Here is a 54141-nt window from a genome sequence, read left to right as displayed (position 1 = left end):
GCGGGCCGCGCCGCGGGCCGCGCCCGCCCCGGGCCCCGGCTCCTGCGGGGGTGGCCGGCCCCCGCCCGGCACTACAATGAGCGTATTGCAACCACAGGCTGGACCCCCCATGACGTCGCTCCGCATTGCCCTGGCGCAGTTCGATTTTCCGGTTGGCGCAGTGGCGCAGAACACCGACACCATCATCGCGATGATCGCCGAGGCGCGCGACGAGTACGGTGCCGAGCTGGTGGTGTTCCCGGAGCTGGCGATCAGCGGCTACCCGCCGGAGGATCTGCTGCTGCGGCCCGGCTTCCTGTACGACTGCCAGCAGGCGCTGGAGCGCATCGCGGCGGCCACCACCGGTATCGCTGCCGTGGTCGGTTGGCCACAGGCCGCCGGTGCGGTGGTCTACAACGCGGCCAGCGTGCTGCGCGATGGCAAGGTCGAACACACCTACCGCAAGCGCGAGCTGCCCAACTACGCGGTGTTCGATGAGCGCCGCTACTTCGATGTCGATCCGGACGGCGGCAGCTGCGTGTTCGAGCTGAAGGGCGTGCCGGTGGGCGTACTGGTCTGCGAGGACCTGTGGTTTGCCGAACCGCTGGCCGATACGGTCCGTGCCGGTGCGCAGCTGGTGATCGTGCCCAATGCCTCTCCGTACGAGCGTGGCAAGCATGCCCAGCGCGATGCGCTGCTGGCCGAGCGTACCCGTGAGAGCGGGGCGGCGATAGCCTACCTCAATGTGGTGGGTGGCCAGGACGCACTGGTGTTTGATGGTGCCTCGGTCGTCGCTGACGGCGATGGCACCGTGCACCCGGCCGCCGCGGCCTTCACCGACCAGTGGCTGGTGGTGGATTACGACGCCGATGCGCGCCGCTTCCTGCCGCGCGAGTGGATGGACGACGGCGACGAGAGCATGGATGCGCTGGCCTGGCGCGCCGTGACCCGCGGCATCCAGGATTACTGCCGCAAGAACGGCTTCAAAAAGGTCTGGCTCGGCCTGTCCGGCGGCATCGATTCGGCCCTGGTGCTGGCGATGGCGGTGGACGCGCTGGGCGCGGCCAACGTCACCGCGGTGCGGCTGCCGTCGCGCTACACGGCGGACATGTCCAACGATCTGGCGGCCGAGCAGTGCCGCGCGCTGGGCGTGAAACTGGAGGCGGTCTCGATCGAACCGGTGTTCGAGGGCCTGATGGCCGCGCTGGGCCCGATGTTCGAGGGGCAAGCGGCCGATGTGACCGAAGAGAACCTGCAGTCGCGCAGCCGTGGCGTGATCCTGATGGCGCTGTCCAACAAGTTCGGCGGGCTGCTGCTGACCACCGGCAACAAGAGCGAGTACGCGGTGGGCTACGCCACCATCTACGGCGACATGTGCGGCGGCTACGCCCCGCTCAAGGACCTGTACAAGACGGAGGTGTTCGGGCTCTCCAAGTGGCGCAATACCGTGGGCGGCGCCCCGGTGATCCCGCCGGCGGTGATCTCCCGCCCGCCCTCGGCCGAACTGCGCGCCAACCAGACCGACCAGGACTCGCTGCCGGCGTACGACGTGCTGGACGGCATCCTGTACCGCTATGTGGACCAGGAGCAGTCGCGCGAGGAGATCGTGGCCGCCGGGTACGCCGCCGAGGTGGTGGACCGTGTGCTGCGCCTGGTGCGCACCAGCGAGTGGAAGCGCCATCAGGCCGCCCCGGGGCCGAAGGTCTCGCGCCGGGCGTTCGGGCGGGAGCGCAGGTACCCGATCAGCAATGGGTACAAGGGGTAGGCGTCGAGCGCTACCGTAATAAGAAAGGCCCCTTTCGGGGCCTTTTTCATTACTTGCGGTTCATCGTGGCGTTGCGTTCACCGGTACTGGCGGACTTCTCGCCGGCAAACGGGTTCAGCTTGCGCACCATCCACGGGTACTTCGGCCACTTGCCCTGCAGCCACGGGTGGTCAGGCTGGTTCAGCTCGAGCACGCGGCGGGCATCGTCGGCCAGGGTCTTGTTGCCCAGGTGGGTGTAGGCCTCGCCCAGGGCGGCCACGGCATCGTACTGGAACGCGCTCTGCGGGTAGTTCTCCAGCAGGAAGTTGGCGCGGCCAGCGGCCGAGACGTACGCCTCGCGGCGCAGGTAGTACAGGGCGTTGTCCAGCTCGTACTGGGCGAACACGTCGCGCAGGGCGATCATCCGCTGGCGCGCATCGGCGGCGTAGCGGCTGTTGGGGTAGCGTTCGGTGACGATGGTGAAGTCGGCATAGGCCTGACGCGGGCTCGACAGGTCACGGCGGCTCGGGTCCAGCGACCAGACGCGGCGCAGGAAGACCGTGTCGCGATTGCCATTGGCCAGGCCGCGCAGGTAGTACATGTAGGCGATGTTGCGGTGGGTCGGGTAGGTACGGATGAAGCGGTCCACGCTGGACACCGCGTCATCGTGCTTGCCGGCCTTGTACTGCGCGTAGGCGCTTTCGATCATGGCCTGTTCGGTGTACGGGCCATACGGGTATTGGGCTACCAGACGGCGGAAGCTGGCTTCGGCACCGCTCCAGTTCCCCCCTTCCATGAGCTTGTGGCTCTTCTCATAGAGGCTTTCGACCGGCAGACCTTCATCCGGATTCTTGCCCTTGGTACCGCGGTGGCAACCGGTGGCAACGAAGAGCAGCACCAGCATCAGGGCGGCGAGGCGGACGGGCGCGGACAGCATAACGGAGCGTCGGATCATGGGGTCAGGGCGGGACGCGGCTGGAATACGAAGGGTCGATGATAGCCTAGTGGCCTGTCCCGCGACTGAAACTGGTCGCCCGGACCCCAAAATTGTCCCTATTGCGGTGTGCCCCCATGTCCGATACCCCTGCTGATTCCGATTCCCCCCGCCAGGCCATCGTGCCCGATACCGCCGCCGGCCGGCGTTTTGACGCGGTCCTGGCCGAGCTGTTCCCCGAGTTCTCCCGGTCCAAGCTGACCGAGTGGATCAAGTCCGGCGACGTCCTGCTGGACGGCGACACCGTGCGCGGCCGCGACCCGGTGCGCGGCGGCGAGGTGGCCAGCCTGCATGTCGTGCTCGACACCCAGACCCACGCCGAGCCGGAGGACATCCCGCTGGAGGTCCTGTACGAAGACGAGCATGTGTTCGTGATCAACAAGCCGGTCGGCCTGGTGGTCCACCCCGGCGCGGGCAACCCGACCGGCACCCTGGTAAACGCGCTGCTGTTCCGCGATCCCTCGCTGTCGGTGCTGCCGCGTGCGGGCATCGTGCACCGCCTGGACAAGGACACCAGCGGCGTGATGGTCATCGCCCGCACGATCCAAGCGCAGACCGCGCTGGTCGAGCAGCTCTCGGCACGTGAAGTGCATCGCCAGTACCTGGCCGTGGTGGTCGGTGCGCTGGTCTCCGGCGGCACCGCCACCGCCGGTATCGACCGCCACCCGCGCGACCGCATCCGCATGGCCGTGCGCGAAGACGGCAAGGAAGCGATCACCCATTACCGCCTGCGCGAGCGTTTCCGCGCGCACACCGCGCTGGAATGCCGCCTTGAAACCGGCCGTACCCACCAGATCCGCGTGCACATGGCGCACCTGCGTCATCCGATCATCGGCGATCAGCTGTATGGCGGTGCGCTGAAGCTGCCCAAGGGCGCCAGCGAGGAGCTGGTGGCCGAACTGCGCGGCTTCAAGCGCCAGGCGCTGCACGCTGAAACGCTGGAGTTCGTGCACCCGATCACCGGTGAGAAGATCACCAACAGCGCACCGCCGCCGGCCGACATGCAGGCCCTGCTGCACGCCCTGCGCGAAGACAGCAAGCGCTTCGCCGAGCAGGAACGCAACCGCCGCTGATGGACGCCACCGTGCCCGTGCTGCCAGCCGACTGGCAGGCCCCGAGCGGGGTCCATGCGCTGACCACCCTGCGCTTCGGCGCGGGCGGTTCGGTGGCCCCGTTCGATCAGTTCAACATGGGCAACCGCTACGCCGCCGACGGCGATGATCCGGCGCAGGTGCAGCGCAACCGCGATCTGCTCGTGCCCGGGCTGGGCCTGCCCTCGGCGCCGCATTGGCTGCGCCAGGTGCATGGCACCGGCGTGCGTCGCTTCACCGCGCCGCCGACGGCCGTTGGCGTCGAGGCCGAACCCACCGCCGATGCGGCGGTGACCTCGGTTCCGGGCGTGGTGCTGGCCATCCTCACCGCTGACTGCCTGCCGGTGGTCTTTGCCGCCCGCGATGGCGGTGAGATCGGGGCGGCCCATGCCGGCTGGCGTGGGCTGGCCGACGGCATGCTGGAGGCCACCGTGGCCGCCATGCAGACCCCGGCCGCGCAGCTGCAGGCGTGGCTGGGCCCGGCGGCCGGGCCCGCGCTGTATGAGATCGGCGAGGACGTGTTCGAGGCCTTCGTCGAGCGCGACGAGGGCGCCGCGGTGGCCTTCGTGGCGACCCGTCCGGGGCACTGGAAGGTGGACCTGTACGCGCTGGCCCGCCGGCGCCTGCAGTCCGCAGGCCTGGACGCGGCACACATCAGTGGCGGGCAGTACTGCACTCTGGCCGACCCGCAGCGGTTCTACTCGCACCGGCGCGACCGCCGCACCGGGCGCATGGCGACCTTGGCATGGATCGCGCCCTGACCGTTGGACAGACGGTGAGTGGAGCGGCCGATGCGGTCATCGTCTTCGACGGCGTCTGCGCACTGTGCAGCCGCTGGGTGCGGTTCCTGCTGCGCGTCGATACGCGCGGCCGCTATCGCTTCGCTGCAATGCAGGGCGTGCACGGGCGCGCTCTGCTGCAGGCGCACGGGCTGGATCCGGAGGATCCGTCGTCGTTCCTGCTGCTCGAGCAGGGGCGCGCATGGACCGACACCGACGCGATCCTCCGCGTACTGGCCGGGTTGGGTGGTGCATGGCGTGTGGTGCGTGTGCTGCGCTGGTTGCCCCGCGGGCTGCGCGACCGCGCGTATCGCGCGCTGGCGCGCAACCGCTATCGGTGGTTCGGTCGGTATGACACCTGTTTCCTGCCGACACCGGCGCAGGCAGCTCGGTTTCTGGACTAAGAAGGGACGGGTTGCCGGCCAGCGGCCGGCACTACCCTTCCAATGCCTGCAGGTACGTCCGCCGCCAATGATTGATGTCGTACGTGCGCAGGTGCTCCATCATCGCCTGCCAGCGCTCCACGCGCTTTTTCAGCGGCATCGTCGCCGCCGTGGCGATCGCATCGGCGACGCCATCCAGGTCATGCGGATTGACCAGCAGCGCCTGCTTCAATTCATCGGCGGCACCGGCCAGCAGTGACAGCACCAGCACGCCCGGGTTCTCCGGGTCCTGCGAGGCGACGTACTCCTTGGCGACCAGGTTCATGCCGTCGCGCAGCGGCGTGACCAGGCCCACCGCGGCTGCCCGGTAGAAGCCGGTCAGCGTGGCATGGGTGAAGTTCTGGTTGACGTAGCGCAGCGGGGTCCAGTCCGGTGCGGCATGCCCGCCGTTGATGTGCCCGGCGATCTGTTCGAGCTGGCTGCGCAGCTGGCGGTACTCGGTGACATCCCCGCGCGAGACCGGGGCGATCTGCAGGTAGGTCAACGAGCCGTGCTGGTCCGGATGACGCTCCAGATACCGCTCGAACCCCTGGAAGCGTTCGGGCAGGCCCTTGGAGTAGTCCAGCCGGTCCACGCCGATCGCCAGCTGACGATTGCGCAGGCTGCCGCGCAGGTCCTTGACGGCGGGTTTGTTCGCCCCCGCTTTGGCCTGGCGGGCGATGAATTCGGTATCGATACCGATCGGGAAGGCCGCAGCGCGGAAACGCCGGCCGCCGGGTGCTTCCAGCTCACCGTCAGGCAGCACGCGGCCACCACCGAACAGGCGCACGTAGGACTGGAAGCGGTCCGCATCGCGCTGGGTCTGGAAGCCGACCAGATCGTAGGCGTACAGGCTGGAGAACAACCGCAGGTGATCCGGCAGCGCCTGCAGCAGATCGGCCGAGGGCATCGGCACGTGCAGGAAGAAGCCGATCCGGCAGCCGATGCCGCGCTCGCGCAGCAGCGAGGCCAGCGGGATCAGGTGATAGTCATGGATCCAGACGATGTCGTCCTCGCGCAGCAGCGGCGCGAGTTTCTCGGCGAACAGCGCGTTGACCCGGCGATACGTTTCGCGCGTGGCGCGATCGTAGTCGACCAGGTCCAGCCGGAAGTGCAGCAGCGGCCACAGCGTGCGGTTGGCGAAGCCGTTGTAGTAGCCATCCACGTCGCGCTTGTTGAGGTCCATGGTGACGTAGCGGATGTCACCGTCCACCTGCTCGTGCAGCGTGCCGCTGTTGTCGCGGGTGGATTTCCCGCTCCAGCCGAACCACAGGCCGCCACGCTCCTTGAGCGCGGCCAGCAGGCCGACTGCCAGGCCGCCGGCGCGGGATTCACCGGGAACGGCGACCCGGTTGGACACGACGACCAGGCGGCTCATGATGCCTCCTGCCAGCTGCGCGACAGGCGCATGGCGGCAGTGATCAGGCCCACGTGCGAATAGGTCTGCGGGAAATTGCCCCAGGCCTCGCCGCTGTCGAACGCAAGATCCTCGGACAGCAGGCCCAGGTGATTGCGGCGTTCCAGCAGCATCTCGAACATCTCGCGTGCTTCGTCCAGACGACCGATCGCGGCGAGCGCATCGATGTACCAGAACGTGCAGATGGTGAAGCTGGTTTCCGGCTCGCCGAAATCATCCGGCGCGACGTAGCGATACAGCGCGTTGCCGTGCTTGAGATCGCGGCCGATCGCCTCGACCGTGGCGACGAAGCGCGCATCGGTGGCGTCGATGAAGCCGATATCGGCCAGCAGCAGCAACGAGGCATCCAGGCGATGGCCGCCGAAGGTATCGGTGAAGTGGCCGAGTGCTTCGCTCCACGACTCGCGCATGATGCGCGCATGGATGATGTCGGCGCGCTCGCGCCAATAGGTGGCGCGGTCATCCAGTTTCAAGCGCACGGCGATCTTGCACAGGCGGTCACACGCGGCCCAGCACATCGCACTGGTGTAGGTGTGCACTTCGGTGCGGCCGCGGAATTCCCACAGGCCGGCATCGGGAACATCGTGCAGGGTGAAGGCCTGCTCGCCGAGCGGCTCCAGCCGCGCGAAGGTGTGCGCATCGCCCGGGTCTTGCAGGCGGCGATCGAAGAACAGCTGGGTGGAGGCAAGCACCACGCTGCCGTAGACATCGTGCTGGCGCTGCACCCAGGCCAGGTTGCCGCGCCGCACCGGGCCCATGCCGCGATAGCCGGAGAGCGACGCGACTTCGGTTTCCTCCAGCTTGGCCTCGAAGCTGATGCCATACAGCGGTTGCAGGCTGCCATCGGCCGTGGCCAGGTTGAAGATGTAGCCCAGGAACTGCTCCATCGTGCGGGTCGCACCGAGACGGTTGAGCGTACGCACCACGAAGGCGGCATCGCGCAGCCAGCAGTAGCGGTAATCCCAGTTGCGGATGCTGCCGGGTGCTTCCGGAATGGAGGTGGTCATCGCGGCGATGATGGCGCCGCTGTCCTCGTACTGGCACAGCTTCAGCGTGATCGCGCTGCGGATCACCGCGTCCTGCCACTCCAGCGGGATCGACAGATAGCGCACCCATTCGCGCCAATAGTCACGCGTGCGCTGGAAGGATTCCTGCACGTAGCCACTGAGCGAACGGTTGAGCGATTCGTCCACCCCGAGCACCAGATGCACCGGGTGGTTCAGCACGAACGGCAGGCCATCGCGGACGAAACGCAGCGGCACATCGGTGGTCAGGCGCAGCACGTGGTCGGGAAGCACCCAGCGGATGTGGTTGCTGCCCCACGTGGCATCCGGGACGCGGGCGCCCCAGTCGGCCAGTGGACGCGCGCGCACGATGATGCGCGGGTTGCCGGACAGCGGCCGCACCTGGCGGATCAGGCTGACCGGTCGGTAGAAGCGGTCGTTCTGACGCCAGCGCGGCGCGAAATCGATGATTTCCAACGCACCACCGTGCTTGTCGCGCAGCACGGTGCGCAGGATGGCGGTGTTGGTCAGGTAGCTCTGTTCGCTGTCGACCATGTCCTCCAGCTCGATGCCGAAGTCACCGCCGTCCTGTTGATTGGGGCCGAGCAGGGCGCAGAAGGTCGGGTCGCCGTCGAAGGTCGGCAGGCAGCTCCAGACGACGCGCGCGTGCTTGTCGATCAGCGCGCCGAAGCTGCCATTGCCGACCACGCCCAGATTCAGATCGGGTTCGCTCATGATGCAGGAAGTCTCGTGTCATGCCGCGGCGGCACACCGGTGGGGGAGACCTGCGCGCGGCGTCAGGGGGCCTTGGGGTCAAGGCATCAGTAGGCATTCTCGCGAAGCCAGGCGTGCACGCTGCGTATCGTCGGCAGCGCGAACACCGCATCGCTGGGCTCGCGCGCACCGACCAGCACGCTCCAGCCATGCAGGTCGTTGGCCGCGCCGAAGCCGAATTCATCGGTGAGGTCATCGCCGACGAACACCGGCATGCGATCGCGGAACGGCGGCTGCAGCATCAGCTGCCGCATAGCACGGCCCTTGTCGCTGCCTTCGGGCAGGAACTCGATGACATGGTCACCGGGCTGCAGCCGGTAGCCGCCATGGCCACGGATATGCCGTTCGGCGAAGGCGCGCACGTTGTTGGCGGCGTGCGGGGCACCGCGCCAGTGCAGGGCCAGGCTGCGGCCTTTGTCCTCCACCAGTACGCCGGGATAGCCATGCGCGAAACGCATCGCCTGCTGGTGCAGGGCATGCAGCCACTCGCTGGTATCGGCAGAAGGATCGCTGCTCTGCGCGCGCTGCTCATGGTTGCGCAGCTCGTGGCCGTGCAGGCCGGCCGCGGGCAGGCTCAAGGGGGCGAAAAGTTTGTCCAGTTGCGCCAAGGGGCGCCCGCTGATCAGCGCGACCGCGCCATCCAGCCGGTCGCTGATGCGCCCGATCGCTTCACGCACATCGGGCAGCAGCGCGACCGACTCGGGGTCGTCCGCGAATTCGATAAGGGTGCCATCCACGTCCAGGAACAGCGCACAGGCATCGTCCAGCAGCGGCGGCGGCGGACGTTGGGGGAAGTCGTTGGCCATGTTGACCAACATGCCAGCGTGGATGTGATCGCCAGGTCATGGCATCACGCACGCGTCCTCCCCATTCACCACCGGTAGAGCCGACCGTCGGTCGGCTGCCCCCCTCCGGTAGAGCCGACCGTTGGTCGGCTGCCCCCCTCCGGTAGAGCCGACCGTTGGTCGGCTGCCCCCCTCCGGTAGAGCCGACCGTTGGTCGGCTGCACCCCTCCGGTAGAGCCGACCGTTGGTCGGCTGCCCCATCAGAACGTATACCGCACGCGCCCGTAGTAATACGCGCCATTGCTGCCGATCGGTGACAGCACGTCGTACGGCAGGTTACCGAAGTAGTAGATGTCGTCGTTGGACAGATCCGAGTAATTGTCGGTCAGGTTCTGCCCACCCACCGCCACGCTCCACTGCGGGGTGATCTTGTACTCCACTTCGGCATCCAGCTGCCACTCGGCGCCGTAGGTCTGGCGCGGGATGTAGCCATCGCCGAAGTTGAACACACGGGTCACGCTGCCATAGCGGCTCAGACGGCTGGTCAACGACCAATGATCGTCGGCCCAGCTGGCGGCCAGCGCGGCGCGGGTGCGCGGGGTGGCATCGGTCAGCGTATTGGTTTCTTCCACGCCGAACAGCACGTAATCCGGATCCAGCGCGAGCAGGCCCGGCGGCGTGGCGAGCACGTTCTTCAGCGTGGTCTTGGTATAGGCATAGGTGCCGGTCAGCACCAGTTCGCCGCCACCCAGCGACTGCCGCCAGTTGCTCACCAGTTCCGCACCGCGGGTGCGGGTATCGGCGGCGTTGACGAAGAAGCTGGCGCTCTGCAGGCCGGCCACGCCGAACTGCTGCTGCACGTAGTCGGTCAACGCATCACCGGTGATGCTCTCCGACAGCGCGATGCGGTCATCGATGTCGATCTGGAAGAAGTCCAGCGAGACATCGAAGTGGTCGCCGATGCGGCTGGTGAAGCCCAGGCTGGTGTTGAGCGACTTCTCCGGCTTCAGATCGGTGGCACCCAGGCCACGCGCGATCGGATTGTTGACCGACAGCACGCGGCCCTGCACCAGCTGGCCGGCGGCGTTGTAACCGGTGGAGGTGGATTCGTAGCCGATCTGCGCCAGCGACGGGGCACGGAAGTTGTTGGAGATCGCACCGCGCAGCGCGAAGGCCGGGGTGAATTCATAGCGCAGACCGAGCTTGCCGGTGAGCTCACCGCCGAAGTCATCGCTGTGCTCGTAGCGCGCCGCCAGATCGCTGGAGAAATGCTCGCCGAACTGGCTGGAGAGGCTGGCGTAGGCGCTGGCGACATCGCGCGACAGCGAGGTCGCATCCTGCGGGGTCAGGCCGCCACCGGCCTGCGAGCCGGTCGGGCGATCCGTGAACGGGCCGGCAGCATAGCTGCTCGGGTCACCGGGGCGGGTTTGGTAATGGTCGCGGCGCGCTTCCAGGCCCAGGCCCAGGCTGTGGGTGATGCTGTCGCCCTGCGAGAACACGCGGCCGAGGTCGAAGTTCGCCACCGTCAGCTCGTTGCGGTAATCACCGGTCTTGAAGCGGGTCGGGCTGGTCGGGCCCAGCGAGGCGTTGAGCGAGTTGCGCAGGCGGTAGGTGAACGTGTTGACGCCGTAATCCAGGCTCGCGTCGTAGTTCCACTCGCCCCACTGGCCCTTCGCGCCGGCCACGGCCTGCACGTCGCGGTTCTCGCCTTCGGAGATCGGGCGGTAGCCGTTGGGGTAGATCTGCGCCCAGTTGGCGTCGCTGTCCGGGTAGCGGAAGTAGTTCGCGCCTTCGCTGTCGCGCTGGTTGAAGGTGGCGAAGCTGTAGAAGGTGGAGGTCTCACCGAACGGCAGCTGCGCGTTGTACCAGGCGTTCAGATCCTTGGTCTTGCCATCGCCGAGCACGTAGTTGCGCTTGCCCTGCAGGGCCAGGTTGGTCGGGGTCTGGTCCCACGGCGGAATCTGGTCGAAGCCGGCGCGGTTGGTGCCTTCGTGGTTCTTCAGCTCCAGGCCGACCCGCAGGAAGCCGCCGTTGTCACCCAGCGCGGTGCCGACCTTGGCGCTGGCGTAGCTGGTCTGGCCATCGGTGAGGCTGCGGTCGATCGGCTTGAGGTCGGTGTGGTTGGCGCCGAAGCTGGCTTCGAACGCGCCACCTTCCGGAGCGTCATCCAGGATCACGTTGATCACGCCGGCCACCGCATCCGAGCCATACAGCGCGCCGGCGCCATCGCGCAGCACCTCGATGCGCTTGATCGCGCTGACCGGGATCGCGTTGAAGTCGACCGGGGTGGTGCCCTTGCCGATCTTGCTGTCGGTGTTGACCAGCGCGCTGCTGTGGCGGCGCTTGCCGTTGACCAGCACCAGCACCTGGTCGGGCGAGAGCCCGCGCAGCTGGGCGGCGCGGATGTGGTCGGCACCGCCCGAGTTGGACTGGCGCGGGAAGTTGAACGAGGGCAGCAGCGCCTGCAGCGCGCTGCCCAGTTCGCCATTGACCACACCGGCCTTGCGGATGTCCTCGGCGGTGAGCACGTCCACCGGCGAGGTGGATTCCAGCACGGTCCGGTCCACGGCGCGGGTGCCGGTGACGATCACGGTGTCCAGCGTTTTGGCGGTGTTCGGCGCGTCCTGCGCAAGTACGTCCTGGGCCAGCAGGGGGGAGGAGAGGACGAGCGCGATGGCAAGGCCAAGGCGCGACGCGGACGGACGGGACATGCGGACTCCAGCAGAACGACGAGGGGGAGGAACGGGGGAGGGGGGGGGCTGGCGTTGCGACCCATGGCCGGCACTACCAATCCATCCGGATGAAGCGATATATTATCTTCGCGTGATGTCCCTGTGTGATGCAAGTCCCATCGGGGTGGTTATCAGCAGATAGCCGTTGGCGATCTGCGCCGGACCCGGATGTCCGGCACGCTCCTTCCCCTGCCTGCCCTGTGTTTCCGGAGAGTTGTCCATGTCGTTCCGCGCCATTCTGTTTGCCCTGGTCCTGGCCACCAGCGGCTGTGCCACTGCCGCCCCGGCCGCCAAGCCGACCCCGCCCGCCACCGCCACGGCCACCCTGCAGGGCGACGCCGCGCGCCCGGATGCCGCCGCCGGCTGGGTCCGCAGCGAGCTGTACTTCGGCGTGGGCGAAGAAACCGGCGTGGCCGACCGCCCGCAGACCGAGGGCATCAGTGACGCGCAGTGGCGCGCCTTCCTCGACAAGGACGTCACGCCGCGCTTCCCGGACGGCCTGACCGTGTTCGACGCTTACGGCCAGTGGCTGTTCCGCGGTGCGCCCGAGCCGAATCGCCTGCGCACCAAGGTGCTGGTGGTCCTGCACGAGAACACCCCGCAGCGCCGCGCCGATATCGAAGCGATCCGGCTGGCGTGGAAGCAGGCCACCGGGCACCAGTCCGTGCTGTGGGCACAGCAGGCGGTTGAAGTATCGTTCTGAGCCAGGGCGCCGCGGTGGCGCTGCACGGAGCGATGATGAAACACAGGGATGCGATGCTGGCCGCGGTGGTGATGGGCCTGGCGGCAACGTGCGCGCACGCGCAGGATGCCGACCAAGCCCGGCTTCAGCTGGAGGTGGCCGCCGGCGTGCAGGCGCAGGCGACGCTGCAGGACGGCGGCGGCATCGCTGTCGTGCTGGCACCGTCGGGCAAGCGTCAGGTGCTGCCGGGCGTGGCCGATGCGGATGGCAACGTGCGCCTGTCGGCGGAGGACGTCGATTTCGATGGCCACCCGGAGCTGGTGGCGCGTGCCTCGGTCGGCATGGTCAACGAAGCGGTGGCGGTGTATCGCTTTGATCCGGCGCGACAGCAGCTGGTCGCATTGGAGCCGATCTCCACAGAAGGCGCGCAATGCGGTGGCCTGATGGGCCTGACCGTGGATGCAACGACGCGCACCCTGAGCAGCAGCTGCCGCGGTGGCCCGATGTGGTACGTGGACCAGTACCGCTACGACGGTGCGCGCCTGTATCTGTACCGCGCCGAGCGCCTGCTGATGCTCGACGATGTGCTCGAGCCTTACGTGTTCATCAAGCAGACCGCCGACAGCGGTCCGCTGGCGGTCTGGAGCACCTTTGATCCTGACGGCAACGTGCTGGAGACCGCCATCGGCGATGGTCTGGAGACGCCGCGTGCCGGGTCGCCGCTGCGGCGCATTTCCGGTCATGTGATGGTGGCGCGGCTGCCCCTGTACAGCCAGCCCGGTGATGCCACGACCCAGCGGTATCTGGTACGCGATGACCGCGTGGAACTGCTTGATGAGCGCGATGGCTGGGTGCAGGTGAGTTATGACAATCCCACGCGGGGCGCGGTGCTGGGCTGGGTGAACACGCAGCCGTGATCGGGCGCTGCCACGGGTAAACCTACATGAGTGTCACTTGCCCGGGACTAGGCTGACCCTTCCCCCTCGTCGTGGAAGCATGTCATGAGCAAGCGCGTTGCCGAGATCGTGGTTGAAACCCTGCAGGCCGCTGGTGTCCGTCACTGTTACGGCATCGTCGGCGATACCCTCAACTACGTCACCGATGCCATCCACCACAGCGAGATCGAGTGGGTGCACATGCGGCATGAGGAAGTGGCCGCATTTGCCGCCGGTGCCGAGTCGTTGATCAGCGGGCAGCTCACCGCCTGCGCCGGTTCGTGCGGCCCCGGTGGCCTGCATTTCATCAACGGCGTGTTCGAGACCAACCGCAACCGCGCACCGATGGTGTTGATCGCCAGCCAGATAGTCACCGCCGAACTGGGTATGGAGTTCCCGCAGGAAGTCGATTTCAAGGCGGTGTATGGCAGCTGCAGTGTGTTCTGCGAACAGGTACAGAGCGCCGAGCAGGCGCGCCGCGTAGTGACCCTTGCCTGCCAGGCGGCCATCAGCCGCCGCGGGGTGGCGGTGGTGATTCTGCCCGCCGACATCAGCGAAGCCGAGGTCAAGCACGATGTGCCGTTCTCGGTGCACTACACCCAGCCGGTGTTGCGCCCCTCGGACGACGAACTGCAGCGCATCGCCGCGCTGATCGGCGAGGGCAAGCGGATCGGCATCTACGCCGGCGCTGGCTGCGAGCATGCGCACGATGCGCTGGTCGCCCTCGGCGCCCGGCTCAAGGCGCCGATCGCGCATACCTCGCGCGCGAAGGATTTCGTGGAGTACGACAACCCGTACAACATGGGCATGACCGGCATCTTCGGCATCGAATCCGGGTATCACACGCTGATGGCCTGCGACACGCTGCTGCTGCTCGGTGCGGACTTCGCGTGGGGCCAGTACTACCCGGACAAGGCCACGCTGATCCAGGTGGATCGCGATGGCAGCCATCTTGGCCGCCGTCACCCGGTGAACCTGGGCGTGGTGGGCGATATCGGCCCGACCCTGGAGGCGCTGCTGCCGTTGCTGCCCGAGCGCGAGGACCGCAGCTTCCTGGACGAATGCCAGGAGCACCGCGAAAAGGCGCTGGCCACGCGGGCCAAGGAAGAGCAGCCGGGCGAGGGTGAGCTGATCCACCCGCAGCACCTGACGGCACTGATCGACCGGCATGCCGCCGACGATGCCTTGTTCACCGCTGACGGCGGCTCGCCGATGGTCTGGATCCTGCGCCATATCCGCGTCAATGGTCGCCGCCGCACGCTGACCAGCCTGCTGCACGGCACGATGGCCAACGCGATGCCGCAGGCGCTGGGCCTGCAGAAGGCCTACCCGGGCCGGCAGGTGATCTCGCTGTCCGGTGATGGTGGCCTGGCGATGCTGCTCGGCGACCTGCTCACCGCCGTGCAGGAGAACCTGCCGATCAAGGTGGTGGTCTACAACAACAGCTCGCTGAACTTCGTGGAGCTGGAGCAGAAGGTCGAAGGCCTGCTGGACAACTACACCGACCTGAAGAACCCCGATTTCGGCCGGCTGGCCGAGGTGATCGGCTTCTACGGGCGCACGGTCACCCGCTCGGAAGACCTGGAGCAGGCCGTGCAGGACATCCTGGCCCATCCCGGCCCGGCGCTGTTGGACGTGCACACCAGCCCGACCGAACTGGTGATGCCGCCGCAGGTGGAAGCCAAGCAGGTGGCCGGTACTGCCCTGTACGCCGCCAAGGCGCTGCTGAGCGGGCGGGTCGGGGATGTGCGGGACCTGCTGGCCAACAACTTCCTCAACAAGCCCTGATCCCACGCCATCGGGTAGTGCCGGCCGCTGGCCGGCTCCCGCCATTGCATGGAGCATCCCGAGGGAGCCGGCCAGCGGCCGGCACTACCGTGCGGTGACGCGTTCCATCGGCGGACGTTTCCCGGCGTTCCATTCATGCGCCTGTTACTGGGGGCGGGGAGGCCCTACCATCGGCTACCCCCTCCCCACGGCCGCCCTGCGCATGTCCGCCACTGCTCCCGTCCCCACCGGACGTCCCCGCTGGTTCGTTGCCGGCGATCTCAACGGTTTCTTCGGCCTGGTGGTCGACAATCTGTCGATCCTCGGCTTCATCGCGATGGCGCTGGTCGGCATCTTCCAGTTCCCGGCCGATGTGGTGTTCGGCCGCATGTTCCCGGGCACCGCCTTTGGCGTGCTGGTCGGCAACGTGCTCTACACGTGGATGGCCCGGCGCCTGGCGGCGCGCACCGGCCGTGACGATGTCACCGCGATGCCGCTCGGCCTGGATGCGCCGACCAGCATCGGCATGGCGCTGCTGGTGCTCGGCCCGGCCTTCCTCGCCTTCAAAGGGCAGGGCTTGGCACCGCACGATGCCGCCATCGCCACCTGGCAGCTGGGCATGGCCTCGCTGGTGATCATGGGCGTGCTGAAGGTGATCCTGTCGTTCTTCGGCGAAGCGGTCACCCGCGCACTGCCGCGTGCCTCGCTGCTCGGCTCCATCGCCGGTATCGCGATCGTGCTGATGGGCTTTCTGCCGCTGCTGGAAACGCTGCGCTCGCCGATCGTCGGCTTCGTCACGCTGGGCCTGCTGCTGTACGTGCTGATCGCCAAGCGCACGCTGCCGATCCGCGCCCCCGGCGTGCTGGTCGCGTTCGTGTTCGGCACGATCCTGTATTACGGCCTCGGGCTTGCCGGGCTGGGCGCACCGGGCTTCAAGGTGCCCGAGTGGGTGCCGCCGCAGGTGGTGCTGCCGTGGCCGACGCTGGGCTTCATCGACGGCCTGCCGACCGCGATCACCTACCTGCCGCTGCTGCTGCCGTTCGGCCTGCTGATGGTGGTGGGCGGCATCAACGTCTCGGAGAGTGCGCGCGCGGCCGGTGACGATTACCGCACCCGCGACATCCTGCTGGTGGAAGCCATCGCCACGCTGGTGGCCGGCTTCTGCGGCGGTGTGGCGCAGACCACGCCGTACATCGGCCAGCCGGCCTACAAGCACATGGGCGCCCGCAGCGGCTACACGCTGCTGACGGGCCTGTTCGTCGGCATCGGCGGCATGCTGGGCGTGATCTCCGGGCTGGTGCAGTGGCTGCCGCTGGCCGTGCTGGCCCCGATCATCGTGTACGTGGCGATCGACATCACCACCCAGGCCTTCCAGGCCACGCCGCGCGAGCACGCCGGCGCGATGGTGCTGGGCTTCCTGCCCTCGGTGGCGTACCTGCTGGCGATCAAGGCCCCGGGCTGGATCGCACCGGAACAGCTGGCGGCGATGACCTCCACCCTGGACGGGCATGGCCTGCCGGAGCTGGCGGTGATCTTCACCCTGGGCAATGGCTTCATCATCACCTCGATGCTGTGGATCGCGGCGGTGGTGGCGATGATCGACGGGAAGCTGCTGCGCGCCTCCGGATTCCTGCTGGTGGCTGCGGCGCTGACGCTGTTCGGCCTGATCCACTCGGTGGACCCGCGCGGTGGCATCTACCTGCCGTGGCAGTTGGAAGGACTGCCGAAGATCATCAGCTGGCAGTTCACCGGCGCCTATGTGGCGCTGGCCGGGTTGCTGGCGCTGTTGTCGCTGCAGAAGCAGCCCTCAGAACGCGCGTAGCGCTCCGGTAGTGCCGGCCGCTGGCCGGCTGCTTTTCCCTGCGCTCACGACCAACGGTCGTGAGCTACCGCCGCATGCGTCGCTCCCGACGGCGAGACATCATTGCTCGCCGTCCAGCTCCGGGTAGTGCCGGAAAATGCCATTGGTGTTGAACGCCAGGCGCCGCTCGGAGGCGAGGTAGGCCGCGATGTTGGGGCGGATTTCCACTCGGTCTTTCAGCGCGCGCAGCTGCGGCAGCGTGGGCCATAGCGCCTGCATGCGGCGCGGGAACATGTAGTCCAGCCCGCTCAGCAGCTGGAACAGCGACAGATCCACGTAGGAATGCTCACGCAGCGGATGCCGCCCGCCGTTGTGCTTGAGCACGCTCTCGAAATACGTCAGGAACTTGGGCATGCGCTCGCCGCGCATCGACGCGGCGCGCGCCTTGGCCTCGTGCTTCTGATCCTCGTAGTACTTCGACGCAGCGATGGGGTGATGGGTGTCGTGCACCTCAGCGACCAGATCGGCGATGGTCATCTGCAGCTGCAGCGCCTGTTGCCGCCGTGAGCTGGCATCGGGAACCAGGCCGAGCGTCGGTCCCAGATGATCCAGGATCGCGCCGACTTGGGCGATGACCTGCTTGCCCGTGCGTAGAAAGGGCGGAGCGAACGGCTGCAGACCCTCGACCTTGCCGTCCAGGTACGGCTGCATCACGGCATCGCCGTGCACGCGCGCCATGTCGGTGTAGCCGGCGCCGGCATCCTCAAGCGCGAGGCGGACAAACTCGCCGCGACCCTGGATGCCGGTCCAGTAATACAGTTCGTAATGCATGCCGCCACTCCGTGCCGAATCGGCCTTCAGCATGACCCGCGCTGTCGAAAGCAGGCGTGAGTGCAGCGTGGTTCCCGTGCTAGGGTCGAGCGGGGATGCAGACGGGAGTACGCGATGCGGAGATGGGTGCTGGGCATGTGCGTGGCGGTGATGCCGGCCACGGTAGCGGCCGATCCGGTGGCGCTGCACGATGGGTTCGGCTACAGCGACGCGGTGCTGCGCGCGGAGCTGACCACGCTGCGCAGCATGAGCGGCGTATCCGGTCCGCGGCGTCACTTGGGCGCGGCCGGGTACCACCGCGTCCGTGGTGAACTGGCCGCGTCCAACCGTGCAGCACGCCAGTGCCTGGAGGAAACCCGGGATGCGCCCCCCGCGCTGCAGGGTCTGGCGTTCCTGTGCGAATCCACCCTCGCCGGCAATGCGCTGATCGAGGGCGACATCGCGGGATGGGCGAGGCTCATGCTGAGCGTGCGCGAGGACTATCAACGCACCATCGTGCCGATGCTCAGGGCCGGCGATGAAGTCCCCGATGTCACCCGGCCGGCATTCGTGTCCTTCACCACCTGGCCGCGCAGCGCGCTGCCCGCAGCCGAGCGGGCGCAGGACGTGGCGGTGCCGATCCAGTTCAGCAATGAGCTGCCCTCGGTGACCCTCACGCTGCACGGCACGCGCGATGGCGCGCCGGTCGCCCACGAGGCGGCCTTCATCGTCGATACGGGTGCCCCGCGCTCGCACATCAGCCGCGCGCTGGCCGAGTCGCTCGGCCTGGCGGTCACTGAGGGTTTCGTGGTGTCGCGCATCGTCGAGGGCGATATCCAGCAGGCGGGCCTGGTGGCACCGATCGATATCGAGGTGGGTGGGCAGCGGGTGCGTGATGTGTCGTTCAACAGCGAACCCACGCGCGAGCTCAACCTGATCGGCCTGGACGTGCTGCGTGCGCTGGGGCGGATCACGCTCTCGCGTGAAACGCTGACCCTGCTGGGGGCACAGGCGCCGGCCGCGTGCACGCGCCGGATGGCAGTGACCTCGTCGCTGTGGGGACCATTCCAGCAACAGCGGTTTCCCATCCGCGGCCAGGACAACAACCTGATGCTGGTCGATACGGGCTTCAACGGAGCCTTCCAGATGCGCGGCGCGCCACGCTCGTCGGTGCCCGCGGCCGCGATCCAGCGCAAGAACGTCATCACCACCCGTGGGGCGGATGACATCGAGTACGCCCAGGCCAATACCCCTCTGCAGCTGACCGACACCGTGACCCACATTCCGGTGGATATCGCCTTCCAGCCCCCGGATCTGTTTCCCTCGTCCTGGCGGATCGGCTACGGCGTCACCGGCGGCTATGACGTGTTTCTAGACCTGCCTGGCGGCATCGGCTGCCTGGTGCCGCGTCCGGCCGAGCCGCCCCTGCTGGGCAGGCCTCCGACCGCCTGACCACGCCTGAATCGGCATCTCATCCACCCTTGAAACACGCGCGCGTAACCGCATCTCAGGGACAGTGCTGGCACGGCCAGCCCCGTTTACATCGAGGACAAGAACATGCGGATGGACAAGCTCACCTCGCGTTTCCAGCAGGCGCTGGCCGACGCGCAGTCGCTGGCCGTGGGCCGCGACCACAACATCATCGAACCGGTACATGTGTTCAGCGCACTGCTGGACCAGCAGGGCGGCAGCACGCGCCCGCTGCTGGCCCAGGCCGGCGTCAATGTGCCGGTACTGCGCGAACGCTTGAATGAAATCCTGGAGGCCCTGCCCAAGGTCTCCGGGCAGGAAGGCAACCTATCGATCGGCAACGATCTGAACCGGCTGCTCAACAACACCGACAAGCTCGCCCAGCAGCACGGCGATGCCTTCATCGCCAGTGAGTGGTTCGTGCTGGCTGCGGTGGACGATGGCGGTACCCTGGGCATGGCGCTGCGCGCCGCCGGCGCTGACAAGAAGAAGATCGACACCGCCATCGACAAGGTGCGCGGCGGCGAGACCGTGCAGTCTGAAAACGCCGAAGACCAGCGCCAGGCGCTGGAGAAGTACACCATCGACCTGACCGCGCGGGCCGAGAGCGGCAAGCTGGATCCGGTGATCGGCCGCGATGAGGAAATCCGTCGCACCATCCAGGTCCTGCAGCGCCGCACCAAGAACAACCCGGTGCTGATCGGCGAGCCCGGCGTGGGCAAGACCGCCATCGTGGAAGGCCTGGCCCAGCGCATCATCAACGACGAAGTGCCCGAAGGCCTGCGCGGCAAGCGCGTGCTCTCGCTGGACATGGGCGCGCTGATCGCCGGCGCCAAGTTCCGCGGTGAGTTCGAAGAGCGCCTGAAGGGCGTGCTCAACGACCTGGCCAAGAGCGAAGGGCAGGTGATTCTGTTCATCGACGAGCTGCACACCATGGTCGGTGCGGGCAAGGCCGATGGCGCGATGGATGCCGGCAACATGCTCAAGCCGGCGCTCGCCCGCGGTGAACTGCACTGCGTCGGCGCGACCACGCTGGACGAATACCGCAAGTACATCGAAAAGGATGCTGCGCTGGAACGCCGCTTCCAGAAGGTGCTGGTGGGCGAGCCGAGCGTGGAAGACACCATCGCCATCCTGCGCGGGCTCAAGGAAAAGTATGCCGTGCACCATGGCGTGGAAATCACCGACCCGGCGATCGTCGCGGCGGCCACGCTGTCGCACCGTTACATCGCCGACCGCCAGCTGCCCGACAAGGCCATCGACCTGATGGACGAGGCCGCCTCGCGCATCCGCATGGAGATCGACTCCAAGCCGGAGGAGCTGGACCGCCTGGAGCGGCGCCTGATCCAGCTCAAGATCCAGCGTGAAATGCTCAAGAAGGAAAAGGACGATGCCTCGCGTCAGCGCCTGGCTGATCTTGAGAATGACATCGATGCGCTGGAGCGCGAGTTCTCCGATCTCAACGAAATCTGGAAGTCGGAGAAGGCCACGCTGCAGGGCGCGACCCGGATCAAGGAACAGATCGAACAGGCCAAGCTGGAACTGGAATCGGCCCAGCGCCGCCAGGATTTCGGCCGCATGAGCGAGATCCAGTACGGTCAGCTGCCGCAGCTGGAGAAGCAACTGGCTGCCGCGCAGGAAATAGAGACCAGCGAGTTCAAGCTGGTCCAGGATCGGGTCACCGCCGAGGAAATCGCCGAAGTGGTTTCGCGCTGGACCGGCATTCCGGTCAACCGCATGCTGGAAGGCGAGCGCGACAAGCTGCTGCGCATGGAAGACATGCTGCACAACCGCGTGGTCGGCCAGGAAGAGGCGATCAAGGTGGTTTCCGATGCGGTGCGGCGCTCGCGTGCGGGCCTGTCCGATCCGGATCGCCCGAGCGGCTCGTTCCTGTTCCTGGGGCCGACCGGCGTGGGCAAGACCGAACTGTGCAAGGCGCTGGCCGAATTCCTGTTCGACAGCAGCGACGCGATGATCCGCATCGACATGAGCGAGTTCATGGAGAAGCACAGCGTCGCGCGCCTGATCGGTGCCCCTCCGGGCTATGTGGGCTACGAAGAAGGTGGCTACCTGACCGAGGCGGTGCGCCGTCGCCCGTACTCGCTGATCCTGCTGGACGAAGTGGAGAAGGCGCATCCGGATGTGTTCAACATCCTGTTGCAGGTGCTTGACGACGGCCGCTTGACCGATGGTCAGGGCCGCACGGTGGACTTCCGCAACACCGTCATCGTGATGACCTCCAACCTCGGCTCGCACCAGATCCAGGACATGAGCAGCGATGACAGCCCGGAGGCCTACACGCAGATGAAGGCGGCGGTGATGGGCGTGGTGCAGGCGCACTTCCGCCCGGAATTCATCAACCGCCTGGACGACATCGTCGTGTTCCATCCGCTGGACAAGGTGCAGATCAAGCAGATCGCCCGCATCCAGATGCAGGGCCTGGAGAAGCGCCTGGCCGAGCGTGGCCTGCGCATCGAGGTCAGCGACGACGCCTTCCAGCTGCTGGGTAACGTCGGTTTCGATCCGGTCTACGGCGCCCGCCCGCTCAAGCGTGCGATCCAGTCGCAGCTGGAGAACCCGCTGGCGCAGAAGATCCTCTCCGGCGAGTTCCTCAACGGCGATGTGATCCGGGTCGATGCGGCCGAGGGCAAGCTGGTGTTCGTGAAGGGCTGAGCCCCGCGCGCACCGGCGGCCTGATAACCGTTGGGCCTCACACCATGCATGTTTGGCATGAACCCCCGCTTCGGCGGGGGTTTTTTGTTCGGTATCGTCGGCATTCACCTGGAGACGATGCGATATGTCCGAACACGGCAGTCCCGAATCACAGTGGCGCGCGGAGACCATCGCGGTGCATGGCGGTTACCGGCCCGATCCCACCACCCGCGCGGTGGCGGTGCCGATCTACCAGACCGTGGCCTACGCCTTCGATGACACCCAGCATGGCGCGGACCTGTTCGACCTGAAGGTGCCGGGCAACATCTACACCCGCATCATGAACCCGACCACCGATGTGCTGGAGCAGCGCATCGCCGCGCTCGAGGGCGGCATCGGCGCGCTCGCACTGGCCTCGGGCCAGGCCGCGATCACCTACGCGATCCAGACCATCGCCGAGGCCGGCGACAACATCGTCTCGGCCAGTGCGCTGTACGGCGGCACCTACAACCTGTTCGCGCACACGCTGCCGCAGTTCGGGATCGAAACGCGCTTTGCCGACTATCGCGACCCGCAGGCGTTCGGCGCGCTGATCGATGACCGCACCAAAGCGGTGTTCGTCGAGTCCATCGGCAACCCGCGCGGCAACATCACCGATATCGAAGCGGTGGCGAAGATCGCGCATGCGCACGGCGTGCCGCTGATCGTGGACAACACGGTGGCGACACCGTACCTGCAGCGCTCGTTCGATTTCGGTGCGGACATCGTGGTGCATTCGCTGACCAAGTATCTCGGTGGGCATGGCACCAGCCTGGGCGGGGCGATCGTGGATTCCGGGCGGTTCCCCTGGGCGGAGCACAAGCAGCGCTTCCGCCGCTTGAATGAGCCGGACGTGAGCTACCACGGCGTGGTCTACACCGAGGCACTCGGGCCGGCCGCCTACATCGGCCGCGCGCGGGTGGTGCCGCTGCGCAATACCGGTGCGGCGATCTCACCGTTCAATTCCTTCCTGATCCTGCAGGGCATCGAGACGCTGGCGCTGCGCCTGGACCGGATCAACGCGAACACCCTGGCCGTGGCCAAGCATCTGCAGGGTCATGCGAAGGTCGCCTGGGTGAATTACGCCGCGCTGCCCGACCACCCCGAACACGCGCTGGTGCAGAAGTACCTGCGCGGGCACGGCTCCGGCGTGCTGACCTTCGGCCTGCCCGGTGGCCGCGCGGCGGGTGCGCGTTTCCTGGACGCGCTGCAGTTGTTCACCCGGCTGGTGAACCTGGGGGATGCCAAATCCCTGGCCACGCATCCGGCCTCGACCACGCACCGGCAGCTGGATGCGGCCGAGCTGGAGAAGGCCGGCGTCAGCGAAGACACCGTGCGGTTGTCGGTGGGCATTGAACACATCGATGACCTGCTCGCGGACCTGGAGCAGGCGTTGGCCAAGGCGTAGAGGTGTGACCCACGGTGGCCGGTGCGGGCCGGCCGCCGTGGGGGTTTTGCCATGGCACCATGGGATTCTCCGCCATGGGCGTAGAGCCACGCCATGCGTGGCTGCGCGGCCCCGGAACAAGAAGCAGCCACGCATGGCGTGGCTCTACGCGCAGGGTTAGGATCGGCTGACGATCCCCCAACTGCGCAAGATCGGCCACGCGCAGGGGCGCGGCAAGGCGCACGCTGAGCGTCACCTAGAGAGGGAGCCCGCCATGCGCCGCATTGCCCAAGTACGCCAGCGCCACGGTATCGACCGCGTCATCGCCCACCTGCAGGCGTGCCTGCGCGCTGGCGATCCCTTGCCCGACCTGGAGGCACTGGCCGCGATCGCGCACCAGTCGCCGTTCCACTTCCATCGCCTGTACCGCGCGCTGACCGGCGAAACGCCCGGGCGCACCGTGGCGCGCCTGCGCCTGCTGCAGGCGCTGACGCTGCTCGGCCAGGCCGAGAGCCGGGTGACCGAGGTCGCCTTGAACGTCGGCTATGAAAGCCCGCAGGCGCTGGCCCGTGCCTGTCGCCAAACGCTGGATGCCAAGCCGAGCACGTTGCGTGAGGATGCCGGGCTGCGCAGCCACTGGCAGCAGCGGCTGTCGCTGCCGGCGGGCGATCACGCGGACGGGACGGTGCCGTTGCAAGTTACGGTGACCACGCTGGAACCCTTCGATGTGGTCGCGCTGCGCACGCAAGGGGCCTTCGATGATCTGGATCAGGCCTTCGGCGAGATCTTCACCTGGGCGGCGGAGCAGGGCTGGGCCGAACAGCTTCAGCAGCTGGTCGGCATCGCACGGACGGACCACCGCGACGCGCCGGCGCAGGAATGCGTGTTCGATTGCGCAATGGGATTCGGGCGCACGCCGCAGGCGCTACCAGCCCCACTGCGTGCGCTGACGCTGGGCGGTGGCACGTTTGCCGTGCTGCGCCATGTGGGCAGTTACGCAGGGCTGGAGGCCGCCACCGATGCGCTGCTGCGCGACTGGCTGCCCGACAGTGGCCACGCGCTGCGCGATGCGGAGCTGTACTACCACTACCTGGATGACCCCGAAGAGGTGCCCGAGGCGATCCTGCGCGCGGATATCTGCGTGCCGGTGGTGTAGCGGCCCTCACACCACCGGAATGCTGTGCTGCTGCCCCATCGTGCGGTACGGCGGGGTGGACATCACCATCTCGGCCAGCGAGTAGGCCAGCTCGCGCTCGGCCATCACCGTGCCGTCGGCACCGTGGGCGAGCAGGTGCTTCACCTCGGCATCGCTGTGCGCCCGTGCCAACAGGGTCAGGCCGGGGTTGAGCGCGCGCAGCTTGGCCAGTGTCTCACCGGCCTCCAGCGGCTGCGGGATCGCCAGCACGGCGATCTTGGCGCGCTCGGGATGCGCTTCGGCCAGTACGCGGTCGGAGGCGGCACTGCCGCGGATACCGGGCAGGCCGGCCGCGTGCGCTTCGGCGACGTGTTCCTTGTTGTCGTCGATGATCATCACCGGCACGCCACGGTCGCGCAGCACCTGCGCCAGCGCGCTGCCGACGCGGCCGTAGCCGATCACGATGGCGTGGTCGTGCAGATCCAGCGACGGGCCCGGCGGCAATTCCGTCTCCACGGTGGTGGGGGCGGTTTCCTGGTTCTTGAGCAGCCAGCGGTCGAGCAGGCCGAATACCAGCGGGTTGAGCATGATCGAGATCAGCGCACCGGCCAGTACCAGCGCCTGGCCCGTCGGCGGCAGGATCTTCAGGGTCACGCCGAGGCCGGCGATGATGAAGGCGAATTCGCCGATCTGCGCCAGGCTGGCCGAAATGGTCAGCGCGGTACCGGTCGGGTGGCCGAAGGCCCGCACGATCACGAACGCGGCGGCGGACTTGCCGAACATGATGATCGCGGCGGTGGCCAGCACCTGCCACGGGTGCTCGATCAGGATGGCCGGGTTGAACAGCATGCCGACCGAGACGAAGAACAGCACCGCGAAGGCGTCGCGCAGCGGCAGTGAATCGTTGGCCGCCTTGTGGCTCAGTTCGGATTCGTTGAGCAGCATGCCGGCGAAGAACGCGCCCAGCGCGAAGGACACGCCGAACAGCATGGCCGAGCCGAACGCCACGCCCAGCGCGATCGCCAGCACGGCCAGGGTGAAGAGCTCGCGCGAACCGGTCCCGGCGATGCGCTCCAGGATCCAGGGAATCACCCGGCGCCCGACTACCAGCATCACCGCCACGAACAGGCCCAGCTGCACGAAGGTCCAGCCGATGCTGGCCAGCACGCTGCCGACGGTATGGGTTTCATTGGCCGCATCCGGGCCGAACACGCCGGCCAGCACCGGCATCATCACCAGGGCCAGGACGCAGGCCAGGTCTTCCACGATCAGCCAGCCGATGGCGATCTTGCCGCGGGTGGTTTCCAGCAGGCGCCGTTCTTCCATCGCGCGCAGCAGCACCACGGTACTGGCGGTGGCCAGCGAGAAACCGAACACCACGCCGTAGATCACCGGCCAGCCCATCAACGCCGCCAGGCCCCAGCCGAGCAGGGTGGCGACCAGGATCTGGCCGATCGCACCCGGGATGGCGATCGCTTTGACCTCCATGAGGTCTTTGAGCGAGAAATGCAGACCGACCCCGAACATCAGCAGCATCACGCCGATCTCGGCCAGCTGGTTGGCCAGGGCCTGGTCGGCAACGAAGCCCGGGGTGAACGGCCCTACGCAGATGCCTGCAATCAGATAACCGACGAGCGGAGACAACCGCAGCTTGTTGGCCAGCGCGCCGAGTATGAAGGCGAGCCCCAGGCCAACGGCAACGATGTTGATCAGGTCGGTGTCATGGTGCATCGGGGCTCGCAGAAATAGGGGATGCCCCGATTTTCACCGATGCGGCCGGTCCGGGCAAACATCGGCGACCGTAATGCTGCTATGTCCCCGTGGGCAGGTCATGTGCTGTCCGGGACAGCCCGTGCGTTGAAGGGTGAATGCGCGGAATCCCGGTTTCCTGCGGCCAAAACGCACATGCCCCGGCGAACCGGGGCATGTGGTTTATCAGGCAGATTTATTTACCACTTGTAGGTCACGCGACCGTACACGTAGGCGCCGTTGAACCCATAGGGCGAGTAGTTGCTGTACGGCAGCATGCCCCAGGTGGAGTTCTGCAGATCCACGGTGCGGTCCGGATACTGGTCCAGGATGTTGTCCGCGCCCAGGGTAAGGGTCCAGTTCTCGCTCGGCTTGTAGCTGGCCGAGGCATCGAGCACCCACGAGGCGTCATAGGTCTGGTCGCGCAGGGCGGTGGCCGAATTGCGCACGGTGAACGAGCCGTAGCGGGTGGCGGCCAGATTGAGGTCCCAGTGGTCGGTGCGCCAGGTGCCGCTGAGGATGGCCTTGTCGCGCGGGTAGCTGTCCTCGATGCGGCCGGTCTCATCACGCCCGATCAGCGACTGGGTGATGCCCAGCGCGCCGAACACCGCCGGCGAGGCGATGAACTTCTTCACCTCGGTCTCGTTGTAGCTGTAGGCCGCGGTCAGCTCCAGCGAGCTGGCGGCAAAGGGAATCGTGTAACTGGAGACGGCATCCACGCCGCGGGTGCGGGTGTCCACGCCGTTGGTGAAGTAGGAGAACGCGGTGACGCCCGGCAGGCCCAGGTTGGTCAGCAGCGCGTTGGCGGCGTCATTGGTGGTGATGTTGGTCGACAAGACGATGCGGTCGTCGATGTCGATCTGGTACGCATCTACGGTCAGGTACAGGCGATCCACCGGCTGCAGCACCAGGCCCAGGCTGTAGGAGGTCGAGCTTTCGGCCTTCAGCGGGCTGGCACCCAGCGCCTGCGCGGCGGGGCTGGTGGTCGGGAAGGTGCCGCGTTCGACGAACACGCCGTTGATGATCGTGCTGGTGACCGCCTGGTAGCTCTGCTGGGCCAGCGACGGGGCGCGGAAGCCGCTCGACGCCGTGGCGCGCAGGGCGACCTTGTCGGTGAAGGCATAGCGCGCGGAGAGCTTGCCGGAGAACTTGTCGCCGAAGTCCGAGTAATCCTCATAGCGGCCGGTCACACCGGCGGAGAACTTGTCGGTGAGGTCGGCTTCCAGGCCGGCATAGACGGCGTAGTTGTCGCGGTCGGCATCCACCGCGTTGAGCGGGGTGAAGCCGCCGAAGCCCTGCGCACCGCTGCCGGTATAGGCGTTCAGTTCACCTGCGGACTGTTCCCACTTTTCCTTGCGGTATTCACCGCCGAAGGACAGCGTGACCGGGTAGGCCAGGCCCCAGTCCAGGGTCTTGGTCACATCGGCATTGACGATGTTCTGGGTGTACTCCAGCGCGCCATCGTAGAACGAGCGCGGGCTGTTCACGCCGAGCGCGTAGTTGATGCTGTTACGGGTGTGGAAATCGATCTTGTTGGTGCCGTAGTTGTAGCTGACGTCCCAGTTCCATCCGCTGTCCGTATCGCCCTTGACCCCGGCGACCAGCGAGCGGTCCTTGGAATACTGATTGATCTCCGGCACGAAGCCGTCCGGGTAGGTCTGCGCCAGCAGCGCGCCCTGGTTGCTGTTGTTGCGCGAGCGATAGAACGCGAACGAGGTGATGTCGCGGTTGCTGGCCATCGCGGTGGCGTAGGCCGAGACGTGGTCGCTGAACTGGAAGCTGGCGTTGGCCGAGGCGGCGGTCGCATCCACCTGCGGGTCGCCGACCACGAAGGTGGTCTGGCCGATGTTGGGGAAGTTGCCGGTGTTCGGCGTGGTGCCCTGGTACGGACCGGCCCGGTTGCTCTCGTCCTGCTGGACGATCTGGCCGGCCACATGCACGCTGCCGCGGCCGTCGGCGAAGCCAATGCCGGTATCGCCGGAGAGCTGGTACTTGTTGCCGTCACCGGCCGAGTACTGGCCGGCATCCAGCGCCAGGCTGCCGCCGGAGGACGAGCCCTTGAGCACGATGTTGATCACGCCGGCGATGGCGTCCGAGCCGTACTGCGCCGAGGCGCCGTCGCGCAGCACTTCCACGCGCTCGATCGAGGCGATCGGAATCGCGTTGATGTCCACTGCCGACGAGCCACGGCCGATGCTGCCGTTGACGTTGATCTGCGCGGAGGTGTGGCGGCGCTTGCCGTTGACCAGCACCAGCACCTGGTCCGGGGAGAGGCCGCGCAGCTGCGCCGGGCGGATGCCGCTGGTGCCATCGGTCAGCGCCGGGCGCGGGAAATTCAGCGAGGGCAGGGCGCGGGCCAGCGCGGTGGCCAGCTCGGTGGTGCCGGTGGACTGCAATGCCTCAGGGGTGATGATGTCGATCGGCGACTGCGACTCGGCCACGGTGCGGTCGGCCACGCGGGTGCCGGTGACGATGATGGTGTCCAGGGTATTGGCCGCGGTGCGGGCGGGGGCGTCCTGGGCGGTGGCGGCGAAGCTGGACATACCGAGCGCGACAGCTACGGCGGCGGCGAGCGTACTGGTCTTGCGGTTCATCAGGATGTGGCTCCGGTTGTGACGGTGCGGCACCAAAGCGACATGACGACATCGAGGATCGGGTCAGCGAGGGCGGGTGTTGCGGTGCGCAATAGACGAATTAACGGGATATTCATCGCTTGTCAAATTTTCGCAAATTTCGTAAAAAACGTTGCAGAAGCAACCATTTACGTGCGGCGTTCGATTCGACAGGAGGGTCCCGGGGAAGCGCAGGCGGGGTCGTGGGAGAGAGGAACGAGTCCCGCCGCGCATCCCGGGGCGCGTCAAGTATTCGTTAACGTTAGAATTACGTCGCAGGAAAGGTGCTCACCAGCACATTCCATTCCGTTATATGGACCCCCAAGATGATCTCCCTTCGTAACTTCGCCTTGCGCCGTGGCGAGCGGCTGCTGTTGTCCAACGTCGACCTGACCCTGCACGCGGGGTACCGCGTCGGCGTGGTCGGCCGCAATGGCGCCGGCAAGTCCAGCCTGTTCGCTGCCGTGAAGGGCGAGCTGGAGGCGGACAAGGGCGACGTCGATCTGCCCGGCAAGATCCGCATCGCCAGCGTGGCCCAGGAAACCCCGTCGCTGCCCGACCCGGCGCTGCAGTTCGTGCTGGAGGGTGACACCGAGGTGGCCGCCGTGATGCGCGATGAGGCCGCCGCTGCGGCGCGTGAAGACTGGGAAGCGGTTGCCACCGCCCATCAGCGGATGGCCGAGATCGGCGCCTATGACGCGGAAGCGCGCGCCGGCAAGCTGCTGCACGGCCTGGGCTTCCCGGCCGAGACGCACTCGCGCGCGGTGTCCTCGTTCTCCGGCGGCTGGCGTGTGCGCCTGAACCTGGCGCGCGCGCTGATGATGCCCAGCGACCTGCTGCTGCTCGACGAACCGACCAACCACTTGGATCTGGACGCCGTGTTCTGGCTGGAACAGTGGCTGCTCAAGTACCCCGGCACCCTGCTGCTGATCTCGCATGACCGCGAGTTCCTGGACAACGTGGCCACCCACACCCTGCATCTGCACGGTGGCGGCGCCAAGCTGTACGTCGGCGGCTATACCGATTTCGAGCGCCAGCGCGCCGAACAGCTGCGCCAGCAGCAGCTCGCCCACGACAAGGAACAGGCCGAGCGCGCGCATCTGCAGAGCTTCATCGATCGCTTCAAGGCGCAGGCCAGCAAGGCTGCGCAGGCGCAGAGCCGCATGAAGCGCCTGGCCAAGCTGGCCGGCACCGAAGCGGTACGCGCCGAGCGCGAGTTCCGCATCGAGTTCGCGCCGCCGGCCAAGCTGCCGTTCTCACTGATCCGCCTGAACCATGTCGAGGCCGGTTACGGCGCCGATTCGGTGATCCTGAGCAACGTAGGCTTCGGCCTGGAAGCCGGCCAGCGGATCGGCCTGCTCGGCCCGAACGGTGCCGGTAAGACCACCCTGGTCAAGACCCTGGTGGGCGAACTGGATCCGATCAGCGGCGAGCGCGCCGCGCATCCGGACCTGCGCATCGGGTACTTCGCCCAGCACACGGTGGAATCGCTGCACGAAGGGCAGTCGCCGATGGAGCACTTCCGCGATCTGGCCCCGGACGCACCGAACCAGTCCTTCCGCGATTTCCTCGGCAAGTGGAACTTCGCCGGCGACCGCGCGTTTGAACCGGTGGACGGCTTCTCCGGTGGCGAACGTGCGCGCCTGGCCCTGGCGCTGATCGCTTACCAGCAGCCGAACGTGCTGCTGCTCGACGAACCGACCAACCACTTGGACCTGGAAATGCGCGAAGCGCTGGCCGAAGCACTGGCCGACTTCGAAGGCGCGATCGTGATGGTGTCGCATGACCGCCATCTGATCGGCCTGGTCTGCGACACGTTCTGGCGTGTGGCCGATGGCGTGGTCGAACCGTTCGACGGCGATCTGGATGCCTACGCGGCGTGGCTGCGTTCGCGACCGGCCGCGCAGGGCACCAAGCAGAAGATGGCCGCGGCCGCCCCGGAGCCGGTGCCGCCGACCCCGCCGCTGCCCGCCCGCAAGCCGGCCAACCCGCACAAGCTGGCCGCTGCCGAAGCCAAGGTGGGCGAGCTGGAAGCGCTGCTGGCCGATCTGGACCGCCAGCTGGCCGATCCTTCCAACTACGCCGATGCGACCCGCATGGCCGTGCTTGGCCGTGACCGCGAAGCGACCGCCACCCTGCTCAGCAAGGCCGAGCAGACGTGGATGGAATTGCTGGACGCCTGATCGCGGCGGGCGATGCGGCACGCTGGTGCGTGCCGCATCCCGTGTAGATCCACGCCATGCGTGGATCGTGGATGCGGTTCGTTCGGACATTGCGCTATCCACGCATGGTGGATCCACCCAAGGCTGGGCATCCACGCATGCGTGGGTTTACCGCGCTTCCAGCCATTCGCGGAATCTGCGCGCCGCATCGCTCTCGGCGCGCGAGCGCAGCCGCGTCAGCCAGTAGCTGCCCAGGTCCAGCGTCTGCGCAAACGGCTGGATCAAGCGTCCCTGGGCCAGGTCCTGCTCGAACATCTTCAACGGCAACAGCGCCACGCCCGCACCGGCGGCGGCCGCCGTGGCCAGCGTCAGCGACGAATCGAACACCGGCCCCCGTGCTTCCAGCTCCGGTGCTCCGGCCGCCTGCAGCCAGCGTGGCCACTCGTCGCTGCGGTAGGAGCGCAGCAACGCCACGCTGGCCAGATCGCGCGGCTGCCGCAGCGTACGTGCCAGCGCCGGCGCGCATAGCGGCGCGAATGGTGCCTCCAGTACAGCGTCGCTGATCTGCCCCTGCCAATCGCCATCACCGAACCGGATCGCGAGGTCCAACCCTTCACCGGCCAGATCGATGCGGTTGTTGTGGGTCTGCAGGCGCAGCTCGATATCCGGATGGCGCGCGTTGAAATCTCCCAGGCGCGGCAGCAGCCAGCCGGTGGCGAAGGTGCCGACCACCCCCACGCTCAGTACCTCGCGGAAGTGCCCGCCGACGAAGCGGTCCAGGCTCACCGCGATGCGGTCGAAGGCCTCGTTGAGCACCGGATACAGACGGGCCCCTTCATCGGTCAGGGCGACCCCGCGCGGCAACCGGGTGAACAGCGACACGCCCAGCCGATCCTCCAGCGCGCGGATCTGATGGCTCAGCGCGGCCTGGCTGACGCACAGTTCCAAGGCGGCGCGGGTGAAATTCTGGTGCCGCGCGGCAGCCTCGAAGGCGCGCAGGGCGTTGAGCGGCAGCTGGGGGCGGAGCATGGGGCGAGCCGTGAGCAGGGGTGATGCATCATCGCATCGCCTGCCGGGTTGGGTGCAAAGAGGGCCATCTACGAAGGCAATGCGTCGTCTCGTCGTCATCGAGCCACCGCGTAAGCATGAGGAAAAGTAATGAATGACACTGAAAATCGTCGCTGGTGGACGGGCGTGGACCTGCCAATACTCAGGCCTTCGCCAAGGAGAACCTGCATGATCGCTCGACGACAGTTCCTGCAATGGACCGGCGCGGCCGCCGCGTCTGCGCTGGCCGCCACCGCCTTCGCCAAGACGCCGCTGCCGGCGCCGAAACCCGCCGTCGCGGCGAAGGACTTCGCGGCGTTGGAAGTAGCAAGTGGCGGGCGCTTGGGCGTGACCCTGCTCAACACCGGCACCGGCTGGCGCACGGGCAACCGGCAGGACGAACGCTTCCCGATGTGCAGCACGTTCAAGTTCGTGTTGTCCGCCGCGGTACTGCAGCTGGCCGACCAGGGCAGGCTCTCGCTGGACCGGCGCGTGGCCGTGCGCCAGCAGGACATGCTCTCGCATGCGCCGGTGACCACACGGCATATCGGCAAGGACGTCACCGTGCGCGACCTGTGCCGGGCGACCATGATCACCAGCGACAATCCCGCCGCGAACCTGCTGCTGGGCATGGTGGGCGGGCCGGCCGGGGTGACCGCGTTCCTGCGTGCCAACGGCGATGCGGTGACCCGCAATGACCGTCTCGAGCCGGAGATGAACCGCTTCGCCCCGGGTGATCCGCGCGACACCACCAGCCCGGCCGCGATGGCCGCCAGCCTGCAGCGCTTCGTGCTCGGTGACGTCCTCAAGCCCGCCTCGAAACAGCAGTTGGCCGATTGGTTGATCGATAACGAAACCGGCGATACACGGCTGCGCGCCGGGTTGTCCAAGGCGTGGCGGGTGGGTGACAAGACCGGCAGCAATGGCGAGGACACCACCAATGACATCGCGATCCTGTGGCCGCTCGCCGGCGGTGCACCGTGGGTGCTGACCAGCTACCTGCAGGGCGCAACGGTGGATGATGCCGGCCGCAACGATGTGCTGCGGCAGGTGGCGGTGATCGCCGAAGGAATCATGCAGAAAGCCGGGTAACCGGGGCCTACCGGGTAGTGCCGGCCGCTGGCCGGCAACCCATGAAACCGGCACCGTTCGCAGCCGGCCAGCGGCCGGCACTACCTCTACAACGTCAGCCTTCGGTGTGGCTGGTGCGCACGGCTTCCAGGAAGTCCTGGCCCCAGCGATCCACGTCGTAGTACTCCACGCTGCCAAACAGCTGGCGCATACGCCCGGTGGCTTCATCGTCGGGCATCGACAACGCCTGCAGCAGGCCGGCGGTGAGGTCGGCCGGGTCATGTGGGTTGGTCAGCACCGCGCCTTTCAGCTCGGCGGCCGCACCGGCAAACTCACTGAGCACCAGCACGCCGTTGCTGCCCTCGATGCCCTGCGTGGCCACGAACTCCTTGGACACCAGGTTCAAGCCATCGCGCAGCGGGGTGATCCACATCACCTGCGCGGCAGCGTAGTGCGCGACCACTTCTTCGAACGGGAGTGCCTGGGCGAAGAAGCGCACCGGGGTCCAGTCCAATCGCGAGAAGCGCCCGTTGATCCGCCCCACCGCCTGCTCGATCTGGTTCTGCAGCGTGCGGTAGATGGTCATCTCGCGCGCGGCTGGCACGCAGATCATCAGCAGGGTGACCTTGCCCTGGCGATCCGGATGCTGCTCCAGCAACCGCTCGTACGCCTCCAGTTTGGCCAGCGTGCCCTTGGTGTAATCCAGGCGCTCCACCGACAGCACCAGCTTGCGTGCGCCGATCTCGCGGCGCAGCTTGAAGATGTCATTGCGCACATCGCTGCGTGCGAGCACGTTGTGGATGCGGCGCAGATCGGTGCCGACCGGATGCGCACCGAGGGCGACTTCGCGGTCGCCCACGCGCAGGCGCGTGGTCATCGTGTCCAGACCCACCGCACACCCGTACGTGAGGAAGCGCGGGGCGCAGCTTTCCCACGCCAGGCGCTCAGCCGGCATCGCGCCGCGCACGACGTCCACGAAGTTCTCCACCTGGCGCGGAATGTGGAAGCCGATGTAATCGCAGCTGAGCAGGCTGCCGATGATTTCGCGGCGCCAGGGCACCACGTTGAATACATCGGCCGAGGGGAAGTAGGTGTGGTGGAAGAAGGCGATCTTCAGGTCCGGGCGCAGCTCGCGCAGCGTGGCGGGCACCATCCACAGGTTGTAATCGTGGATCCACACGGTCGCGCCATGCGCGGCTTCGGCAGCGGTGGCTTCGGCGAACTTGCGGTTGACCTTCAGGAATACCTGCCAGTCTTCTTCGCGGAACTTCGCGCGTTCCCAGAACACGTGCAGCATCGGCCAGAACGCTTCCTTGGAAAAGCGTTTGTAGAAGATGTCCACTTCCTGCTTGCTCAGCGGCACGCGCGCGGCGGTCAGGGTGGGGTAGCGCTCGGCATCCACCGCCAGATGGGTCTGGAACGGGCCGCGCTTGGGATCATCGATCCCCCACGCGACCCAGGAGCCTTTCTGGCCGCCTTCGAAGAAGCTCAGCAGCGAGGGAATGATGCCGTTGGGCGAGCGCGGCGGGCGCTGCACCAGCACACCGTCCTCCATGACTTCATCGAAGGGCAGGCGGTGGTAGACCATCACCAGATCGGCGCCGTCCGCGCGTGCCTGCGCTGGCGGGCGCAGGAACGGATCGTCATCGGCGAGCAGGCCGAAATGTTCGATTGCTTCGAGGATGCCGCCGCAACCCGGCGCCTGTGCATGGAACGTGTGCTTCAGGTCGGCCGTCGCGGCGGTCAGCGCCGGCTCCGAATCGCCCACGCACACCCCGCGGAAACCGGAGGTGTACATCGACAGGTCATTGAGGGTGTCGCCGGCCACCAGAATGCGATCGCGCGGGAGCTCCAGCAGGCGCGCAAGCGCGGCCAGGGTGCGGCCCTTGTCGGTATCGGGCGGCAGGATGTCCAGATAGCGGTCGGCCGAGTACAGCACATCGCAACCCAGCGCCTGTGCGGCGGCCTGGATCTGCGAGCGCAGGGGCGCCAGCGTGTCGGGATCGCAGAAATACGAGCAGCGGCGTTCCTGCGGCACATCCTGGCGCTGCAGCGCGGTGAACGGGCGCATCGCGGCGGCGACGACCTGCTCGCCTGGCCAGTGCGCGTCGATCATCGATTGCAGAGGCTGCAGCGGCTGCAGGGTGTGGCCGTCGACGACGGTGGCGCCGACATCGCAGACCACATAGTCCGGGCGCGGAATGGCTGGATCGGAGAGCAGGGGCATCACCGCTTCCAGGCCGCGGCCGGTGATGAAGATCAGGCGTATGCCGGGGTGCTGGTCGACCAGCCGGTAGAGCCGATGGCGCGCGGCGGCATCGCCGGCGAGGAAGGTGCCATCCAGATCGGTGGCAAGGATCAGTTGCGGTGCCGGCGGGGCCGGCGGTGTACGGGTTGGAGTGAGGGAGGTCGGTGTCGAAACAGTCAATGCACTTCCTTATCGGAGTCAGAGGGGAGGGGAGTATCGGGATCCGGCGGCGCGGTGTCGGTCTCCGGCATCAGCTCCAGCGCCGAAGGCGTGGTGCGCAGCATCAGCCGGAAGCCGACCGGATGCGTGCGCAGGCGCTGGAAGCTGAGCAGGCGCGCGGTGGTGAACAGCGCCAGCAGCATCAGGACCACCGCGAAGTACAGCGGCAGTGCCGGCGCGCCGAAGCGCTGCATGGCCGCACCGGCCAACGCAGGGCCAAGCGCGGCGCCCACGCCATGCACCAGCAGCAGGCTGGAGCAGCCCGAAAGCAGGTCTTCGCGCGGCAGGTAGTCGAGCATGTGCGCAACCGCAAACGGATACAGCGCGAAGGCCAGCCCGCCGTAGAAGAAGAACAGGCCGAACACCAGATGCGTCTGTACCTGGATCATCGGCAGCGAGGCCACCACGGCGATACCGGCGGCCGCCAGGCTCAGGGCGACCAGCCCGGTGCGCCGGTCATGCCCGTCGCTGATGTGGCCCAGCGGCCACTGCAGCAAGGCACCGCCGGCGATGGCGGTGAGCATGAACAGGGCCACGCCGTTGCCGTCCAGGCCGATCTCGCCGGCATACACCGGCAGCAGGCCCCAGAACGCGCCCATCGCCAGGCCGGACAGGCCCGCGGCCACGGTCGCCACCGGTGCCATCGCATACAGCCGCGCCAGTTTCAGACGCGGCACCGAGGGGATCTCGGGCGGGCGCAGACGCGTTGCGGTGACGGGTAGTACCGCCGCGCAGACCAGGATCGCGGTGAGCATGAACATCGAGGTCGCGCCGGCATCGCCCAGCATCAGCAGCACCTGGCCGAGCGCCAGCGCCGAGAGATTGACCACCATGTACAGCGAGAAAGCGCGGCTGCGCAGGCGCGGATCGGGCTCGGCGTTGAGCCAGCTCTCGATCACGGTGTACAGGCCCACCAGCGCGATGCCGGTGAGGATGCGCAGCACGCCCCAGCCCACCGGATTGATCCACAGCGGGTGTACCAGCACCGCAATGGCGGCGAGGGCGGCGAAGAAGGCGAACGCACGGATATGGCCGATGCGGCCGATCAGCGAGGGGGCGAAGAAGGTGCCGATGAAGAACCCGGCAAAATAGCCGGACATCACCAGTCCCAACGTGCCGGCACCGAAGCCGGCTTCACCCCCGCGCACCGCCAGCAATGTGCCCAGCAGGCCGCTGCCGGTCAGCAGCAGCGCCACGCCGGCGAGCAGGGCGGTCAGCCGCAGCATCTGCGCGCTCTCGATGGAATTGGAAAAACTAACACCTGCTCAACCCTAACATAGCGAGCTTGAAGGCCGTGTCAGTGGGCGCGCGTGCCTGTTGCGCTGCCGTGGCGAACGCTGGAAACTCCGCGGGCCGCGCCCGCAGGTGCGCGATCCTTTTCTTTCATGTCCCGGCCGCCGGGTGTTTCAACAGGAGTAACAGGTGTGATCCAGGACGTCGATACGAAGCGCAGCCTCTTGCCGGGGAAAATCCTGCTGTATTTTGCCGCCGTGATGCTGGTGGCGCTGCTCTGCTATGGCTGGTCGATGCCGCCGGTGGATGCATCCGGCTTCCGCCAGACCCAGACCGCCTTGTCGATCGACTGGATCGCCCGTGGCTTTCCGGTGTTCAGCTACATCACCCCGGTGATCGGCGCGCCGTGGTCGATTCCGTTCGAGTTCCCGCTGTACCAGTGGCTGGCGGCGATGTTGTCCAATGCCACCGGGATGGGCATCGACAACAGTGCCCGCCTGGTGTCGGCGGTGTTCCACGTCGGTTGCATCGTGATGGTGTACCGCGTGGCCCTGGCGATCCGGCCGGAGCGTGCGCTGGCGCTGTGCATCGCTGGTGCCTTCGCGGCATCGCCGTATGCGCTGTTCTGGGGCCGCTCGGTGATGATCGAATCCACGGCGGTGTTCTTCGGGCTGGTGTTCGTCTGGGCGCTGGCGCGGCTGCGGGCGTCGCCGCTGGACTACCCGCGCTTGATCGGGCTGGGGCTGGTTGCGGTGATCGCGGCGGTGCTGTCGGCATTGGTCAAGGTCACCACGTTCTTCGCATTCGCCGCCTTCGTTGCACTGGCGGTTGCCTGGCTGGCCGTGCGCGAGCACGGTTGGCGTCCGCAGTGGCTGGCCCGGCACTGGCCGCTGTTGGCCTGGGGCGCGCTGTCGGCGGTGGCCGTGCTGGCCGTGATGACCCAATGGCTCTCGCATGCCGATGCGCTGAAGGCGCAATCGCCGCTGGGGCATGAGGTGACCTCGAGCGCGTTGTCGGCGTGGAACTACGGCACGCTGCAGCAGAAGCTGGATCCGGCCACCTGGTGGGGCACGGTGTTCAAGAAGCGCTTCAGCGGCGCCGTCGGGTCGAACTGGGTGTTCCTGATCTTGCTGGTCGTGGGGCTGTGTGCGCGACCGATCCGCGGCGCGGTGCTGTTGTTGCTGGTGGCCTACCTGGCACCGGTGGCGGTGTTCACCAACCTGCATATCGCCCATCCGTACTACCAGGCGGCCAACATCGTGTTCGCCACCTCGATCGTCGGCCTGGTCGTGTGGTGGAGCATCCAGCGCGCGCAGATCAGCGGCAGGACGGCGCGGCCGATCTGGCTGGTCGGCCTGGTGTGCCTGCTGTCCTTCGGCAACCTGGCAGGCAACTACGCCAAGCGGATGCGCGAGGCGCGCGAGCCGGGCGAAGTGGCGCAGATCGCGGCGCTGATCAAGTCGAGCACGCAGGCGCAGAGCGTCATCGTCGGTTTCGGGCAGGACTGGTCGTCCGAGCTGCCGTACTTCGCCGGCCGGCGTGCGGTGATGGTGCCTGACTGGGCCCCGACCACCGCGTTGGCCTCGATGGCCGGTTCGGACGCCGCGCTGGGCGGCTTGCCGCTGGGTGCATTGGTGGACTGCCCCCATGGGCTGGCCAGCGATCCTGCCCGCAGCGCATACGTGCAGCAGATCATCGCGCGGTACAGCGCCGGCGCCACCGCCCAGACCGTGGGGCACTGCCAGGTGTGGCTGCACCGCTGAAGACGGCCCGCCCCGGTTTGCACGCGCCGTGCGGGGCCGTTAGGGTGGGGGCATGAATGCTTCCGCCCTCGTTCCTGCTGTTCTGGTGCTGGCTTTGGCCGGCTGTTCCCCTCAATCGGATGCGGTGTCGCACGACATCGCCAATGCCCCGTCCGATGCCTTCATGTCGGCCGTGGCCGCGCATTGCGGCAAGGCCTTTGAAGGCCGTATCGCGGTCAATGAGCCCAAGACCGACGCGCCCGATCCCTTCGAGGGCAAGCGGCTGGTGATGCATGTGCGTGGCTGTGAGGATCCGGCGCATGAGCTGCGGATTCCCTTCCATGTCGGTGATGATCACTCGCGCACCTGGGTGCTGACCCGTACCGAGCATGGGCTGCGTCTCAAACACGATCACCGCCACGAAGATGGCAGCCCCGATGCGGTCACGATGTACGGTGGCGACAGCAAGCCGCCGGGCACCGCGCAGCGCCAGTCATTCCCGGTGGATTCGGACTCGGTGGCGATGTTCCGCAAGGCCGACATGCTCGCCTCCGTGCAGAACACCTGGGCGATGGACGTGGAGCCGGACCAGCGCTTCGTCTACGAATTGACCCGCCCGGGCGGCCGCCACTTCCAGGTGGTGTTCGACCTGAGCAAGCCGGTGGCATTGCCGCCGGCGCCGTGGGGCAGCGAGCCGCCCGCGCCGTAACGTTCAAGGGTGCCGACCCGCGGTCGGCACCTATCCGCAAAGGGGCGCTCAGCGCGCCCCGAACCGGGCGCGGCACCCGCCGCTCACCCACAGGCTGCCGTTGCTGTAGCCCCAGCTGCGGCCTTCCACGCAGGCCGTTCCCGACAGCTGCTGTACCAGTGCAGGGCGCCCCTGGCGGTCGTCCCAGGCGCAGGTCTGCTGGCGCTTGTCGTTGCTGCTGCAGGTCACGCTGTAGTTGCTGTTGCCGCCGGGGCCGCCCCAGTTGCCACCGCTGTTGCCCCGCGCTTCGGCGAATTCGCCGCGGCAGCCACGGTTGACCCAGACTGCGCCATTGCGCACGCCCCAGGTCTGGCCTTCGACACAGGCCGAGCCCGAGATCTGGCGGACCAGGGTGGCATTGCGCCAGCCGGTGTTGCAGGTGCGCTCTCGGTTGTCCTGGCTCTCGCAGCGGATGGTGGCCCCGGTGCCGCCACCGCCACCCCAATTGCCGCCATTGCCACGGCCCTCGACGAATTCGGCCCGGCAGCCGCCGCTGACCCAGACGGTACCGTTGCGCGAGCCCCAGTTGCGGCCCTCGGTACAGGTGGTTCCGGAAATCTGGCGCGACAGCTGCGCGCTGCGCCAGCCGGTGTTGCAGCTGCGCTCGCGGTTGTCCTGGCTCTCACAGCGGACCGTGCCGTTGTTGCCCGGGCCGTTGCCGCCGCCATTCCAGTTGCCGTTGCCGCCGCCGTTGCCGCGCAGCGAGGTGGCGATGTCCTGTTTGATGCGGGAAAAGCTCCAGCCCGAGTTGACCTGGGCCAGGTAGAAGCGCAACTGGTCATCCGGGATCCGGCGGCCATTGGACTGGTCGGCGTATTCCTGGGTGATCACCCGGCTGCGGTCGGAGGGGGACAGCTGCGACAGATTTTCCGGGGCATAGGCCCGGGTACTCATCTGGGCGTGCAGGGCCGGGGCCGTACAGGCCAGGGCAAGGGTGAGGCAGACGGTGCTCAGACGGCGTTGCATGGCGACATCCCCGTGCGGTCGTTGGTGCGCGGACTATAGGAATGCCCCCGGTTCAGAGCGCGTGATGCCGGGCCGCGGCGCCCGGATTTGCCCCGCCGGGCTGGCGGCCGCAGAATAACGGGCTTTCCGGCGCAGCTTGGCGTCGGCACTCTCCTGCGGAGCTTTACCCCCATGCGTACCCACTTCTGTGGCCTGGTCGACGAGACCCTGATTGGCCAAACCGTAACCCTCGCCGGCTGGACCGACGTTGCCCGCAACCAGGGCGGCGTGGTTTTCATCGATCTGCGCGATCATGAAGGCATCGTGCAGGTGACGGTGGAAGTCGACAACGCGGCTGTATTCGCCGTGGCCGCCAGCCTGGGCTACGAGGACGTGCTGCAGGTGGAAGGCGTGGTGCGCGCGCGCCATGCGGCCAACGACAAGCTCCGCACCGGCAACGTGGAAGTGATCGCCACGGCCATCACCATCCTCAACAAGGCCGAGCCGCTGCCGTTCCACGCGCATGAGAACCCGGGCGAAGAAACCCGCCTGAAATACCGTTACCTGGATCTGCGCCGCCCGGAAATGCAGCGCATGCAGCGCACCCGCATCAAGCTGGTGCAGGCTCTGCGGCGCCACCTGGATGCCACCGGCTTCCAGGACATCGAAACCCCGATCCTGACCAAGGCCACCCCGGAAGGCGCCCGCGACTTCCTGGTGCCGGCGCGCATGCACCCGGGCGAGTTCTACGCCCTGCCGCAGAGCCCGCAGCTGTTCAAGCAGATCCTGATGGTGGCCGGCTTCGACCGTTACTACCAGATCGCGCGCTGCTTCCGCGACGAGGCCCTGCGTGCCGATCGCCAGCTGGAGTTCACCCAGCTGGACATGGAGTTCGCCTTCGTGCGCGAACGCGACGTGCAGGACTTCGTGGAGAACATGATCCGCGCCATCTTCGCCGAAGTGGTCGATGTGGAGCTGGCCGCCAGCTTCCCGCGCATGACCTGGGCCGAGGCGATGCGTCGCTATGGCTCTGACAAGCCGGACCTGCGCATCGCGCTGGAGCTGGTGGACGTGGCCGAGCTGGTCAAGACCAGCGAGTTCCCGGTCTTCACCGCCGCCGCCAACGATGCCGATGGCCGCGTCGCCGCGCTGCGCATCCCGGGTGGTGCCAGCCTGTCGCGCAAGCAGATCGACGACTACGCCGCGCATGCCGCCAAGTACGGCGCCAAGGGTCTGGCCTACATCAAGATCAGCGAAAGCGGCGAAGTCAGCTCGCCGATCGCCAAGTTCTTCAGCGAAGAGGCCTTCGCCGCGCTGGTCGCCCAGGTGGGCGCCGGTAACGGCGACATCGTGTTCTTCGGCGCCGGTGGCTACAACAAGGTCTCCGACTTCATGGGCGCCCTGCGCCTGAAGGCCGGCAAGGACTTCAACCTGGTCGCTGCCGGCTGGGCACCGCTGTGGGTCACCGATTTCCCGATGTTCGAGTACGACGACGAAGCCCAGCGCTACGTCGCCCTGCATCACCCCTTCACCGCACCGGCAGTGGATGACATCGCCGATCTGCGCGCCAACGCCAGGACCGCCGTATCGCGCGGCTATGACATGGTGCTCAACGGCAACGAGATCGGCGGTGGTTCGATCCGTATCCACCGCTCGGACATGCAGAGCGCGGTGTTCGACCTGCTGGGCATCGGGGCCGAAGAGGCCGAGGGCAAGTTCGGCTTCCTGCTCGACGCGCTGCGTTTCGGCGCGCCGCCGCACGGTGGCATCGCCTTCGGTATCGACCGTATCGCCGCACTGATGGCCGGTACCGAGTCGATCCGCGACGTCATCCCGTTCCCGAAGACCACCGGCGCGCAGTGCCTGATGACCGGTGCCCCGTCGCCGATCCCGGACGAGCAGCTGGCCGAAGTGCACGTCCAGGTCCGTCCGCGCGCGGTCAAGGAATAAGCCGGTAAACGCCGGCCATCGGTCGGCGTGGGGTGCGGCAGGTACCGGCCGGGGGTTGGTGCCTGCCTACTGATTGCGCCTGTCATGATTGAAAAAGTCGATGGTCACGAGGCGCCATCGCCGCAGCGTTCAGGTAAATTGGCGGCTCCCGCCGATGCCGATGCTCCTGCCGTGACCCCAGGCCGTTACACCATCCGCCGCGCCACCCCGGACGATGCCCAGACTCTGTCGGTGCTGGCCGCCCGTACCTTCGTGGAAACCTTCGGCCACCTGTACCCGCCGGAGGATCTGCAGGCCTTCCTGGATGAGGCGTACCCGGCGCAGCGCCAGCGCATCATCCTCGAACACCCCGATTACGCGGTCTGGCTGCTGGAGCTGGACGGTGTTGCCGTGGGTCACGCCGCTGCCGGCCCCTGCGGCCTGCCGCATGCCGAGGTGCAGCCAGGGGACCTTGAACTCAAGCGTTTGTACCTGATCAAGGAGCAGCAGAGCTGTGGCTGGGGCAGCCGTCTGTTCGAAACGGCGCTTGCCTGGCTGGAACGCGACGGCCCGCGCACGGTGTGGCTCGGTGTCTGGTCGGAAAACTTCGGCGCGCAGCGCTTCTATGCCCGCTACGGCTTCAGCAAGGTCGGCACCTACGAGTTCCCGGTCGGCAACGTGCGCGACCTGGAGTTCATCCTGCGCCGTCCGCCAACGGCCGCCTGAGCCGGATCCTGAAGGGCCGCGACGGCTTCACCTGCCGTTGTCCGGTCCATTCGTCTAATGACGCTGTTTCCTTCTGCAGGCGCCCCGCCCAACGGGCTAGGCTGACACCATGAATCCCCCTGTTTTACTGCTGCATGGCATCTGGAATGCGCGCGCGTGGGTCGGCCCGCTGGCCTGGCGTCTGCGTGCCCGTGGCTTCGCCGTGGATACCTTCGGGTATTCCAGCGTGTTCGGGGGGCCGGAGGTGGCGGTGCCGCAACTGCTGGAGCGGCTCAAGGACAGCGGTCCAGTCTCGCTGGTCGGGCACAGCCTGGGCGGACTGGTCGCGCTGGAGGCGCTGCGGCGCGCGCCGGAGCTGCCGGTTTCGCGGGTGGTCTGCCTCGGTTCGCCGCTGCGCGGCAGTGTGACCGCCCGCTCCCTGAGCGATCACGGCTGGTCACTGGCGCTGGGGCGCAGCTCGGAACTGCTGCTTGATGGCCTGCCGGCCTGGGAGGGCAGGGCGCAGGTCGGCCTGATCGCCGGCTCCGTCCCGCACGGGTTGGGCAGCCTGCTGGGCGCCTGTGGCGATGCGTCCGATGGCACCGTGGCGCTGGATGAGACGCAGTTGCCCGGTCTGGCCGACCACTGCGTGATCCCGGCCAGCCATAGCGGGCTGGTATTTTCGCCGGATGCCGCGCGCCAGACCGCCGCGTTCCTGCGCGATGGCCGGTTCCGCCGGGACGACGCGGCCCACGCTGCCTGATCGGGCCCGGCACTGACACGGGCGGGCCGACGGATCAGGTAGAATTCGCGCCCTGTTCCTGACAGAAACACGAGAGTCACCCCATGGGTAGAGGCCCCTCCATCGAGAACCGCAAAAACGCGTCTGACGCGAAGCGCGGCAAGATTTTCACCAAGATCATCCGCGAGATCGGCGTTGCCGCGCGCGGCGGTGGAGGCGACCCCAACAACAACCCGCGCCTGCGGGTGGCCATGGACAAGGGCCTGTCGTCGAACATGTCCAAGGACGTGATCGAGCGCGCCATCAAGAAGGCGACCGGTGAGCTGGAAGGCGTCGAGTACGAAGAGATCCGCTACGAGGGCTATGCCCCCGGTGGCGTGGCCGTGATCGTGGACTGTCTGACCGACAACCGCGTGCGTACCGTGGCCGATGTCCGCCATGCGTTCAGCAAGTGCGGCGGCAACATGGGCACGGAAGGCTCGGTGTCGTTCATGTTCAAGCGCCTGGGCGTGCTGCACTTCGCCGCCGGCGCGGACGAAGAGGCCGTCACCGAAGCGGCGATCGAGGCCGGCGCGGATGACATCGTGGTCTACCCGGAGGACGGGGCGATCGACGTGGTCACCGCGGCCGACAGCTACCACGCGGTCAAGGATGCGATGGCAGCCGCCGGGTTCACGCCCGACCACGCCGAAATCACCTACCGCGCCGACAACGACATCAAGGTCGAGGGCGACACCGCCCTGCAGGTCAAGAAGCTGCTGGACATGCTCGAAGACCTGGACGACGTGCAGGACGTGTTCTCCAACGCCGAGCTCGGCGCGGACGCCTACGCCTGAGCGGGCGCTTCACCGGTCGCTTTGCGCGACCGGTGAGCGGACAATGCGGACCATGATGACTCCAGCCGTTCCCTGTTATCCCCGTGTGTGTGCCGCATGACCCGCATTCTCGGCATCGACCCCGGTTCGCAGCGCACCGGGGTGGGCATCATTGATGTGGACGCCGCCGGCAAGGTGGTGCATGTGCATCACCTGCCGCTGGTGCTGTTGGGCGCGGACGACTTCCCCCAGCGGATGAAGCTGCTGGTGGTCGGCCTGACCGCCCTGGTCGAGGAATACCGCCCCGACGAAGTGGCCATCGAAAAGGTCTTCATGGCGCGCAACCCCGATTCGGCCTTGAAGCTGGGCCAGGCGCGTGGCGCCGCCATCTCGGCCGTGGTGATGCGTGATCTGCCGGTCAGCGAGTACGCCGCCACCGAGATCAAGCTGGCCGTGGTCGGCCGCGGTGGCGCGGAAAAACAACAGGTCCAACACATGGTCGGGCTCATGCTCAACCTGAAAACCAAGCTGCAGGCCGACGCTGCCGATGCGTTGGCCGTGGCGATCACCCACGCCCATGTCCGGGCGACGGCGCTGCGCCTGGGCGTCAATGCGCGCCAGGCCTGGAGCCGGAAATGAGGAACACTGCATGATTGGTCGTCTGCGCGGGATCGTGGCCTACAAGGCACCGCCTTGGCTGATGGTGGACGTCAATGGCGTCGGCTACGAGCTGGAGGCGCCGATGAGCACCTTCTACGACCTGCCCGAACTGGGCCGCGAGGTCACCTTGTTCACCCATTACGCGCAGAAGGAAGACAGCGTCTCGTTGTACGGCTTCCTGCGCGAGGGCGAGCGGCGCCTGTTCCGCGATGTGCAGAAGGTCAGCGGGATCGGCGCCAAGATCGCGCTGGCCGTGCTCTCCGGCGTCAGCGTGGATGAGTTCGCGCGCATGCTGCAGGCCGGTGACATCACCGCGCTGACCCGGATTCCGGGCATCGGCAAGAAGACCGCCGAGCGGATGGTGCTGGAACTGCGCGACCGCGCGGCCAATTTCGGTGGTGGCGGCGCGCCGATCGCCGGTGCCGCACCGGCCACCGATCCGGTCTCCGAGGCAACCGTGGCCCTGCAGCAGCTGGGTTACAAGCCGACCGAGGCCGCGCGCATGGCACGCGATGCCAACGCCGAGGGAGACGATGTCGCCACGGTCATCCGCAAAGCCCTGCAGGCCGCGCTGCGCTGAGCCGCGCGCCTGTCTTTCCCTAGCTGCCGACACTACCGACCGCGTCCGCCCGGAGCCCCATGTCCACCACTTCTTCCCAGCACAGCGATGGCCCGTCCCCGCACGGGCACGCGCCGGCCGCCGGTGGCATGGCGCTGATGATCGGCGCCATCGGCGTGGTATTCGGCGATATCGGCACCAGCCCGCTGTACACGCTGAAAGAAGCGTTCTCCCCGCACTACGGGCTCAACAGCGACCACGACACCGTGCTGGGGGTGCTGTCGCTGGCCTTCTGGGCACTGAACATCGTGGTTACCCTCAAGTACGTCACCATCATCATGCGCGCCGACAATGAGGGCGAGGGCGGCATCATGGCGTTGATGGCGCTGACCCAGCGAACCCTGCGCAACGGCTCGCGCTCGGCCTACGTGGTGGGCATCCTGGGCATCTTCGGCGCCTCGTTGTTCTTCGGTGACGGGGTGATCACCCCGGCCATCTCGGTGCTGGGCGCGGTGGAAGGCCTGGAGGTCGCGGCCCCGGGGCTGCATGCGTTCATCGTGCCGATCACGGTGGTGGTGCTGCTGGCGGTGTTTGCCGTGCAGCGCTTTGGTACCGAAAAGATCGGCAAGCTGTTCGGTCCGATCACCTCGATCTGGTTCATCTCGTTGGCCGCGATCGGCATCTACAACATCGTCGATGCGCCCGAGGTGCTCAAGGCGTTCAACCCGATGTGGGCGCTGCGCTTCTTCATGGAGCATGGCTGGCACGGCATCTTCATCCTCGGCGCGGTGGTGCTGGCCGTGACCGGCGGCGAGGCGCTGTACGCGGACATGGGCCACTTTGGCGCCAAACCGATCCGCCACGCCTGGTACTTCTTCGTGCTGCCGTGCCTGGTGCTGAACTACCTGGGGCAGGGCGCGCTGGTGCTCAACAACCCCGAGGCGGTCAAGAACCCGTTCTTCGAAGCGGTGCCGGACTGGGCGCTGTACCCGATGATCATCCTGGCCACCATGGCCGCGGTGATCGCCTCGCAGTCGGTGATCACCGGTGCGTTCTCGGTGTCGCGCCAGGCCATGCAGCTGGGCTACATCCCGCGCATGCGGATCACCCACACCTCGCACGACACCATCGGCCAGATCTACATCCCGGGCATCAACTGGGGCATCGCGGTGATGGTGATCGGGCTGGTGCTGGCGTTCCGCAGCTCCTCCAACCTGGCCGTGGCCTACGGCATTTCGGTCTCGGCGACGATGCTGATCGATACCCTGCTGCTGGCCCTGGTGGCCCGCGCGCTGTGGCCGACCTCGCGCTACTGGATCATTCCGCTGTGCGCGGTGTTCTTCGTGATCGACCTGGGCTTTGTGATCGCCAATGGCGCCAAGCTGCTGCAGGGCGCGTGGTTCCCGGTGGTGCTGGGCATCGTGCTGTTCACCATGATGCGCACCTGGCGCCGTGGCCGCGAGCTGCTGCGCGATGAAATCCGCAAGGACGGCATCCGGATCGACACCTTCCTGCCGGGCCTGATGCTGGCCCCGCCGGTGCGGGTGCCGGGCACTGCCGTGTTCCTCACCGCCGATCCCTCGGTGGCCCCGCACGCGCTGATGCACAACCTCAAGCACAACAAGGTGCTGCATGAGCGCAACGTGTTCCTGCACGTGGTGACCCTGCCGGTGCCGTACGCGCCCTCGGGTCAGCGCCTGAAGATCGAATCGGTGGGCGACGAGTTCTACCGGATCTACGTGAAGTTCGGCTTCATGGAGACCCCGGACGTGCCGCTGGCGCTGATGCGTTCGTGCGACCACGGCGGGATCTACTTCGATCCGATGGACACCACGTTCTTCGCCAGCCGCGAGACCATCGTGGCCACCGCCAACCGCGGCATGCCGATCTGGCGCGACAAGCTGTTCGCGCTGATGCACCGGAACGCCGCGCCGGCGACCGGGTTCTTCCGGATTCCGGGCAATCGGCTTGTGGAGCTAGGGGCCCAGGTCGAGATCTGAATCTCGACCTGGGCTGCCCCACGGTTTGCGATGCAAACCGTGGGCCCCGGCGGCATTCCACCTTATCCCCGCGCCTTCGGCGCGCCCCCTTGAACAACAAGGGGGCTCTTCTCCAGTTGGTTGGCTGCTCAATGCGCCTGCATGGCGCGGCGCCGGCTGGGGCTGCCGGGCGCGGATCGCGCCGCTTTTGCCGCATAATTGCCGAATGACCGACGACCGCATCATCGCTGCCGGTGCCACCCGCGAAGACGAGGGCACCGACGCCAGCATCCGCCCCAAGCGCATGGCCGATTACCTCGGCCAGGCCCCTGTGCGCGAGCAGCTGTCGATCTACATCGAGGCGACCAAGGCCCGTGGTGACGCGCTTGACCACGTGCTGATCTTCGGGCCGCCGGGTCTGGGCAAGACCACGTTGAGCCATGTGATCGCCAATGAGCTGGGGGTCGCGCTGCGCGTCACCTCCGGCCCGGTGATCGAAAAGGCGGGCGATCTGGCTGCGCTGCTGACCAATCTGCAGCCGCACGATGTGCTGTTCATCGATGAAATCCACCGCCTCTCGCCGGTCGTGGAAGAAGTGCTGTACCCGGCGATGGAAGATTTCCAGATCGACATCATGATCGGCGAGGGCCCTGCGGCCCGCTCGATCAAGATCGATCTGCCGCCGTTCACCCTGATCGGCGCGACCACCCGTGCGGGCCTGCTGACCGCGCCGCTGCGCGACCGCTTCGGCATCGTGCACCGGCTGGAGTTCTATACGCCGGAAGAGCTCACCAAGATCGTCCGGCGCTCGGCCAGCATCCTCAACATTGATTGCACCGCCGAAGGCGCGGCCGAGATCGCACGGCGCTCGCGCGGCACCCCGCGTATCGCCAACCGGCTGCTGCGCCGCGTGCGCGATTTCGCCCAGGTGAAGGCCGCCGGCCACATCGACCAGGACGTCGCCCAGGCGGCGATGCAGATGCTGAAGGTCGACCCGGAGGGCTTCGACGAGCTCGATCGGCGGCTGCTGCGGACCATGGTCGATTACTTCGACGGTGGCCCGGTCGGCATCGAGTCGCTGGCGGCGGCCCTGTCCGAAGAGCGTGGCACGCTGGAGGATGTGGTCGAGCCGTACCTGATCCAGCAGGGCTTCCTGATCCGCACCGCGCGGGGCCGCATGTGCACGCACAAGGCCTACCGGCACATGGGGTTGAAGCCGAAAAACCCGCCGGCCGACCTGTTCGCGGAGATTCCGGATGTCGGTTGATCCCCGATTCAGTTGGCCGACACGCATTTACTGGGAAGATACCGACGCTGGCGGGGTCGTGTACCACGCCCGCTACGTGGCCTTCATGGAACGGGCGCGCACCGAATGGATGCGGGCATTGGGGTATGGTCAGGAGCGCATGCGCTGCGACCACGGCCTGGTGTTCGCGGTGCGCAGCATGTCCATGGATTTCCTCAAGCCGGCGCGTCTGGATGATGCGTTGGCGGTCACCGCCACGCTGGTGCAGTGCAAGCGCGCCAGCATGGTGTTCGCCCAAGCGGTCCATCGGGGCGATGAGACACTGCTGACCGCGCAGGTGAAGATCGCCGCGCTCGATGCAACCACCTTCAAACCGCGTGGCATGGACGATGCACTGCATGCCGCGCTGAAACACCTCGAATTTCCAGAATCCGCACACTGAGGAACAACGGATGATCGCAATGCTCCTGGCCCTGCAGGCCACGGTGACCGAAGCGCTGCCGCAGGAAGTCACCAGCGCCGCGGCACAGACTGTCGCCCAAGCCGCGCATGGCGGTGGCATCAATTACCTGGATCTGATGATCAAGGCCAGCATCCCGGTGAAGATCATCGTGCTGCTGCTGTTGGCCGGCTCGTTCATCAGCTGGGTGATCATCTTCCGCAAGGCGCGCGTGTTCAACGCCGCCAACCGCGAGGCCGATGAGTTCGAAAGCCGCTTCTGGTCCGGCGCGGACCTGGGCAAGCTGTACAGCTCGGCGACCGACCGCAACCGCAAGGTCGGCGGGCTGGAAGCCATCTTCGAAGCCGGCTTCCGCGAGTTCACCCGCCTGCGCGACAAGCGTCGCCTGGACGGCCGTGCGCAGCTCGAAGGCGCCCAGCGCGCCATGCGCACCACCTACACCCGTGAAGTGGACCAGATGGAACGCAGCCTGGAGCTGCTGGCCAACATCGGCTCGACCGCCCCGTACGTGGGCCTGGTCGGCACCGTGTTCGGCATCATGGTGACCATGCACGACATGATCAACAGCGGTGAGCAGGCCGGTATCGCCTCGGTGGCCCCGGGCATCTCCGAAGCCCTGTTCGCCACCGCGATCGGCCTGTTCGTGGCGATCCCGGCGGTGTGGGCCTACAACCGCTTCACCACCCGCGTGGAGCGCATGTCGGTGCGCTTTGAAACCTTCGCAGAAGAGTTCAGCTCGATCCTGCAGCGTCAGACCGCGGGCGACGAGTAAGCGCCCAGCACAGGAGTCCTGCCATGACCGCAGCCATTGGCCGCCGCAAGCGCCGAAAGCTCAAATCCGAAATCAACGTCGTGCCGTACATCGACGTCATGCTGGTGCTGCTCATCATTTTCATGGTGACCGCGCCGCTGCTCACGCTGAGCTTTGAAGTGGATCTGCCGACCTCCCAAGCCAAGGCGCTGGAGAGCAAGCAGGATCCGGTGGTCGTGTCCGTCCGCCTGGATGGCCAGCTCAGCCTCAAGCTGCCCGAGGCCAAGGACCCCGAGCCGATGGATGCTGACCGGCTGCAGGCTCAGCTGTCCGCACTGTCCTCGCAGGACAAGAACCTGCGCGTGATCGTCGCTGCCGACAGGGCCGTGGCGTATGAAAAGGTGGTCGCGGCCATGGACGTGATCAAGCGCGCCAATGTGGAAAAGGTGGGCCTGGCGACCGATGCACACTGAAGCCCTGCCACCGCAGCGCGCACGGGATGAGGAGTGGGGCCTGCCGGTCGCGCTGGCGCTCGGCGTCCACCTGCTGCTGGCACTGATCTTCATCGCCGCCTGGTTGTGGTCGCCGCAGCGCACGACCGAAGCGGCGGCCGGCGATCCGGCGATTGAAGCCAGCCTGCAGCTGTCCGCCTCCGAGGCATCGGCCGCGCGCCAGGCCTTGCGTGCCTCCGAAGCGCTGCCGGACCTGCCCGAGCCGGTCGCCGAGCCCGAACCGGTGCCGGAAGATACCGTCCCGCCGCCGCAGCCGATTGAAGAGCCGCGCCCTCAGGATGCTCCCACCCCGCAGCAGCAACAGGCCCAGGAGCGCATTGCCCAGCCCGATACGGTCGATCAGGAGGCGGTCAACGCCTTGGCGATCTCGGCTGAAAAGGCCAAGCAGGAACAGGAAGCCAAGCGCCGCCAGGAACAGATCGACCTGACCGAGCGCAAGCGCCAGGACCAGGCCGAGCAGAAACTGCGCCTGGCCAAGCAGCAGGAAGAGGCCGAGAAGAAGAAGCTGGCGGAGCAGGAACAGAAGGCCAACGACGCCAAGGCCGACGCCGAGCGCGACAAGAAGCTCGCCGAAATCCGCCGCAAGCGCGCCCAGGCCGAGAACGAAGCCAAGCTGGCCGAGCAGAAGCTGCGCCAGGTCTCGGCGGCACGCGCGGCCAATGCCTCGGCATCGACCTCCGGCGCCACCGGTGCGGCCAAGCCGGCTGCCGGTGCCGGCGGCACCAGTGACGATCTCAGCGCCAAGTACGCCGCGGCCATCCAGCAGAAGGTCTCGGCGCAGTGGACCCGTCCGGATTCGGTGCCGCTGGGTCAACGCTGCCAGGTCTCGATCACCCAGATTCCCGGTGGGCAGGTGATCCAGGCCAAGGTCAGCGGGAGCTGCCCGTTCGATGAGGCCGGCCGCCGCTCGATCGAGGCCGCCGTGCTGAACGCCCAGCCGTTGCCGTACCGCGGCTTTGAGTCGGTGTTCGCGCGCACGATCAATTTCACCTTTACCGCCCAGGATTGATCCCGGGCGGGTCGGCGACGCGGGTTCAGCACCGCCCGAGGATGGGTGGGGCGCATCGCGCACCTGGAAATGGGGCCTCGTCGTTAACGGCCTGTGAGTTTTGCGCAGTCAGTGACTCGGATTTCACACGGCCTTGGTTCATGATTGCGAAACTGTTCACTGCCGTCCTGTTATCCCTCGTCCTGGTTTTCCCCTATTTGAGCACTCCATGAAAAAAATGCCTCGTTGGCTTGCCGTTGTTGCGGCCCTGTTGTTGCCCTTTGCTGCCGTGGCGCAGCAGAAGGGGCTGGATATCGACATCATCGGCGGCAACGCCTCCGCCACGCCGATCACCGTTGTCCCCATGCCTTACCAGGGCTCGGCCGGTGCACCGCAGACCGATGTGGCCGCCGTGGTTCGTGCCGATCTGGACCGTTCGGGCCAGTTCCGCAATCTGCCGGAAGCCCAGATCGTCGAAAAGCCGACCCGTGGCAGCGAGATCCAGTTCGCCACCTGGCGCGCGCTGAAGCAGAACTACATCGTGGTCGGCCGGGTCATGGACGCCGGTGCCGGCGCCTACCGCGTCGAATACGAACTGTATGACGTGCCCAAGGGCGAGCGTCTGCTCGGCCTGGCGATGACCGCCCGTGGCAATGCCATGCGCGATGTCGCCCACCAGATGGCCGATGCCATCTACGAAAAGATCACCGGTGTGCGCGGCGCCTTCTGGACCCGCATCGCCTATGTCACTGCCAGCGGCAAGGGCGATGCCATGCGCTATGCGCTGATGGTGGCCGATTCGGACGGCTTCAACCCGCAGACCATCGTCCGTTCGGCCGAGCCGTTGCTGTCGCCGAGCTGGAGCCCGGACGGCAACAAGCTGGCCTACGTGAGCTTCGAGCGTGGCAATTCGGCGATCTACATCCAGAACATCTCCAGCGGCGCACGTGAGCTGGTGACCAGCTTCCGCGGTATCAACAGCGCGCCCTCGTTCTCCCCGGATGGCCGCCGCCTGGCCCTGTCGCTGTCGCGCAGCGGCAACCCGGAAATCTACGTGATGGACCTGGGCAGCAAGCAGCTGACCCAGTTGACCAACCACTTCGCCATCGATACCGAGCCGACCTGGAGTGCGGACGGTTCCAGCGTGTACTTCACCTCCGACCGTGGCGGCCGCCCGCAGATCTACCAGGTCGCCTCCAGCGGTGGCAGCGCCTCGCGCGTGACCTTCCAGGGCAACTACAACGCTACCCCGAGCCTGTCCTACGACGGCAAGAAGCTGGTGGTCGCCCAGGGCAGCGGCAACACCTACAAGATCGCGATGATGGACAGCAGCACGGGCTCGGCCCGCTGGAACACGCTGTCGCCAGGGTCGCTGGATGAATCGCCGAGCTTCGCGCCCAACGCGAGCATGGTGTTGTACGCCGCCCGTGAGGGTGGTCGTGGAGTGTTGTACGCCGTTTCGGCCGATGCGCGCGTGCGCCAGCGGCTTGTTCTGGCGGACGGTGATGTTCGCGAGCCTTCTTGGTCGCCATACCGTACAAAGCGCTAACAGAGTGTTAAGATTTCGCCGTATTCATCCCTCATCCGGCTTTAGGAGCCTCAAAGGTATCGCCATGAACAAGACCACCCGCGTTCTGCTTGTCTCCCTGTTGTCCGTGGCCGCCCTGGCCGGTTGTTCCAAGAAGGTCAAGGAAGTGCCGGCTGCCCCGGTTGATACCGGCAGCACCACCGCTCCGACCGGCCCGTCCACCTCCGGCCTGTACGGCCCGGGTGATCTGGATACCGATTCCTGCCTGCGCCAGCGCGTGGTGTACTTCGACCTGGACAAGGAAGACGTGAAGCCGGAATTCCAGGCCATCATGGCTTGCCACGCCAAGTACCTGCGTGACCGTCCGTCCTCGCGCATGACCCTGCAGGGCCACACCGATGAGCGCGGTTCGCGCGCTTACAACCAGGCCCTGGGCGAGCGTCGTGGCAACGGCGTGTCCTCGGCACTGCAGGCCAACGGTGGTTCGGCTTCGCAGCTGACCGTCGTGTCCTACGGTGAAGAGCGTCCGGTCTGCACCGAGTCGGGCGAGTCCTGCTGGTCGCAGAACCGTCGCGTCGAGATCGTGTACACGGCTCAGTAATAGATGCGCTTTCGATTTCTATCGATGATCGTTGCGGCAGCCCTCGTGGCTGCCGCACCGGCCAATGCGCAGCGCCAGAGTCTGGCCGACCGCGTCGGCGCGCTTGAGCAGCAGGCGAACAACAACCAGTCCAACATGGACATGCTCAATCAGCTGAATCAGCTGCGTACCCAGTTGCAGGCGCTGCAGTCGCAGGTCGAGCAGCTGCAGCACGACAATGAGCAGCTCAAGCAGTCCGCCAAGGACCAGTATCTGGACCTGGACAGCCGTCTGAACCGCCTGGAAGGTGGAGCCCCCGTGCTTCCTGCCGCCCCGGCCGCAGCCGCGCCTGCCCCCGCTGCATCCCCGAAACCGGCAACGGCCGCTTCCGAGCGGCCGCCAAGCGTGCACGGCGATGCCGGCAGCCTGGCCGCCAGTGGCGATGAACGCACCGCCTACAATGTCGCCTTCGATTCGCTCAAGGCGGGCAAGTACGACGACTCGGCGCAGCT

The 54141-nt window shown here is 67.0% G+C and carries 43 protein-coding genes (1 of these 43 cut by a window edge); 31 read left to right on the top strand and 12 right to left on the bottom strand.

The window, feature by feature from the left end; genetic code table 11:
• The first annotated feature begins 109 nt into the window (after positions 1-109).
• Entirely contained in the window at positions 110-1744 is a 1635-nt protein-coding gene (locus tag ABE463_RS15590) for an NAD+ synthase (protein ID WP_179460233.1), read from the top strand.
• 49 nt (positions 1745-1793) lie between these two features.
• Here the strand turns inward: ABE463_RS15590 and ABE463_RS15585 are convergent, their stop codons facing one another.
• A complete protein-coding gene (locus tag ABE463_RS15585; protein ID WP_259259374.1) occupies positions 1794-2678 on the bottom strand; it encodes an outer membrane protein assembly factor BamD in 885 nt (294 codons plus the stop codon).
• 116 nt (positions 2679-2794) lie between these two features.
• On the opposite strand from ABE463_RS15585, the gene rluD reads away from it, so the two are divergent.
• Genes rluD through ABE463_RS15570 form a run of 3 tightly spaced genes read left to right on the top strand, consistent with a single transcriptional unit; the run spans position 2795 to position 4991 of the window.
• Entirely contained in the window at positions 2795-3790 is a 996-nt protein-coding gene (rluD, locus tag ABE463_RS15580) for a 23S rRNA pseudouridine(1911/1915/1917) synthase RluD (RefSeq protein ID WP_123730367.1), read from the top strand.
• Entirely contained in the window at positions 3790-4569 is a 780-nt protein-coding gene (gene pgeF / locus ABE463_RS15575; RefSeq protein ID WP_346468771.1) for a peptidoglycan editing factor PgeF, read from the top strand. The genes rluD and pgeF overlap by 1 nt, the downstream gene beginning before the upstream one ends.
• The gene (locus tag ABE463_RS15570; protein ID WP_346468770.1) at positions 4554-4991 is read left to right on the top strand and encodes a thiol-disulfide oxidoreductase DCC family protein; all 438 of its coding nucleotides are present in this window, start codon (positions 4554-4556) and stop codon (positions 4989-4991) included. The genes pgeF and ABE463_RS15570 overlap by 16 nt, the downstream gene beginning before the upstream one ends.
• A 31-nt stretch (positions 4992-5022) precedes the next feature.
• On the opposite strand, the gene otsA is transcribed toward ABE463_RS15570, so the two are convergent.
• The 4 genes from otsA to ABE463_RS15550 form a co-directional block, all read right to left on the bottom strand.
• A complete protein-coding gene (gene otsA, locus ABE463_RS15565; protein ID WP_313213011.1) occupies positions 5023-6387 on the bottom strand; it encodes an alpha,alpha-trehalose-phosphate synthase (UDP-forming) in 1365 nt (454 codons plus the stop codon).
• The gene (locus ABE463_RS15560) at positions 6384-8165 is read right to left on the bottom strand and encodes a glycoside hydrolase family 15 protein (RefSeq protein WP_346468769.1); all 1782 of its coding nucleotides are present in this window, start codon (positions 8163-8165) and stop codon (positions 6384-6386) included. The genes otsA and ABE463_RS15560 overlap by 4 nt, the downstream gene beginning before the upstream one ends.
• An 86-nt stretch (positions 8166-8251) precedes the next feature.
• Positions 8252-9010 carry a trehalose-phosphatase gene (gene otsB, locus ABE463_RS15555; RefSeq protein ID WP_346468768.1) on the bottom strand — a complete coding sequence of 253 codons (759 nt, stop codon included), beginning with the start codon at positions 9008-9010 and terminating at the stop codon, positions 8252-8254.
• A 239-nt stretch (positions 9011-9249) separates the two neighbouring features.
• Complete coding sequence (locus tag ABE463_RS15550; protein ID WP_346468767.1) at positions 9250-11700, bottom strand: TonB-dependent receptor; 2451 nt, start codon at positions 11698-11700, stop codon at positions 9250-9252.
• Positions 11701-11941: 241 nt separating this feature from the next.
• Between ABE463_RS15550 and ABE463_RS15545 the strand changes: the two genes are divergently transcribed.
• From ABE463_RS15545 to ABE463_RS15530, 4 genes are all read left to right on the top strand, one after another.
• On the top strand, positions 11942-12424 hold the full coding sequence (locus ABE463_RS15545; RefSeq protein WP_313212528.1) for a DUF3574 domain-containing protein: 483 nt from the start codon (positions 11942-11944) through the stop codon (positions 12422-12424).
• Between the two features lie 35 nt (positions 12425-12459).
• A complete protein-coding gene (locus ABE463_RS15540; protein ID WP_346468766.1) occupies positions 12460-13320 on the top strand; it encodes an SH3 domain-containing protein in 861 nt (286 codons plus the stop codon).
• 84 nt (positions 13321-13404) lie between these two features.
• Complete coding sequence (locus tag ABE463_RS15535) at positions 13405-15126, top strand: thiamine pyrophosphate-dependent enzyme (protein WP_346468765.1); 1722 nt, start codon at positions 13405-13407, stop codon at positions 15124-15126.
• Positions 15127-15328: 202 nt separating this feature from the next.
• Positions 15329-16927 (top strand): hypothetical protein, encoded by a 1599-nt coding sequence (locus tag ABE463_RS15530; protein ID WP_346468764.1) that lies wholly within the window; start codon positions 15329-15331, stop codon positions 16925-16927.
• 99 nt (positions 16928-17026) lie between these two features.
• Here the strand turns inward: ABE463_RS15530 and ABE463_RS15525 are convergent, their stop codons facing one another.
• Positions 17027-17737 (bottom strand): glutathione S-transferase, encoded by a 711-nt coding sequence (locus ABE463_RS15525; protein WP_346468763.1) that lies wholly within the window; start codon positions 17735-17737, stop codon positions 17027-17029.
• 114 nt (positions 17738-17851) lie between these two features.
• Here ABE463_RS15525 and ABE463_RS15520 point away from each other — a divergent pair, with 114 nt between their 5' ends.
• The 4 genes from ABE463_RS15520 to ABE463_RS15505 all read left to right on the top strand — a co-directional run bounded on the left by ABE463_RS15520 (position 17852) and on the right by ABE463_RS15505 (position 24420).
• Positions 17852-19168, top strand: coding sequence for a retropepsin-like aspartic protease (locus tag ABE463_RS15520; RefSeq protein WP_346468762.1), 1317 nt, complete (start codon positions 17852-17854; stop codon positions 19166-19168).
• A gap of 105 nt (positions 19169-19273) precedes the next feature.
• A complete protein-coding gene (gene clpB, locus ABE463_RS15515) occupies positions 19274-21859 on the top strand; it encodes an ATP-dependent chaperone ClpB (RefSeq protein ID WP_346468761.1) in 2586 nt (861 codons plus the stop codon).
• Positions 21860-21983: 124 nt separating this feature from the next.
• Positions 21984-23285 (top strand): aminotransferase class I/II-fold pyridoxal phosphate-dependent enzyme, encoded by a 1302-nt coding sequence (locus ABE463_RS15510; RefSeq protein WP_152151874.1) that lies wholly within the window; start codon positions 21984-21986, stop codon positions 23283-23285.
• Positions 23286-23538: 253 nt separating this feature from the next.
• On the top strand, positions 23539-24420 hold the full coding sequence (locus ABE463_RS15505; protein WP_346468760.1) for an AraC family transcriptional regulator: 882 nt from the start codon (positions 23539-23541) through the stop codon (positions 24418-24420).
• Between the two features lie 6 nt (positions 24421-24426).
• Here the strand turns inward: ABE463_RS15505 and ybaL are convergent, their stop codons facing one another.
• Both ybaL and ABE463_RS15495 read right to left on the bottom strand, forming a co-directional pair.
• Positions 24427-26130 carry a YbaL family putative K(+) efflux transporter gene (gene ybaL / locus ABE463_RS15500; protein ID WP_123730382.1) on the bottom strand — a complete coding sequence of 568 codons (1704 nt, stop codon included), beginning with the start codon at positions 26128-26130 and terminating at the stop codon, positions 24427-24429.
• A 218-nt stretch (positions 26131-26348) separates the two neighbouring features.
• The gene (locus tag ABE463_RS15495; protein WP_346468759.1) at positions 26349-28742 is read right to left on the bottom strand and encodes a TonB-dependent receptor; all 2394 of its coding nucleotides are present in this window, start codon (positions 28740-28742) and stop codon (positions 26349-26351) included.
• Between the two features lie 344 nt (positions 28743-29086).
• Here ABE463_RS15495 and ABE463_RS15490 point away from each other — a divergent pair, with 344 nt between their 5' ends.
• Positions 29087-30943, top strand: a complete 1857-nt coding sequence (locus ABE463_RS15490; RefSeq protein WP_123730384.1) for an ABC-F family ATP-binding cassette domain-containing protein — start codon at positions 29087-29089, stop codon at positions 30941-30943.
• A 147-nt stretch (positions 30944-31090) separates the two neighbouring features.
• Here the strand turns inward: ABE463_RS15490 and ABE463_RS15485 are convergent, their stop codons facing one another.
• Positions 31091-31951, bottom strand: coding sequence for a LysR family transcriptional regulator (locus tag ABE463_RS15485; protein WP_346468758.1), 861 nt, complete (start codon positions 31949-31951; stop codon positions 31091-31093).
• A 207-nt stretch (positions 31952-32158) separates the two neighbouring features.
• Here ABE463_RS15485 and blaL2 point away from each other — a divergent pair, with 207 nt between their 5' ends.
• The gene (blaL2, locus tag ABE463_RS15480; protein WP_346468757.1) at positions 32159-33061 is read left to right on the top strand and encodes a L2 family extended-spectrum class A beta-lactamase; all 903 of its coding nucleotides are present in this window, start codon (positions 32159-32161) and stop codon (positions 33059-33061) included.
• Positions 33062-33155: 94 nt separating this feature from the next.
• Here blaL2 and ggpS read toward each other — a convergent pair whose 3' ends face one another.
• The gene (gene ggpS / locus ABE463_RS15475; RefSeq protein WP_310443498.1) at positions 33156-35402 is read right to left on the bottom strand and encodes a glucosylglycerol-phosphate synthase; all 2247 of its coding nucleotides are present in this window, start codon (positions 35400-35402) and stop codon (positions 33156-33158) included.
• A 62-nt stretch (positions 35403-35464) separates the two neighbouring features.
• On the bottom strand, positions 35465-36733 hold the full coding sequence (locus tag ABE463_RS15470; RefSeq protein ID WP_259259398.1) for an MFS transporter: 1269 nt from the start codon (positions 36731-36733) through the stop codon (positions 35465-35467).
• Positions 36734-36931: 198 nt separating this feature from the next.
• Here ABE463_RS15470 and ABE463_RS15465 point away from each other — a divergent pair, with 198 nt between their 5' ends.
• The gene (locus ABE463_RS15465; protein WP_346468756.1) at positions 36932-38503 is read left to right on the top strand and encodes a hypothetical protein; all 1572 of its coding nucleotides are present in this window, start codon (positions 36932-36934) and stop codon (positions 38501-38503) included.
• 52 nt (positions 38504-38555) lie between these two features.
• Positions 38556-39191, top strand: a complete 636-nt coding sequence (locus tag ABE463_RS15460) for a hypothetical protein (RefSeq protein ID WP_346468755.1) — start codon at positions 38556-38558, stop codon at positions 39189-39191.
• 48 nt (positions 39192-39239) lie between these two features.
• Here the strand turns inward: ABE463_RS15460 and ABE463_RS15455 are convergent, their stop codons facing one another.
• A complete protein-coding gene (locus ABE463_RS15455) occupies positions 39240-40196 on the bottom strand; it encodes a DUF3011 domain-containing protein (protein ID WP_346468754.1) in 957 nt (318 codons plus the stop codon).
• 171 nt (positions 40197-40367) lie between these two features.
• Here ABE463_RS15455 and aspS point away from each other — a divergent pair, with 171 nt between their 5' ends.
• The 15 genes from aspS to ybgF form a co-directional block, all read left to right on the top strand.
• Positions 40368-42125 carry an aspartate--tRNA ligase gene (gene aspS, locus ABE463_RS15450; RefSeq protein ID WP_346468753.1) on the top strand — a complete coding sequence of 586 codons (1758 nt, stop codon included), beginning with the start codon at positions 40368-40370 and terminating at the stop codon, positions 42123-42125.
• Between the two features lie 171 nt (positions 42126-42296).
• Positions 42297-42830 (top strand): GNAT family N-acetyltransferase, encoded by a 534-nt coding sequence (locus tag ABE463_RS15445; RefSeq protein ID WP_346468752.1) that lies wholly within the window; start codon positions 42297-42299, stop codon positions 42828-42830.
• Between the two features lie 109 nt (positions 42831-42939).
• Positions 42940-43572, top strand: coding sequence for an alpha/beta hydrolase (locus ABE463_RS15440; RefSeq protein WP_259259404.1), 633 nt, complete (start codon positions 42940-42942; stop codon positions 43570-43572).
• Between the two features lie 83 nt (positions 43573-43655).
• Entirely contained in the window at positions 43656-44387 is a 732-nt protein-coding gene (locus tag ABE463_RS15435) for a YebC/PmpR family DNA-binding transcriptional regulator (protein WP_346468751.1), read from the top strand.
• Between the two features lie 96 nt (positions 44388-44483).
• Positions 44484-45005: a crossover junction endodeoxyribonuclease RuvC gene (gene ruvC / locus ABE463_RS15430; RefSeq protein WP_121039160.1), complete on the top strand. Its 522-nt coding sequence runs from the start codon at positions 44484-44486 to the stop codon at positions 45003-45005.
• A gap of 10 nt (positions 45006-45015) precedes the next feature.
• Positions 45016-45606 carry a Holliday junction branch migration protein RuvA gene (gene ruvA, locus ABE463_RS15425; protein WP_088433901.1) on the top strand — a complete coding sequence of 197 codons (591 nt, stop codon included), beginning with the start codon at positions 45016-45018 and terminating at the stop codon, positions 45604-45606.
• Between the two features lie 128 nt (positions 45607-45734).
• Positions 45735-47585 (top strand): potassium transporter Kup, encoded by a 1851-nt coding sequence (locus tag ABE463_RS15420; protein ID WP_184997297.1) that lies wholly within the window; start codon positions 45735-45737, stop codon positions 47583-47585.
• A gap of 205 nt (positions 47586-47790) precedes the next feature.
• Positions 47791-48831, top strand: coding sequence for a Holliday junction branch migration DNA helicase RuvB (gene ruvB / locus ABE463_RS15415; protein WP_123730394.1), 1041 nt, complete (start codon positions 47791-47793; stop codon positions 48829-48831).
• Entirely contained in the window at positions 48821-49252 is a 432-nt protein-coding gene (gene ybgC, locus ABE463_RS15410; protein WP_123730395.1) for a tol-pal system-associated acyl-CoA thioesterase, read from the top strand. The genes ruvB and ybgC overlap by 11 nt, the downstream gene beginning before the upstream one ends.
• A 10-nt stretch (positions 49253-49262) precedes the next feature.
• The gene (tolQ, locus tag ABE463_RS15405; RefSeq protein WP_121039143.1) at positions 49263-50042 is read left to right on the top strand and encodes a protein TolQ; all 780 of its coding nucleotides are present in this window, start codon (positions 49263-49265) and stop codon (positions 50040-50042) included.
• Between the two features lie 23 nt (positions 50043-50065).
• Positions 50066-50494, top strand: a complete 429-nt coding sequence (gene tolR / locus ABE463_RS15400) for a protein TolR (protein WP_123730396.1) — start codon at positions 50066-50068, stop codon at positions 50492-50494.
• Positions 50484-51542 carry a cell envelope integrity protein TolA gene (tolA, locus tag ABE463_RS15395; RefSeq protein WP_259259406.1) on the top strand — a complete coding sequence of 353 codons (1059 nt, stop codon included), beginning with the start codon at positions 50484-50486 and terminating at the stop codon, positions 51540-51542. Before tolR ends, tolA begins: the two co-directional genes overlap by 11 nt.
• A 208-nt stretch (positions 51543-51750) precedes the next feature.
• Positions 51751-53070: a Tol-Pal system beta propeller repeat protein TolB gene (gene tolB / locus ABE463_RS15390; RefSeq protein ID WP_259259407.1), complete on the top strand. Its 1320-nt coding sequence runs from the start codon at positions 51751-51753 to the stop codon at positions 53068-53070.
• Positions 53071-53134: 64 nt separating this feature from the next.
• On the top strand, positions 53135-53650 hold the full coding sequence (gene pal, locus ABE463_RS15385; RefSeq protein ID WP_319209808.1) for a peptidoglycan-associated lipoprotein Pal: 516 nt from the start codon (positions 53135-53137) through the stop codon (positions 53648-53650).
• A gap of 3 nt (positions 53651-53653) precedes the next feature.
• On the top strand, positions 53654-54141 hold the 5' portion of the coding sequence (gene ybgF, locus ABE463_RS15380) for a tol-pal system protein YbgF (protein ID WP_346468750.1). 319 nt of this gene lie beyond the right edge of the window; 488 of the gene's 807 nt are visible here — the first part of the coding sequence; it begins with the start codon at positions 53654-53656; its stop codon lies off the right edge, out of view.

Source organism: Stenotrophomonas sp. TWI819 (assembly GCF_039673075.1).
Classification (GTDB): domain Bacteria; phylum Pseudomonadota; class Gammaproteobacteria; order Xanthomonadales; family Xanthomonadaceae; genus Stenotrophomonas; species Stenotrophomonas rhizophila_B.
This window is presented reverse-complemented; position numbering and strand designations above follow the sequence as displayed.

Bases quoted from the DNA above. Each gene is read 5' to 3' on its own strand.
- tolA (WP_259259406.1), top strand. From the start codon at position 50,484: ATGCACACTGAAGCCCTGCCACCGCAGCGCGCACGGGATGAGGAGTGG.
- ABE463_RS15460 (WP_346468755.1), top strand. From the start codon at position 38,556: ATGAATGCTTCCGCCCTCGTTCCTGCTGTTCTGGTGCTGGCTTTGGCC.
- ABE463_RS15545 (WP_313212528.1), top strand. From the start codon at position 11,942: ATGTCGTTCCGCGCCATTCTGTTTGCCCTGGTCCTGGCCACCAGCGGC.
- ABE463_RS15520 (WP_346468762.1), top strand. From the start codon at position 17,852: ATGCGGAGATGGGTGCTGGGCATGTGCGTGGCGGTGATGCCGGCCACG.
- ABE463_RS15485 (WP_346468758.1), bottom strand. From the start codon at position 31,951: ATGCTCCGCCCCCAGCTGCCGCTCAACGCCCTGCGCGCCTTCGAGGCT.
- ABE463_RS15585 (WP_259259374.1), bottom strand. From the start codon at position 2,678: ATGATCCGACGCTCCGTTATGCTGTCCGCGCCCGTCCGCCTCGCCGCC.
- ABE463_RS15435 (WP_346468751.1), top strand. From the start codon at position 43,656: ATGGGTAGAGGCCCCTCCATCGAGAACCGCAAAAACGCGTCTGACGCG.
- clpB (WP_346468761.1), top strand. From the start codon at position 19,274: ATGCGGATGGACAAGCTCACCTCGCGTTTCCAGCAGGCGCTGGCCGAC.
- ABE463_RS15560 (WP_346468769.1), bottom strand. From the start codon at position 8,165: ATGAGCGAACCCGATCTGAATCTGGGCGTGGTCGGCAATGGCAGCTTC.
- otsA (WP_313213011.1), bottom strand. From the start codon at position 6,387: ATGAGCCGCCTGGTCGTCGTGTCCAACCGGGTCGCCGTTCCCGGTGAA.
- ABE463_RS15470 (WP_259259398.1), bottom strand. From the start codon at position 36,733: ATGCTGCGGCTGACCGCCCTGCTCGCCGGCGTGGCGCTGCTGCTGACC.
- ABE463_RS15570 (WP_346468770.1), top strand. From the start codon at position 4,554: ATGGATCGCGCCCTGACCGTTGGACAGACGGTGAGTGGAGCGGCCGAT.
- ABE463_RS15420 (WP_184997297.1), top strand. From the start codon at position 45,735: ATGGCGCTGATGATCGGCGCCATCGGCGTGGTATTCGGCGATATCGGC.
- ABE463_RS15535 (WP_346468765.1), top strand. From the start codon at position 13,405: ATGAGCAAGCGCGTTGCCGAGATCGTGGTTGAAACCCTGCAGGCCGCT.
- tolR (WP_123730396.1), top strand. From the start codon at position 50,066: ATGACCGCAGCCATTGGCCGCCGCAAGCGCCGAAAGCTCAAATCCGAA.
- ruvB (WP_123730394.1), top strand. From the start codon at position 47,791: ATGACCGACGACCGCATCATCGCTGCCGGTGCCACCCGCGAAGACGAG.
- ruvA (WP_088433901.1), top strand. From the start codon at position 45,016: ATGATTGGTCGTCTGCGCGGGATCGTGGCCTACAAGGCACCGCCTTGG.
- tolQ (WP_121039143.1), top strand. From the start codon at position 49,263: ATGATCGCAATGCTCCTGGCCCTGCAGGCCACGGTGACCGAAGCGCTG.
- tolB (WP_259259407.1), top strand. From the start codon at position 51,751: ATGAAAAAAATGCCTCGTTGGCTTGCCGTTGTTGCGGCCCTGTTGTTG.
- ybgC (WP_123730395.1), top strand. From the start codon at position 48,821: ATGTCGGTTGATCCCCGATTCAGTTGGCCGACACGCATTTACTGGGAA.
- otsB (WP_346468768.1), bottom strand. From the start codon at position 9,010: ATGGCCAACGACTTCCCCCAACGTCCGCCGCCGCCGCTGCTGGACGAT.
- pgeF (WP_346468771.1), top strand. From the start codon at position 3,790: ATGGACGCCACCGTGCCCGTGCTGCCAGCCGACTGGCAGGCCCCGAGC.
- ABE463_RS15530 (WP_346468764.1), top strand. From the start codon at position 15,329: ATGTCCGCCACTGCTCCCGTCCCCACCGGACGTCCCCGCTGGTTCGTT.
- rluD (WP_123730367.1), top strand. From the start codon at position 2,795: ATGTCCGATACCCCTGCTGATTCCGATTCCCCCCGCCAGGCCATCGTG.
- ABE463_RS15590 (WP_179460233.1), top strand. From the start codon at position 110: ATGACGTCGCTCCGCATTGCCCTGGCGCAGTTCGATTTTCCGGTTGGC.
- ABE463_RS15525 (WP_346468763.1), bottom strand. From the start codon at position 17,737: ATGCATTACGAACTGTATTACTGGACCGGCATCCAGGGTCGCGGCGAG.
- ABE463_RS15455 (WP_346468754.1), bottom strand. From the start codon at position 40,196: ATGCAACGCCGTCTGAGCACCGTCTGCCTCACCCTTGCCCTGGCCTGT.
- ABE463_RS15505 (WP_346468760.1), top strand. From the start codon at position 23,539: ATGCGCCGCATTGCCCAAGTACGCCAGCGCCACGGTATCGACCGCGTC.
- blaL2 (WP_346468757.1), top strand. From the start codon at position 32,159: ATGATCGCTCGACGACAGTTCCTGCAATGGACCGGCGCGGCCGCCGCG.
- ABE463_RS15540 (WP_346468766.1), top strand. From the start codon at position 12,460: ATGAAACACAGGGATGCGATGCTGGCCGCGGTGGTGATGGGCCTGGCG.
- ABE463_RS15495 (WP_346468759.1), bottom strand. From the start codon at position 28,742: ATGAACCGCAAGACCAGTACGCTCGCCGCCGCCGTAGCTGTCGCGCTC.
- ABE463_RS15510 (WP_152151874.1), top strand. From the start codon at position 21,984: ATGTCCGAACACGGCAGTCCCGAATCACAGTGGCGCGCGGAGACCATC.
- ABE463_RS15440 (WP_259259404.1), top strand. From the start codon at position 42,940: ATGAATCCCCCTGTTTTACTGCTGCATGGCATCTGGAATGCGCGCGCG.
- pal (WP_319209808.1), top strand. From the start codon at position 53,135: ATGAACAAGACCACCCGCGTTCTGCTTGTCTCCCTGTTGTCCGTGGCC.
- ABE463_RS15550 (WP_346468767.1), bottom strand. From the start codon at position 11,700: ATGTCCCGTCCGTCCGCGTCGCGCCTTGGCCTTGCCATCGCGCTCGTC.
- aspS (WP_346468753.1), top strand. From the start codon at position 40,368: ATGCGTACCCACTTCTGTGGCCTGGTCGACGAGACCCTGATTGGCCAA.
- ABE463_RS15490 (WP_123730384.1), top strand. From the start codon at position 29,087: ATGATCTCCCTTCGTAACTTCGCCTTGCGCCGTGGCGAGCGGCTGCTG.
- ybaL (WP_123730382.1), bottom strand. From the start codon at position 26,130: ATGCACCATGACACCGACCTGATCAACATCGTTGCCGTTGGCCTGGGG.
- ruvC (WP_121039160.1), top strand. From the start codon at position 44,484: ATGACCCGCATTCTCGGCATCGACCCCGGTTCGCAGCGCACCGGGGTG.